Raw genomic sequence first — 55,603 nt, forward strand, 5'->3', positions numbered from 1 at the left:
TTTCCAGCGTGCATTTCGATCATGTCATCCTGACCAATCGCGGCGTCCGGGAGGCGATCTATATCGATCAGTCCAGGCCCGCCGCGCCGGTCGGGCAGGGGACAGGTGAATGAGCATTTTCGCAAGATTCGCTCTGGCCCTCACGCTGATCCTGTCATTCGCCGGGCCTGCGGGCGCGCAGCAATATCTTAACCTGCGCGATGCTGATATTCGCGCCTTTATCGAGGATGCCAGCCGCGTCACCGGTCGCACGATGGTGATCGATCCCGCTGTCGAAGGCACGGTGTCGATCGTCAGCGAGCGCCCGCTCAGCCGTGCCCAGTATTTCGAGGTCTTCCTCGAAACGCTGCGCGCCAATGGCCTGGTGGCGGTACCCATTTCAGGCGGCGGTCTTCGAATCGCACCCGCTGCGGATGCGGCAAGAGAGCCGACGCGGGGCGGCGGCGGCCGGTTTGTCACGCGGGTGATCCCGCTCAGCCAGATTGGCGCCGCCGCCGCGAGGGAGGCTGTGACGCCTCTCATCAGTACCAATGGCCAGGTAAGCGCCAGTGTTAGCGGTAACGCGCTGGTCGTCGCGGACTATGAAGATAATCTGGCGCGCATTCGCGGCGTCCTGTCGGAAATTGACCGCGACCGCTCGGCCATGCGTCTGATCGGCCTCGACAACGCCGGCGCGCGGGAGATCGCCGCCGCCATTTCGGATATTGGCCGTTCGGAAACGGGCGGCAGTCCGATTGCTGTCGTGCCCGTGGACAGTTCCAACTCCGTGATCCTGCGCGGTGATCCTGCACGGGTGGCGCAAATGGCATCGATTGTCGCGCAGCTCGATTCGCGCGCCGCGCTGGGTGCGGACGTGCGGGTGCATTACCTCGAACATGCCGATGCGGCGGCGCTGCTACCTGTGCTCCAGCAGATTGCGGGACAGCGGACCAGCGTGTCGACCGTTGCGCCCGTACCGACGAATACGGCAAGCGATACCAATACCGCACCGGCGCAGCCAATGGCCACGGGCAATCCGGGCCGCGCTGTCATCGCGCGCTACGAGGGCACGAATGCGCTCATCATTTCCGCGCCGCCTGATGTGCAGCGTACGCTGGGCGAGGTGATCCGCCAACTCGATACGCGGCGCGAGCAGGTGCTGGTCGAGGCACTGATCCTTGAGGTATCCGACAATGCCGCGCGGGAACTCGGCGTGCAGTTCCTGCTGGCGGGCACTGACGGCACAATCCCTTTCGCGAGCACCAATTATTCCAACCAGGTGGTCAATCCTCTGGTCCTGGGCGGTGCGATCGCGACGGAGCGGCTGAAGAATGATACGACTGTATCCGTGGACGGCGACGTCGTCGCGCGCAGCGGCGGCACCGCGCTTCGCGAGCCATTGCAGCAGGCGGCGGCGCAGCAGCTGCTGAATGTGCAGGGCGGTCTGTTCGGCGTCGGCGGACAGGTGGGGCAGGTCATCTTCGGCGCGATCCTGAATGCGGTGAAGACGGACACGGCCTCCAACGTCCTGTCCACACCGTCTCTCATGATGCTGGACAATCAGCCGGGCCGCATTCTTGTCGGTCAGGAAATTCCCATCACGACGGGCGAAGCGCTGAGCGATAATTTCGACAACGCGTTTCGGACCGTCGAGCGGCAGAATGTCGGCATTCAGCTGGAGGTGACGCCGCAGATCAATGCCGGCGGCGCGATCAAGCTGTTTATCCGGCAGGAAGTCTCTTCGATCGCCGGTCCTGTCACCCGCGGCAGTGCCGATCTGATCCTCAACACACGTGAAATCGAAACGGTGATCACCGTCGACGACGGCGACATCGTCGCGATGGGGGGGCTGCTCGATGAAAACGAGCGCCGGACCATTGAGAAGATTCCGCTGCTTGGTGACATTCCGGTCATCGGCGAGCTCTTCACCAGCCGCTCCCGCTCGAAACAGCAGACCAACCTGATCGTTTTTATCCGCCCCCGGATTTTGAAGGATCGCAAGGACGCGCAGGCCGTCGCGGCCCAGCGCTATGATTATATGCGCGCGACGCATCTCGCTCACGACCCCGATAGCGAGCCTGCCATGGACCGCGTGCTCCGGACATATCTCGGCACTGTGCCGCCCTCCGTAATTCCTGCGGAACTGGTGCCGACGGCGGCGCCGAATGCTGCGCCGCCCGCGGTTCAACAGGGGGAGGGCAATAATTGACCATGGATGACCGGGACATTTCACCCGCTGGTGCATCAGGGCAGGCGCTGGCGCCAGCCGATCCGCTTCCCTATGCCTTCGCAAAAAGGCACGGCATTCTCATCGTCGATCCGGCGGGCGCGGAAGTCAGCGTCGGTATGCGGGATGATGCAGACCCGTCGATCCTGACGGAAGTCCGCCGCCATGTGGGCCGTGCCATCACCGTTCGCTTTGTGAGCGCGAAGGAATTCGAAGACCTGCTGAGCGATGCGTACGGCGCCAATGGCCTCGATGCCGGTGCGATGAGCGGCGAGCTGGAGGGCATGGCCGACCTCGGTGCTCTCAGTGAGGATTTCCCAGACGCTGCCGACCTGCTCGATTCCAGCGACGATGCCCCCGTCATCCGTCTGATCAATGGCGTGCTTGCGGAATCCATCCGCGAGGGCGCGTCTGACATTCATGTCGAACCGTTTGAAAGCGCGCTCGTCGTTCGCCTGCGTGTCGACGGTATGTTGCGTGAAGTGCTGCGCCTGCCCGCCAAGGTCGCGCCGCTCGTCACCAGCCGAATCAAGGTCATGGCGCGCCTCGATATTGCCGAGCGGCGCGTGCCGCAGGATGGGCGCATTGGGCTCACGCTGGGCGGGCGCCAGCTCGACGTTCGCGTTTCCACATTGCCCGCGCGGGGCGGGGAGCGCGTGGTCATGCGTATCCTCGACAAGGAACAGGCAGAGCTTGGCCTGGCCGATCTGGGCATGCCGTCCGACCTGTTGGCGCACTTCACCGACGCCATCGGCGAACCCAATGGCATCATATTGGTGACGGGCCCAACCGGCTCGGGCAAAACGACGACGCTCTATTCCGGCCTTCGCATGCTCAATGACGGGCAGCGCAATATCCTGACGGTGGAGGATCCCGTCGAATATGCCGTCGAGGGCATCGGTCAGACCCAGGTCAATGCCAAGGTCGGCATGAGCTTTGCGACCGGCCTGCGGGCGATCCTGCGGCAGGACCCGGATATCGTCATGGTGGGCGAGATTCGCGATCATGAGACGGCGGAGATTGCCGTGCAGGCATCGCTTACGGGTCACCTCGTGCTTTCGACGGTGCACACGAATGACGCCGTCGGCGCGATCAGCCGCCTGCGCGATCTTGGGGTCGAGCCATTCCTGCTGGCATCATCCCTAAGGCTTGTGATGGCGCAGCGACTGGTGCGCGCGCTTTGCAATGATTGCGCCGAGGCGCATCCGGCAACGGCGTCAGAGGCGGCCCCGCTCGGCCTTGATACGGGAACGACCATCCGTACGCCGCGCGGCTGCCCTGCCTGCGGAAACACGGGCTATCGCGGGCGCGTGGGCATTTACGAGATGATACGGATCGACCAGTCGATGCGCGATTTGATGCTATCCGGGGCGGATGAAGGCATTCTTGCCCGTCAGGCGTTCGGGACCATGCCAAATCTGGCATCGTCTGCCCGCCGCCTGGTTATGGAGGGCCGGACGACGGTCGCTGAAGCCGTCCGGATCCTGCGCAAGGATTCTCCGACCGATCCCGAACCGGTGATGGCCGATGCCCAGCTATGATTACCTCGCCATCGACGCGGGCGGGAGGGAGCGCAGTGGCGCCCTGACGGCGGCAGGCGAAATGGCGGTGCGCGATCTGCTGTCCGCGCGCGGCCTTATTCCCGTTCGCATAAACGCAGCGACGCGCGCGGCACCGTCGGCCGCCGGTCCGGCACTGTTCGAAAAGAAGCTGTCGGCAAAACAGCTGACCCTCTTCACGCGGCAGCTGTCGACGCTGATCACCGTAACCCCCCTGGAGGAGGCGCTTCGCAGTATCTCCGGTCAGGCGGACAAACCGCATATTCGGCGGATCATCGGCAATGTTCACGCGGGCGTGGTGGAGGGCAAACGCCTCGGCGCGGCGCTTGGCGATGAGCCCGGCAGCTTTCCGCCGCTATACCGCGCGATGGTCGCGGCGGGCGAAGGCTCCGGCGCGATGACGGAAATCCTCGACCGTCTCGCGGCGCTGATGGAACGGCAGGCCGAGGTACGGTCGAAGATCGTGACCGCGCTGGTCTACCCGGTCATGCTGGCGCTGGTCGCCCTGCTGATTGTTACTGGCCTGATGGTCTTCGTCATTCCGCGCGTCGTCGAACAGTTCGACAATATGGGCCAGCAATTGCCGATGCTGACGCGTATCACCATCGGCACTTCAGACGCCATGACGACCTACGGTCCCTATGCGCTGATCGCATTTTTCCTTGCGGGCGCGGCGCTCATCTATCGTTTGCGCGATGAGCGTTTCCGCCTGCGCTTCGACCGGTGGCTGCTGACCTGGCCGCTGATCGGCCGGCTGATCCGGGAGGTGAACGCGGCGCGGCTTGCCCGCACATTGTCCACGGTTGTCGCCAATGGCATGCCGCTGCTCGACGGCCTGACGGTCACCGCGCGCACCGTGCCCAACCGCGCTGTCCGCGCTGCCTGCCTGTCGATGGTCGAGGCGGTGAACGAAGGTGGCAGTCTAAGCGGTGCCATGCGCCGCACGGCGCTGTTTCCGCCGCTTCTGGTCCATATGGCGACATCGGGGGAACAGTCGGGCCAGCTGGACGAGATGCTGGCGCGCGCCGCCGACTATATGGAGCGCGAATTTGACGCCTTCACCACTGGCGCGTTGTCGCTTCTGGAACCAGCCATCATCGTGGTTATGGGCGGCATGGTCGCGGTTATCGTTCTTTCCATCCTGCTGCCGATCATGCAGCTCAACACCCTTGCAATCAGCTGAGAAACGTCATGCATAAACCTGAAGATAGATCTCAAGACGAAGATGGGTTCACCCTCGTCGAACTGATGGTGGTGATTGCCATCCTTGGCCTTTTGACGACCTTTGTCGTCCTGAATGTCCTTCCTGCCCAGGGTGTGGCGGAGCGCGAAAAGGCGCGCGCCGACATCGCCGTCATCGAGCAGGCGCTGCAGATGTACCGCATCGACAATCGCAGCTTCCCGTCCACCGCGGACGGCCTCGCGGCGCTGCAACAGGCCCCGGCCGGACTGGCACGTCCGGAGCGCTACCGCGCCGGCGGCTATGTGCAGCGGCTGCCCACCGATCCGTGGGGAAATGCCTATCTTTACCAGTTCCCGGGCCAGCGCGGGCAGGTGGACATCTTCTCCTACGGTGCGGACGGCGTTCCCGGCGGGGAGGATGAAAATGCCGATATTGGCAATTGGCAGGGATAAAAGCATGCCGCTTTCCGCTCGCCAGACCGGCTTTACGCTTGTCGAACTGATGGTGGTGTTGGCCATTGTCGGCGTGGCGAGCGCTGCCGTTGTCATGACCATTCCCGGTGACGAGGTCCGTGCCCGCGAAGAGGCGGAGCGTCTCGGCTCGCGCCTGATCGCCGCGCGGGACCGGGCGCTGTTTTCCGGCCGGGACACTGCCGCCGTGATGTCCGCCGAGGGCTACCGGTTCGAGGAACGGGTCAATGGCGCCTGGCGGCAAATCCAGGAAAAACCGCTGGCACCCGCTTCCTGGGAAAGCGGCGTGGGCGTGGGACTGGCACAAGGCGAAGTCGAGCGCGTCCGCTTCGATGCGGTCGGTCTGTCCGAGGGGACGGCACTCGCACTCACAGGCGGCGCCGAACGCTATATTGTCAACATATCCACCGCCGGGGACGTCACCATCGATGCGCGCCGCTGAGACTGGATTCAGCCTGGTCGAGGTCATGGTGGCGCTCGGCATCTTATCGCTCGCGATGATGGCGCTGCTGCGCCTGAACGGTGCAAGTGCGAGTACCGCGGTCGCCGCCGAGCGCGCCGCGCTTGCCGATATCGCCGCCGAAAATGCGATGGTGGAGGCGATGCTCCTGCCGCGTGCGCCCGCCTTTGGAACGAGCACGGCGACGATTTTCAATGCCGGGCAGAACTGGACCGTTACGACCGAAGCGGAACGGCTTGGCGACGGTCTGATCCGTCTCCGGGTCGATGTCGCTGATGGAAACGGCGTCGCCGCATCTCTACAGGGCATGCGGAGCGCCGGATGATGCGCCGCAACGAGGTCAGCAGGGAACAGGGTTTCACTTTGGTCGAGACGCTGGTCGCGCTATTCGTATTCGCACTTGTCGTCGGCGCCAGCACATTTGTTTTCGGGCAGACCGTGAGAGCCAGTCAGGGCATCGAGGCGGCGTCGAAAGAGGTGCAGGCGCTGCAACGCACCCGCGCCGCGCTGCGCGCCGACCTGCTTCAGATGGTTGCCCGTCCATCGCGCGACGAAAATGGCGATGCGCGCGCCATTCTTGCGGGCGGTGACAATGCCGAGGTGCTGCTCGCCTTCGTGCGCCGCGGGCCGGACGACCAGGAACGCGCCGGACGCCCGTCGATGCAATATGTCGAATGGCAGCTGACAGGGCGGGGTCTTGAACGGCGGACAGCACCTTTTGTCGACGGCGTCGCCGCGGAAACGCCTGCGCTGCTTTTTCCCGGTGCCAGACGTGCCAAAGTGGAATTCAACGTCAAAGGCGCTTGGAGCGACCGTGTCCCGCGTACCTTGCCGAGCGGCACATATGTGCAGGCAATTCGCCTGACGCTCGATCATCCGCGCTTTGGTCCCACGCAGCAGCTGTTCATGACCGGCCTTCCCTCGTGATGCGGGTGACGACTTCGGAATGCGGCATGGCGCTGATCAGTGTCCTGCTGCTGGTGGCCGTGATGGGGACGCTGACGGCGGCGACGCTGGAAGTCATGAACCGCTCCGTCGCCATGGCCAGCAATGGGCGCAGTGCCATGCAGGCGCGGCATCACATGCGTGCGATGGAGCATCTGGCCTCGGCACGGCTTGTCGACCTGACGGCGCAATATCCGGATCGTCTGACGCTCGCCGGTGGCTGGGCGGACACGCCGATTGTCGTTCCGACGGACGATGGCAGCGTCGCGGTCACGCTATCCGATGGCTCGCACTGCTTCAACGTCAATGCAGTCGTTGGCGCGGCGCAGGGGGGAGTCAGGAATACCGACCCTCACGGCCTTGAGCACTTCATCGGCCTTGCGCGCGCCACCGGGATTCGCGAACGCACCGCCCGCAATCTCGCTTTCGCCCTTGCCGATTTCATCGACAGCGATACGGTTCCGCAAAGCGGCGGCGGAGAGGACGAGGAATATCGCGGCGGTGATGTCTCCTATCGAACGGGAAACGTGCTCATTTCGGATATTGGCGAGCTGGCGGCGATCAAGGGCATGACGCCCGATATTTTGGCACGCCTTTCGCCTTATCTGTGCGCGATGCCGCATAGCGATATGGTGAGGGTCAACGTCAATACCCTCGCCGAATCGGACGCACCGCTTATCGCCATGCTCGCTCCGGGACAGCTCACGCCGCGGCGGGCACGGCAGGCGATCGCGGCTCGCCCTGCCGCGGGCTGGGCGGATATTGCGGCGTTCTGGGCAGTGCCTTCAATGTCGGGAATTTCCGCGGCTTCGAGCGCACAGCGGAGCCTGGATGTGAAAAGCGATCTTTTCCTTATGGGTATGGTCGTGGACGATGCCGGCTCGATCCATGAATCCCGCAGCCTGCTGCGCATAAAGGCGGGCCGCGCGACGGTGATCGAGCGACATTGGGGTGACGCTTTATGAGCGGGCGCATCCTGATTTTCCTGCCGCTCAGCGAAGACGGGCCCGCGGAATGGATTCGCGTGGCTGCGGACGACGATATTCTTGACAGCGATAGCCTTTATATCGGCGAGCAGCTGGTCAATTCGGGCGATGATCCTGTCATCGCCGTCATTCCTGGCGAAGCCGCCACGGCAAGCTGGACCGAACTGGAGGGCGCGACGTCGGCGCAGCAACATGCCGCCGCGCGATACCGCATTGCCGATGCGCTGGCGCTGCCGCAGCACCAGGCGCATATCGCCGTGGCCGATGGTGCGGATGAAGACGGACGCCATCTCGCGGTCGCGGTTGATAGCCGGGCGATGTCGGCATGGCTTGCGCGGCTTGCGGCGCACGGTGTCGACCCCGATGCCGTGATCCCGGATCACGTCCTGCTGCCTGCCGCCGAGCAGCTTCGCATGTATGAAATTGCGTCAAATCGTCTTGCCGTACGCGCCCATGCGAAGGCGTTCACCGCCGAACCCGGTCTTGTGCAGCTGATTCTCGGCGAGACGCACGTTCCGGAAGCGGCTGATCCGGCCACGACGCGCGGGGCCATGGCCGCCGGAAGCGCGGCCCCGATCATCAATCTGCGAAGCGGCCTCTTTGCAAAGGCTGGCCAGCGGCGGCTCGAAGCGAGGGGCAGGCGGATGATCCTGTGGGCGCTTGCGATCCCGCTCCTGCTTCTGTCTGTCGCGATCGTCCATCTGATACGTACGGACGCGAAGGCGGATGCGATCGCACAGGAAAACGAACAGCTGGCATTGAATGCCGTGCCACCGGGAACCGACCGGGCCGATGCCATCCATATCCTTCTGGCAGGCGAGACAGGACAAAGTCATCCGCGCAGCCTGACGGCGACCAGTGACGCGCTCTTTCAGGCCGTGCGGCTTGTGCCGGGCGCGCGCATAGACACATTGCAATGGGACAATGGACGCCTGAGCGCGCAGCTTTTTCTGCTCCGGGGCAGTTCGGCAGAGGCCATGCGGCCAACGCTTGAAAGCGGTGGCTATGTGCTGGTGTCAGGCGCGGTGCAGCCTGTGCCCGGCGGTTTGCAGACGGGTGTGGAAGTGGCGTTTCAATGAGGAAACAATGGCACCGCAGATGGATGGGATATAGCGTTCGTGAACGGGCGCTGATCTGCCTTCTGGCGCTGACCCTGCTGCTTGCGCTGATCTGGTATGGCATTGTGCAGCCTCTTTCGCGCGCACAGGCTGCCGCCGATGCGCGCCTTTCCGCGGCCATTGATACGCGCCTGGCCGTTCTTGCGGCGCAAAGTGCGGGCACGCCGGCGGATCATATCGGTCTTGGACCGTCCGAACTGCTGGCCCTGGCGGAGGCGGACGGCATGGCTGCGACCATAACCGGCGGAGGCGAGGGCGCGACTGAGATGCGGATTGACGCCGTGCGTCCTGATATCGCCTTTGGCTGGGCCGCTCGACTGGAGCAGGAGCAGGGCGTGAAGATCACGAACGCCGCTGTTACGCGCAACGAGCGCGGAACTGTCAGTCTCGCCGTGACGGTTGCGCGCTAATGTCCGTGTCACTGGCGTCATTGATGGCCAATCCGGGCGTGCAGCGCGCGGGGGTGTTCTTGCTTCTACTGGCCTTGTCCCTGACCATTTTCGCGCCGGCCGGTCTGCTCATCAGCCGCGCAAGTGAGCAGCAGCCGGTCTGGGTCCGAAGTGTCGACGGTACGATCTGGAGCGGCACCGCCCATGATCTGCATGTGGGCAACATCGCCATGGGCAATACGCAGTTTCACAGTGGAATTGCCGGAATGCTGACAGGCAGCCCGAAGGTGGTGCTGAACTCGATGCCGGGCGCGCCGCTTTCCTTCCGTGCAGATATTGCTGACGGGGGCAATGTGCTCGATTTTGACGTGAAGGGAGACGTTCAGGCGCTCGGTCTACCGGTGCCTTTCGCGGGAACCATCAGCGTCACCGAAGGGCGGGTCGTCATGGCAGGGAATATCTGCGCGTCCGCTTCAGGAGATGTCACCGCAAGCATCGACTTTCCGGATGTCGGGACGCAGCCGTTGACGGGGGCCGCCGAATGTCGATCAGGCGATCTGGTGATGCGTCTGAGCCCGGCTCCGGGATCAGACGCATCCGATTTCATCGTCAATTTGACGAATCGCACGTTCCAGTAGGTCAGCGCTGCGCGTACTGCATCGCCGGAAGGCGGACATTCGCAATCTGATGCGCGGAAACAACGCGACCGTCGGACAGGACGAGATCAATGTCGTCTGCCTGCAGAACCTGCTGATACAGCAGGGCTGCTGCGTCGGCACGTCCGGTCACCGCATATACCTGCGCCCTATTGAGAAGATGCGCGGGGTCATCGGACAGTTCGCCGGCACTCTCATGAAGCTGCTGCTCCGCCATTCGCCAATCGCCTGCCATCATCGCCGAGAAGGCCAATTGATCCTTTTCGTATCCGATTTCTTCACCAGCCGTCGCACCACCTGCGCCGACGGCCAGAATTGCTGCTGCCAAGATGATTTTCATCATAGTTCTCCCAGTCTGTTGACTAGCACATTACACTTTTATGACATCCATTGCAACATAAATGTAACATTTAAGGGAATGCGACAGGCTTATGGCGCGCTGTCATACGTTTCGCATCAGTAACGTTATGAAACTTTAAGAGTCCGGTCGCGGCGGTGTCATGACGCCAGCCCATACACGTTCGTGCATTCAGCAAAACGAAGGGATCAGATCATGACCGAAGCATCAATTTCCATTGGACGGCGCGGACTATTGAAGGGCGCCGGCGGCGTTGCGGCGACCGCAATGCTGGCAGCACCGCTCAGCATGTTGTTCGCGCAAAATGCGCGTGCCGCTGAAACGATCGGCACCAGCCCGTACGGCCCGCTTTTCCCGACTCGCGATCTTGAGACCGGTTTGAACCTGCTGCAACTGCCGCGCGGTTTCAGCTACCGCTCGATGAGCTGGCGCGGTGACATGATGACCAACGGTCAGCCTGTGCATCCAGGCCATGACGGCATGGGCTGCGTCGCCATTGGCAGCGGTCGTAGCCAGCGGCTGGTGCTCATCCGCAATCACGAGTTGCGTGCTGTGGAAGGCTATGGCCTCCTCGACGCACCGGGTGCTTATGACACCAATGTGCGCGGCGGCTCTTCGGTGCCGAACTCGGGAGGGAACTCCAACATCGTACTGTCGCGCGGGCGTTATCTTGAAACGCAGCCTTCGCTTGGCGGCACGGTTCGTAACTGCGCAGGCGGCACGACGCCGTGGGGCACATGGCTCAGCTGCGAAGAAACGCTCGACGTCAATTCGAATGGCGGCATCAAGCATGGCTACGTCTTTGAAGTGGGTACCGACCCCAACCAGACGACGGGCAACCCGATCATCGAAATGGGCCGCTTCCCGCATGAGGCAGTCGCTGTCGATCCGGTCACCGGTTTTGTTTACGAAACGGAAGACGTCCGCAATCGTTCGGGGCTTTACCGCTTCGAACCGACCGACGCATCCGGCCGTCAGGGCAGCCTGGAGCAGGGCGGCAAGCTCTACATGGCCAAAGTTGTCGGTGTGGACGGCAAGCTGCTGCTGACGCCGAGCCTTGGCGACGCCTATACTCTGGAATGGGTCGAGGTCGAAGAGCCCGATGCCGATGGCGCGGAAGTCACGATCAGCGAAGGCGAAATCAGCTATACGGACTTCGCCTCCGGACCGTTTGTTCAGGGTTACCTGAAGGGCGGCCTGGTCATGAGCCGCGGTGAGGGTGCATGGACCGGCCCCGACGGCATCATCTATTTCGTCGATACGAGCGCTGGTTTCTCGGGCGATCGTCCAGGCCGCGGCGAGGGTGCCGTCTGGGCATATGACCCGCGTTCCGAGCGCATTGAGTGCATCTACGCGTCGGAATCGAAACTTGCCGGCAACAACCCCGACAACATCACGGTCAGCCCACGCGGCGGTATCCTGCTGTGCGAAGATGGCGGCGGTGTCGAGGATGAGTTCGGCTTTGGCGAGCGTCTTCTCGGTCTCCTCCCGAACGGACAGGCTTATCCCTTCGCGAAGAACAACATCCAGCTGACCACGGCCGACATTGCCGGTGCGGGTAAGTCAACGATGCTGATCGGCGAAGGCGATTATCGCCGTCAGGAATGGGCCGGTGCCTGCTTCGATCCGACAGGCCGCATTCTGTTCGTGAATAACCAGACGCCCGGCATCACGTTCGCCATCTCCGGGCCATGGCAGCGCGGCACGCTCTAGGGGCCGTACCTTCGATCATTTGTGCGGCCTGGGTGCCCTCTCTCAATGGGCACCGGGCCGCACATACAGTTCACAGTCAAATTTCTCGCGAGAAGGACTTAATCATGAAACCAGCTACACTAACCGCCGCCGCCATCATCTTTGGCGCTGTCGCGGCAGCCACTCCGGCTCATGCCGTCATCGTCGCAGCGACGACGAACGGCAACAGCGTCGACACATCGAACAGCGGCCCGGGCCTCCTGGCTGCCGACGTGGATTTCTCCGCATTCGCAAACGGCCTGTCGACGGTTTCGCTCGACGTCACACTTGAAACCGCGGATCTTGGCGACAGCCTGTCGTTCGACGGCATCATGGGCAATCTCTCAGGTCTCTTTAACCTGACCGGGTTCAGCCTGGTGCTCGACGGCACGACATTCAACGCACTCGGTTCGGTAGTGCCGACCTTTTCTGTCGGCGAAACGGTAACCGGCGGCGCCGGTGATACGCGTATCGATATCGCCTTTGGCGAGGGCGGCGAGCCCTTCGGTGTCGAGCTTGGTGATGTTGGCTTCGGCGGCCAGGACTTCGGCATCGACATCGCAAATCTTGGCGCGGGCGACATGTTCTCCCTCACCCTGCTTGCGGAAGTCGACGCGCCGTCGCCGTTCCTCCTGCTTGGTCTCGGCCTTTTCGGTGTCGCCGCCATGCGCATCTGGAACACCGGTTCGGGTGCGGTCTGACCAGTCACCGAAGGCGCGCACGATCGCGGCGCGCCTTTGACGCGAAACGCAAAGTCCAGTGCCCCCTGTCTCCCTGCATCCTGTCTTTGGCAGGCGCTGCAAAGGCAGGGGGTTACTTTTATGAGCTGTCAGCCGACCCGGAATATGACGCAAACTGGTTCAGCGCCGTTCTGGCCAGGGGAACAACCCCGCATGCCTGCCGTCCAGGTCAAATGGCCATCGGTATCGCCGCGATCGTCATCTTCTGCCTCAATCAAAAAGTCATGAGGGTAGTCATCCGGTCGGTTGTTAAGGTATCCCGAGGATCAAGAAGGTTAAAAAAACGAACGCGGTTAAGACCAGGCAGGCGGATAGCCAGCGCCAGTGGCCCATACCCGTCCACATTCCCGCAAAGCTCCGGCCCAGCTCAATGCGATCGCCGCGCTCGCGTGCAATACGAAGCGAATAAATCGCCGCGCCGGAAAGGGACAAACCCGTCATTGCCAGGCCGAACAGGAACCATGGCACTTTTGTCCAATAGTCGCCGAAATACCCGAAATGCAAAGGATCGGCCATTTCACTGATCCGCTGGTGGAGGCTGAGGGCGCGTCCATCGGTGGTCAGCATCACTTCGCCGCTGCGCGCGTCGACCCAGACCGCATTGGCACGCGGGCGTACCAGAACCGCTTTTGCATCTCCGTGAAGCTGGAGCATGGGATTGTCGATACTGGGCAGGATCGCCCGCTTGGCACGAAGCTCTCGATTGGCGGCGAGCGCGGCGGCAAAGGCTTTGGTGAGATCGGCAGGCGGCGCGCCAGCGGCGGTCAAACCTTCCGGCTCGACATGCGGATGTGATTGCGCCTCGCCTCCGAGGCTTTCGACGAAATACCACATGCTCGTCAGGGCAATGAGCGCCACGAACCAAAGCGACCATATACCGGCCAGTCGATGGAAATCTCCCCACCAGGTACGCGCATCGCGCCGACGCAGCGGCTTCGCGAAACCGCGCCACCATTTCTTGTAAACGACGAAGGAGGTCGTGAGCGTGATAAATAGCAGGAAGGCGAGAGACGTGACGATTGGAACGCCGATCCAGACCGGAAGATTGAGATGTCTATGCATGTTGCGCAGAACACGCTGCGCACCCATCCAGGGCCCGGTCCCTTGAATTTTTCCGGTAGTGGGATGCGCATGGAGGAAGAAGATATCGCCCGCCGGGTCCTTAACCGTGACCTTCGCGGCAAAGGCCGATGCGGTCGGCGCCTCAATGGCAGTGGCCCTGGCAACGCCGGGATATTCCGCCGCGTTCGCGGCAATTTCGGCCCAGGCGACAGGGCCCGCCACGCTTGATGGCAGAACGCGCAGGCTGGGCTGCAACACCCAGTCGATTTCCGCACTCACAACTGCCAACGTCCCCGTGAACAGGATAAAGGTCATGAACAGGCTGAGCTTGAGTCCGGCCCATTGGTGAACCCTCCACCATAAGCGTGCGGCCTTTGGCGCGGGCTTCACACGGACCTGCCCGCCGCTGCCGGTGGCCCGCGCCATTTCCATCAGAACCTGTATGCCACCTCAAGAAAGGCCGAACGCGGTTCCCCCGGGAAGTGGCCGGTCCGGGCGATAAACCCGGACGAGGCGTAGGTTTTGTCGAACAGGTTATCGACCCGCAGCAATGCGCGAAACGGCCCGGTTTCGTAAATCAGCGAAGCATCGAATACCATGTACGGCCTGACTGGCTGCCCGCTGATACTGACCCGTTCGGACACATAATCGCCGCCCATCGCAACCGCCAATCCGATGTCCGGGAACTGATAGCGGGTCCAGAAGCCGAACTGGTGCGCGGGCGCGTTGGCGAACCGGTCGCCGACAGCATTGGAGAAGCCGCCGCCCGCATTGTCTTCGGTGATGCGCGTATCATTATATCCATAGGCGGCGGTTATGACCCAGTCGGGTGTGATATCCGCCGCAATATCGAACTCGATGCCCTTGCTCGTGATTTCTCCGATCGCCACGCGATCATCGATCCCGTCGCCGCCCACATCGCCGCGGGGATTGGCCTGGAGAATGTTCGACCGCCTTAGCCGGTACGCCGAAAGCGAAGACTGGACGCGCCCATCGAAGAGTGCGGACTTGATCCCCGCCTCGTAGATATCGCCGCTCGTCGGCGCGAAGGGGCCGCCTGCCAGCGGATTCTGCGAAGCCGGGCGCTGCGGTTCGAAACTGGTGGCATATTGCCCGAAGGCGGAGATATCGTCGGTGACGCGATAGACCACCCCGCCGCGATACGTCGTCTCGCTCCCTTCGAAGACCGCGCCATTGGCATTGTCGTGGAAATCGTCGCGCCTGATGCCGCCTACGAGGATGAGCCGCCCGATGGTAATCTCGTCGAGAAGATAGACGCCGGTACGCTCGCTTTTGGTGACCGAGAGGCGGAACGGGATCTGATTGTAGGTCGCCGGGTCGGACCGGCCATATTGGGGATCGAACAGACCGAGCGGATTCGGCAGGCCGGGGGTGGCCACGGTGGTTCCGCGTAGCGAGCGCCCTTTGAAAAGGCTGTCGCCGACAAAGTGATCGGCACCGATCAGGAGGCGGTTGCCGATCCCGTCGGAGAGGGTGCCCGACCAGATGAGATTGCCACCGAATGACCAGGTCTCCTGAGTCCGCAGCTGATCGCGGAATTCGCGGATGCTGCTGTCGATCGTGCCATCGCCATCCGCATCGAACAGGCCGCGCGGTTCGTGGTAGTTCTGCACTTCGCGGGCATCGTTGTAGCGCGCGGTGGCATCAATGCTGATCCCGTCGAACGGCGCCGCTTCCAAGCGAAACTGGAAGACGTCGGACGTGAGGTTGAGGAAATCGGAAGGCTCGTTGTGGTTCCACCGCCGCGAAGTGAGGAAATTGCCTTCGTCATCGACCGGCACGCCGCGCATGCGGTTCGCGTCCAGCTCCTGATCGTAGCGCGTGGCCTGGATATCAATGCGAACCGGACCGGAATCCATCGCAAGGCCAGTATCCGCAATCAATGTGCGCGAGGCGGAATTGAAACGGAACGTTCCCCTGTCCTCGTAGAAGATGCCGCCCCTGGCGCCAAAGCCACGGCCGAATGGTGCATTGATCTCCGCCGATCCGCCGAAACGATCTTCGGTCCCGGCGATACCCTTAATTTCTGCCGAGAACGCATCGGCATTGGATTTCTTGGTCACATAATTGAACAGTCCGCCCGGCGCGCCTGCACCGTATAGCATTCCGCTCGGCCCCTTTAGGAACTCGACCCGCTCGACATTGAACAATTGCGGGACCGAAAAGCCGGCATAGGGATCGCCACGTAGCCCATCGTAGAAATTCTCTTCTTGCCGAAAACCGCGTGCGGTAACGCCAGCATAGCTGAAGACGCTAACGCCGGATATGTTGCGATAGAGATCCTGCGCGTCACGCGCGCCTTGATCTTCGATCAATTGTTTCGTGATGGTGGTGACCACCAGGCTCGATTCCAGAGGCGGCGTGTCGAGCTTTCCGACGGAAACCTCCTCTGCCCGGTATAGCTTTTGAGCACGTCCGGTAACCACGATAGTTCCGTCGTCGATAGGCTGCGCCTCAGTCGTTTCGCTTTGCCGCGCGCGCCGATCATCGTCCTGCGCGGCCGAGGGCGAGTCCAGCAGGGCCGCGGCGGCTATGATGACAATATACGAGACCCTCATGACGTCCTTTCTGCGAATCATTCGCAGTTCGGCTAGGGGATCAGTTCCGCCTCGTCAATGATAATGATAATGATTCGTATTAACAAAAAATCAGCAATCCCGTCGCCATCGCTGCTGAGGCATTCGCCTCCCGCCGCCGCGCCCGCTTTCGGTGCGCGCTTATCGGATAACGGACTGTCAGCTTTTCAACCTTTTTTGAAAGCGTTGAGGGCGCGGCAAGACATGAAAAGCGGTCTTACACCGGCGTGGCGAACTACAAGGTTGCCAATCGGAAGAGCGGGGAAGGTGTGGCGCGCCCGACAGGATTCGAACCTGTGGCCCCCAGATTAGGAATCTGGTGCTCTATCCGACTGAGCTACGGGCGCACGCCTTACGCTACTCACCGTGCGTTTGGCGCGGCGTCAAGCGTCGGATTGCTGCTTGACGGGGAAAAGCAGCGGTATTGCCGGAACGCCTTCTTCGCGAAGCGCCTTTGCATCTTCGGGGCGGGTTTCGCCGTAGATCGGGCGGGCGTCCTGCTCGCCATAGTGCATGGCGCGGGCTTCGTCCGCGAACTTGTCGCCAACATAGTCACTTTGCGCCACGGCGTCTGCCTGCGCTTTCGCCATTTTCTGTAGCATCACCTTCGCCGTCTCGATATCGGTGGGTTGACCAGCCGCGGGGGAAGGAGGGGGCGGGGATAGAGATGCGCTTCCGCCGCCCATCGCGGCTGTGACATCCGCCATATGACCGTCCGTGCGGTCGCCTTCCCGTGCGCCAGCTTCGCGCGCATCCGCCGACTTCCCGCCGATCGCCATCAGGCTCGGTAGGCGCTCGACGGTGCCGACATTGCAAATGGGGCAGCATACCAGCCCGCGTTGCTGCTGCGCCTCGAAATCATCCGCGCTTCCGAACCACGCTTCGAAGACATGGTTGCCACCGCATTTCAGGTCATAAACGATCATAGGCGGGCAATATGGGTGCGATGGTCGCGTGAGGGAAGACGGCGGCGAACATCGCCGATGCGGGTCAGGTCGATGTCGCAGAGGGCGCTTCCTGCGGCTGTACCCATGTCGAGCAGGATTTCGCCCCAGGGGTCGATGACCAGGCTGTGGCCATAAGTGGCGCGGCCATCCTCATGCGCACCGGTCTGCGCGGCAGCGACAACGAACGCGGTCGATTCCACGGCGCGGGCGCGGGCGAGCAGGTGCCAATGCGCTGTTCCTGTTGGACGCGTGAAGGCAGCGGGAATAGTGATTAATTCCGCGCCCGCTTCGCTAAGGACATCATATAGCCGCGGGAAGCGGATATCGTAACATATGGAAAGCCCGAGCCGCCCGGCGGGCGTATCGGCAACCACGGCGCGGTCACCTGCCCTGTAGGCCTTCGATTCCATCCAGCGCTCGCCCTCGCCAAGATCGACATCGAACAAATGGATCTTGTCATAGCGCGCGGCGATATTGCCCTCCGCGTCGATCAGGAAGCTGCGATTGGCAAGGCGGCCATCATCGTCTTTCCCGGCATCTGACGGCGCAACGGCAAGCGAGCCTATCGCGACCCAGACGCCATGCGCGCGTGCCGCGCGGCGCACGGCGGCGAGCACGGCATCATCCTCTTCGCTTCTTATCCGCGCCATCATGCGTGCCCGATCGCGATCGAGCAGGCCCGACATCTCGGGTGTGAACACGATCTCCGCACCCTGAAGGGCGAGTTTGGCAATCGCACGGACCATTGTGTCGGCGTTGTCCGACGGGTCGATCCCGCTGGTCATCTGGACGATACCGAGGCGAGTCATCCCGCGAGAAGCGCGTCCAGCTTTCCGCTATTTTCAAGCGCGGCGAGGTCGTCGGATCCGCCAACATAGGTATCGCCAATGAAAATCTGCGGTACGGTCGTGCTCCCATTGGCCCGTTCAAGCATTTCCTGCCGCTTCGGCCCGCCCATGGAGATATCGATCTCGTTGAATGCCGCGCCCTTTTTCTCCAGCAATGTTTTCGCGCGCGTACAATAGGGGCATAGGAATTTCGTATAGATGTCGATTTGGGGCAAAACATGTTTCCTGTCGTATTTCATCATGCTGATTCAGGCATCCGCCAGCGCCGCACGCGCATAGACTAGCACATCGATCCGGGCCGCGCCCGCTTTTCTAAGTGCCCTGCAGGCTGCTTCCGCCGTGGCACCGGTCGTCATCACATCGTCGATCAGGATGACGCGGCTGCCATCCCTTAAGCGCTTGGGCGCGGCAAAGGCTCCCTGCGCGGCACGGAATCGCGCTGCGCGGCTAAGACCGGCGGTCGAACGTGTCGGTTTTGTTCGGATCAGCGTGTCGATGCCAAGCGGAACACCGCTGCGCCGGGAGAGCGCGCGGGCAATGAGACCAGCTTGGTTATACCCCCGCTTGGCCAGCCGCGCCCGGTCGAGCGGGACCGGCACGATCAGGTCGGTATCGGGTCTGACATGGCGCTGCAAAGCCTCCGCAATCAAACGGGAAAGATGCGTTCTTCCGCCATGTTTCAGGCCAAGAAGGACTGGTACCGCGGCGCCTTCGTAGCGCATGGCCGCGCGCGCATGGTCATAAGGGCGCGTTGCGCCCGCGCACTCACCGCAAATCACGCCATCTGAAAATTCACCGGCAAAAGGCAATCCGCATGTCGCGCACATGGGGTCGGTGATGAAGCCCAGCGTTTCCCAGCACTCCGCACAGAAACGGTCGGCGCTATCGACGATCTCACGGCAACCGGGACAACGCGGCGGCAGGATCAGATCAAGGACCGTCGCCGCGGCGCGCTTCATATGTGATCCGAGCTGCTGCATGCCGCCATCTTATCGCGCCTGCGGATAAATCCTATATGCGCGCATCATGATAACACCTGATCCCGCTGCACAGGCGTCCATCGCCGAACCGTTCGACCGCGCTGCCCGCAGGGCGGCGCGAAACCGCTGCGCTGGCGACTTCGCCGATTTTGCGTTTCTGAAACACCATATGGCCGGGGATCTCGCCGCGCGTGCCGCGGGGTTTGAGCGCCGATGGTCACGCGTGCTCGACCTTGGCGCGCATGATGGCAGTGCATCGGCGATGGTACCGTCGGAAGAAACGATCCGCTGCGACTGCGCCGCAGGATTTTCGCCGCAGGTCATTTGCGACGAGGATCGGCTGCCCTTCGCTGCGGCGCAGTTTGATCTGGTCCTTTCCGCCGGCAGCCTCAACGGTGTCAACGATCTGCCGGGCGCGCTTGTCCAGATACGCCAGTGCCTGCGCCCTGACGGTATCTTCCTTGCCAGTTTCGTCGGCGGTGCTTCGCTCGCGGACCAGCGGCAGGCGCTTATTGCGGCCGACCTTGCCGCCAGCGACGGCGCATCTCCGCGCCTGCATCCGATGATCGACGGGCGAGAGGCGCCATCCTTGCTGCAGCGCGCCGGCTTTGCCGACCCCGTCGTCGATATTGCGGAGACCGTGGTGCATTACCGTGATCCGCTGGCCATGCGGCGCGATCTGCGCGGTATGGGCGAAGGAAATTATTTGCGCGCCCGCGCACGCCGCCCGATCGGCCGAACCCGATTGAAGGCCATGACGGAGCACCTCGAAACGCTGCGCGATGATACCGGACGGATCGCCGCCCATCTTGAGATTGTGACGATGACGGGGCGCGTGCCTGCGAAGGGTTAAGCCTAAATAAGCGCGTCGAGAACGCCGATCAGCGGACGGTCGGCCGGCGGCATATCCAGGCTGAAAAGCTGCGGGGTGTGTACCCACTTTAACGCCTGCCCCTCGCGTCCTTTCGCGCTTCCCGTCCATTTGCGACACGCGAACAGCAGCAGGATCAGGTGGAAGGCCGCATAGCTGTGGCTGGCAAAACCGGTCGGGGCAAGGCAGGATTCATGGGTATCGATCCCCAGTTCCTCGGCAAGCTCGCGGATCAGCGCCGCCTCCGGCGTCTCACCTGCCTCCACTTTTCCGCCTGGGAACTCCCACGTTCCGGCAAGGTGCTTGCCGGGAAGGCGTTTCGTTACCAGCACGCGGCCATCACGATCGATCAGGGCGGCGGCGCTTACGAAGACCGTAGGTAGGGGGCTATCGGGATCTGACATTGCTCATACTTAACGCGCCGCGCACTGCGGGCGCAAAATCTTTGTTAATGTTTTTTATCTATCTGAGGACATTGGACGAGCCGGAGTCTCCGCAAATATGATCTGCAAGATAATTCATAGGATTCGTCGTAATGACGACGGAGCCACGGCGATCGAGTACGGTCTGCTGGCGGCACTCATCGCGGTCGCTGCGCTTGGCGGGTTTCAGGCTTTCGGCACCAGCCTGACCAACATGTGGGGAAAAGTCAGCTCAACATCCCAGGATGTGATGTCATAGTGAATTAACGTGTGCTGACCGATAGTTCTTCCGAGTATTATAAGATTATGAACATGAAATTCACCATTTGGTTTAATTAATTTTCAAGACGTGATGAATATAAGATTGGTCACTGACCCATAAAAAGGACGGGGCCAGAGTTTTAAGGTACGTACCGATAATAGGAGATTAGTTATGTCGTTCATTCGGAAATTTCGTCGTGATGAGGACGGCGCGACGGCCATCGAATATGGCCTGATCGCTGCTCTGATCGCAGTTGCTGCCATTTCTGCGATGCAAGGCCTCGGCGACTCGGTTGGTAACACGATGACCAAAGCATCGACTTCGATGGATGACGCTCTCTAGGAGAGCGTTCCGCAAAGCAGCCTGCCTTCGGGCAGCGAAAAGGGGCGTCCGGGAAACCGGGCGCCCTCTTTTCTTTCTGGTGAACAGCCGACGATGGCATCATCCATCGCGAACCGTTCGCCAAATTATCCGTTGACGACGATTTTCACCTGCTGACCGGCACGTAGCGTCTGGCCATCGTCAAGGTCGTTCAAAACCCGGAAGCGCTCGACCTTATAATCGTCAAACGCCATGCGACGGGCGAGGCCAGAGACAGTGTCGCCGCGTTTCACGGTGACGACATCTATTATTTTCGGCCTCAGCCGAGCGGCCTCAGCAGTCGATAGCTTGCGAAAGCTCTGCGACGTGCTCCTGACGATATTCGCATCGTCCACATTGGCCGGACTGATGAACACGAAATGATAGGCGCTGTCGGCGTCGAACTTATACCCCACGACCGTCAGATCGACCTGACCGCCCTGTGCGGACACCCGCGCCTGGCGTGTGGCCGCCGACATGCCGTTGATCGTTGATGTCCGCGTATCGGAGAATTGCGCATTCGCCCGTGCATTTCCCAAAATGCCATTTATGACCTGATCGACATGGTTTGATATGCTCCCGCCGCTTTGAAGCCGACCACCCGAGAACTGTATCTGCGTTTTCGAATTGCCGCTGGTCGCGGTCACCGCGCGGGCGCTGTTGTTGAGATAATATCCGTCTGGCACACGGAAGCCGAGGCGCAGCTGCGGATGGGCAAAACTATGCTTGTCGACATAACCCTGCGAGGGGGAATCGCCGTACAGCATGCCGTCAATGGAGGACATGAAACGTTCGGTGTGCTGGCTTTGCGCGCCCCGCTGAAGACCGGTCTCCGACGCCTTTCGGTCCGCCCGTTTGACGCGATCGGATGACAGGGGATGCGAGCGGGCCCACGCCGGAACCTGCGCAGCCTCGTCACGGCCCCGGATACGCGCGTCGAGCGCGGACTGGTCGCCAAGCGCGTCGAGCACGTCGGCGGATTCATAGGGGTCATAGCCGGCCGCGGCCATGTAGCGAATGCCCAGATCGTCGGATTCATATTCCTGATCGCGTGAATATTTCAGCGTTGTCACCTGCGCGATCTGTGTCGCGGCCTGCGCAACCTGGCCGGACCCCGTCAGGATCCCCAGGCCGATGGCGGCAAGATTGCTGAAAAGCGCGCGGTTCTGTCGCCGCTTCGAGTGCTCCGCCGCGACATGCCCGATCTCATGGCCAAGCACCGAGGCGAGTTGCGCCTCGTTCTCCATGATCGAAAGGAGACCGCGTGTCACATATGTATAGCAGCCTGGAATGGCGAAAGCATTGACGACCTGACTGTCGAGCAGGGTAACGGTGCATTCCTGACCCGTCGCCGTCAGGCCCGAGGCGATCGCAACCTCTTTACCAACCCGTTCGACCATCGCTGAACCCGGCCCGTTATAGGCGCCGCCAAATTCCGCCAGAATCTGCTCATGTGCCTGGGCGCCCTGCTGCCGCTCGGACGCAGAGACCTGCCGCGGATTTGCCGGATCGAACGATCCCACGCAGCCGGCAATGGCGAGCGAAGATGCGGCAACCAGAGCGACGATTTTGAGGTGACGGATAGCCATTTGCTGTTCTCCCAAAGACATTCTTCCTCAGGTCAACAGGTTCGCGCCGTTCCGGGTTCCTTCAACTGGATTTTTCACCCGCCCAGTCGGCTATATCGGCGGCAAGCCGGTTTGCCGCGCGGCCAAGGGCGCTGGCGATTGCCGGGCCGGTCTCGCTGCTGACGGGTTCCGTCGCCTCGAACCGGCGCGTGCCGAGCAGGCCGTCATTCGCGCTGGTCAGCACCGCGTCGTAGCGCACACGAACGACGCGCTCCGCCGAAACATCGAGGCCGAACTCCATCAGCTTGCCGGACAGGCGCGCCGCCGGAACGACATCAATGTTTCGCTCATCCATCGCCGGGCGGCCGGACCGCGCCTCGAACGTGTCGGCGAGCACGCGCTGAAAGAGAATATTGGGCTGTTCGACCCAGCTGGCGAGGTCGAGGTACTGAAGCTCGTTCTGGGCCGTCTGCACGGGAATGCGTGTCGTGCGCAGCGCCCCCGGCACATCGGGCCGAACGATCAGAAGCGGAGCACCGGAGGTGCCTTCGGGCGCCGTCGCCGTTGCCGCCAGCGTCAGCAGGCTGGCCGCTGGCGGCGCGTTGCCCCCGACCTGCACCAGCGGGCCGCACGCAGCGAGCATCAGGATCGCTGCGGACATATTGACGAGGTTCAGGCGCATTATCGACTCTCCTCAGGAATATAGGTCGGCAGCGTCCGGCCGCCGATCAGTGCGCCCGCCGGATCCTCATCGAGTTTTGCCGCAATGGCACCGATCGAAGACGAGGCCACGCGAAGATCGCGCACCAGAAGATTTACTTCCGGCAGGGTGTGCGTATTGACCTGATCCATCGTCAGGTTCGCCGTGGCGGCAGCGCTTTCGATCCCGGTCAATGCGGTATCGGCGCGGGCCAGCGTTTCGTTCAGCTTCGCGAGCATGGGCCGCCCCTCATCGTCCAGCAGGCGATTGGTGGTGCCCGCGAGCAGTGCGATCTGATCGGCGGCGCGCGACATACCTGCAACCGCGCGGCGGGCCTCGGTCACGGTCTCGGCAATATCGCCTTCGCGAGAAGCGACCGCACCGGTAACTGTTTCCGCGTTCGCCAGAATGCCGCTGATGGATTCGAGATTCTCATCGCTGAGGACGAGGGCGAGCCTTTCGGTGAGTGAGGACACCCGTTCGAGCAGCTGCGGCGCTGCATTCAGGAGACTGTCGAGCGTGCCAGGCGCTGTGGGAATGACCGGTGCCCCGAACGGCCCTTCCTCGCTGATCGGCGGCGCGCCCTTGATCGCCCCTTCCAAGGACACGATGGCGACGCCGGTAAATCCGACAGAAGACAGGGTGGCCGTCGTCCCCTCAAGCACGGGAGTCTCGCTGCTAACGGAAATGCGTACACGCACGAACTCCGGCGAATTCGGCATGATCGCGATCTGCTTTACGCTGCCGACGGGAACGCCGGAATAGTTCACGGCGCTGCCCTGCGCCAGGCCGCTGACAGACTGGAAGAAGACGTCATATTCCTGCTCGCCGCCGGTATCGACGCGCGCGATCCACAAAATGAAGCCGAACAGGGCGATGAACAGCATGAGCGCCACGGCACCCACGAGAACATGACTGGATTTGGTTTCCATTATGTGCCTGCCAGCTTTCTGTTTTCCCGGTCGCCCGCCATGGCACTACGTCCGCGCGGCCCCCGGAAATAGTCCTGTATCCATGGATGGTCGATTTCAAGCAGTTCCTTGATGGGCGCCGCAGCCAGCACCCTACGGTCCGCGAGGACGGCGACACGGTCGCAGATCGTGTAGAGCGTGTCGAGATCGTGCGTGATGAGAAAGACCGTCAGCCCGAGCGCATCGCGCAGTTCGAGGATCAGATGGTCGAACGCCGCCGCGCCGATGGGATCAAGACCCGCTGTCGGCTCGTCGAGGAACAGCAATCGCGGGTCGAGCGAAAGCGCCCGGGCAAGAGCGGCGCGTTTCCGCATGCCGCCCGAGAGTTCGCTGGGATATTTTGGCCCTGCCTCCGGCCCCAGGCCCGCCAGTCCAAGCTTGTAACCGGCGATCTCGTCCATCAACTCGGTCGTCATGCTATGGAACTCGCGTAGCGGAACCTGCACATTCTCCGCGACCGTCAATGTCGAGAACAACGCGCCGTTCTGGAAGAGCACGCCGAACCGGCGGCGAACCTCCAGCTCCTCCTTTTCCGCAAGACCGGTGATCGGTTTTCCAAAGATACTGATTTTCCCGGCGGCGAATTCCTGCAGGCCCAGGATCGAGCGCATCAGGACGGTCTTGCCGGTACCGGAACCGCCGACGACGCCGATAATCTCGCCCCGGTTCACCGACAGGTCAAGATCCTCGTGAACGATCTGGCTGCCAAACTGATTTCGCAGACCCTCGACCTGAATGATCGGGCCGCGCTGGTCGTCCTTGATCACGCTCATGCCCAGCCCAGCGCCGTGAAGAATATGGCGAAAAAGGCGTCGAGAACGATGACGAGGAAGATCGACTGCACCACCGCGGCTGTCGTTTTCTCCCCAACGGCCTCGGCGCTGCCCTCCACCTGCATGCCGTGGAAACAGCCTGTGACGGCGATGATGATGCCGAATACCGGGGCCTTGATCAGGCCGACCAGCACGTCGGTAAGGGGCACGACCTCCTGCAGGCGCAGGATGAATATGGCGGGCGGAATGCCGAGCTGCAACCAGCTGATAAGGGTGCCGCCGACAATGGCCATGATGGCCCCGTAAAAGGCCAGCAGCGGCATCGCGATGGTCGTGGCGATCAGGCGCGGAATCACGAGCACTTCAATGGGCGGCATGCCAATGGTGCGCATGGCATCGACTTCCTCCGCCAGCTTCATCGAGCCGATCTGCGCGGCAAACGCGCTGCCCGAACGGCCCGCTACCATGATGGCGGTCATCAGCACGCCGAGTTCACGGAAGGTGATGCGGCCGACGAGGTTGATGACAAAAACCTCCGCGCCGAACTGGCGCAGCTGCACGGCGCCCTGCTGCGCGATAACGATGCCGACAAGGAAGCTCATCAGGCCGACAATGCCGAGCGCGGACACGCCGACGACCTCGGCCTGCCGCAGGATCGCCAGCCAGCGCAGGCGTCTGGGGTGCATGAGCGCGCGGACAAGCGCGAGCATGGTGAGCCCGAGAAAAGCGAGGAACGTGCCGAACTGGTAAATACCGCCCTCTACCCACGCGCCGATCCGTGCGAGCAGATGGAAATGCCGTTTCCTGATCGGATGACGGATGGTCGTCATCTGGTTCGCCTTGCCGACCTGCGCCATCAAGGCTTCGATGCGCGGCGTCAGACCGGTCAGCTCGGTAATGAAGCCCTGCTCGGTGCGATGTTCGACCAGGCGGTAGAGCACCCACGCACCGGTGGTATCGACGCGTTTCATACCGCCGAGATCAAGCGTCAGCGGGACGGGATCGTCCTCCATTTCCCGCAGCCGCGGCGAAATATCCTCGATCACGCGCACCGTCAGCCGTCCGTGAAGGGTCAGGCGTCGGCCCTCCTCGGTCCTTTCGTCGTGGATCGTGGCCGTTTCCATGACTCAGGCGTTTAGCGGGACGCCGGTCGTTACACTAGGGGCTGCGCGCGCACCATCTGTCGGCGCGCCGTGCGGCATGAAGTTGCCGAAGGTGCCGCAGTCCATGATATCGTGACATTGGCATCGGATCTGGGTCTGATGGGGCTGAGAAGGAGCGGGCAGGCTGGGGCCGCCGCCATTCTAGCGGCGGCCCGGATGTGTAGGAAAGCGGGGGCGGCAAGGGGCTGATTTGACGCTGGTTTTTTCAGCTATTATAAAGTTGCCACACGCCCCCGATTCGCGCACCGGGCGGGCCGGACAAAGGCGGCGCCTGCGTCCGGAAATGGTGCCGGTCAGCCGCATTGTTCATGGCGCTCCCCCGACCGCGACGTGCCTGCCCTTACCGGTAATAAGCAAGTTTCAGACCCGGCCCTGGCCAGCGGCATTTGGCGAGTTTGCCGGTTGTCGACAATGTGATCCAGGCGTCTTGCATGTCGGGGCCGCCGAAACAGATGTTGGTTGTCAGCAGGTCGGGGAAGTCGAATTGTTCCCGTTCGCCGGTTTCCGGGTGGATGCTGGCGATACCGGGCGCCTCGAGCAGGGTGGCCACGCAGATATTGCCTGCCGCATCGACGGCAAGGGAATCGAGGAGGGTGCGGCCCGGAAAGCTGTGGAGGACGTTGCCGGGAAAGGCGGGCACCGGGCTGGGTTCGACCTCGCCCGGCCCGGTAATGTTGAAGGACAGCAGCAGGCGTTCATTGGTGAGGGCGGTGTAGACCGTCCTGCCATCGGGAGAGAGGCCGACACCGTTCATGTTGGGACCATGCGCGCACTGTTTGATTTCCGAGCCATCCGCACGCGCCCAGTAGAGCCCGCCATGGTCGTGCGCAGTGCCGCGCACCTTGCCAAGGTCGGTGAACCAGAAGCCGCCCCCTGAATAATCGAACACGATATCATTCGGCCCGGACAGGCTCTGGCCGTTCCAATTGTCGTAAAGCGTGGTGACGGCGCCGGTTTCGAGGTCGATTCGTTCGATGCGGCCGCCAGAATAATCCTCCGCCAGCATTCCGGGGATCAGCAGGCCGTCCATGTCGTCATATTGAAAACCGCCATTATTGCAGCAATAGAGCGCGCCGTCGGGGCCAATGGCGAGGCCATTGGGCCCGCCGCCAGGTTCCGCCACCGTCGTCCGGGTGCCGTCCGGCGCGATGCGGGAGATGCGCCCGGCCGCGATCTCCACCAGGATGATGCCGCCGTCCTTCATCCAGACCGGCCCTTCGGGGAAGCGAAGGTCATCGGCGATGATTGTATGATCGATGTTCATCTGCTGGTGCTTTCTGTGCGTATCGCGCTCGATTTTGAGGGGACCGTCATACCGGCGGAGGCCGGTATCCACTTCCTGCGATGGCGTCCTGTTTTGAACTCAAGAAATGGGCCCCGGCCTGCGCCGGGGTGACGCGAAGCGGAAAGCGCGGGATGTGTTTGTCACAAGCCGCTCATGCCTTTTCGGCTGCCGCGGCGACATATTTGTCCTTCAGCAGGCGTTTATAGAGTTTTCCGGTATCGTGCCGGGGCAGTGCCTTTTCGAAATCGATGGAGCGCGGGCATTTGACGTGGCTCATCCGCTCACGCGCAAACGCCATCAGTTCCGCGGCGAGGTCTTCGCCCGCATCGGCCCAGTCGCGCGGCTGTACAACGGCCTTCACCTCTTCGCCGAATTCCTCATTGGGGACGCCGATAACGGCAACGTCCTCGACCTTGGGATGCATGATGAGGACATCCTCGGTCTCCTGCGGATAGACGTTCACGCCGCCGGTGATGATCATGTAGGCGGCGCGGTCGGTGAGGAACAGATAGCCGTCCTCGTCAACATAGCCGATATCGCCAAATGTGGCGCCATGTTCAGCGTGCCGGACGCTGGCGGTCTTTTCCGGGTCGCCATGATATTCGAATTCGCCGCCACCGGCAAAGAAAATGCGGCCTTCGCGGCCCTGCGGCAGCAGATTGCCATCATCGTCAAGGATACGGATCTCGCCGAGCAGCGCCTTTCCCACCGAACCAGGCTTTTTCAGCCACTCCTCCGACGTGATGGCGCAAAAGCCGGTTCCCTCTGTACTGGCGTAATATTCGAAAATGACCGGACCCCACCATTTGATCATCCGGTGTTTCACCTCCACCGGGCACGGCGCGGCGGCGTGAACGCAGACTTCAAGGCTGGACACGTCATACCGGCCGCGAACGTCGTCCGGCAGTTTCAGCATGCGCACAAACATGGTCGGCACGACCTGAGAATGCGTCGCGCCATAACGCTCGACATTGACAAGATATTGTTCGGGATCGAATTTCCGCATGACAACGACCGTGCCACCAAAGCGATGCACACTCATGCAATAGCGGAGCGGAGCGGCATGGTAGAGCGGTGCCGGACTGAGATAGGTCATGCTGTCGCGAAAATCGTACAGCGTCTTCACCAGCATCAACAAGGCGTTGGGTTCGTTCAAGGGCCCCTCTGGCAGCGGTCCGGTCACGCCCTTTGGCCGGCCCGTCGTGCCGGACGAATAGAGCATGTCGCGGCCCTGGCTCTCATCCGCGATCGGCTGCGGCGGCATCTTCGAAAGCTCGTCGGCGAGCGGATCGAATCCGGCGATATCGCCGTGGATAGCGAAATTACCGCCGGGCGCCGACAATTTGCCCGCGGTCGGCGCGAGAGACGCGCTGGCGATAAAGATCTTCGCCCCGGAATTTTCCAGAATATAATCCGCCTCGTCGACGGACAATTTTGTCGAGATGGCGACGAACAGCAGGCCGGACCTCTGCGCCCCCCAGCAGAGCGGAAGATATTCCAGGCAGTTTTCCAGCATGAACGCGACGGCATCGCCGCGCGTCAGCCCCTTGGCGCGGAAGAACTGGGCGGCGCGGTTCGACATCGCCTCCATCTCCGCATAGCTGAGCGTTTCGCCGGTCCCGGCCATGATGATCGCGGGTTTTTCGGGCGTCGCCGCCGCGTGGATATAGGGGTGCAAGCCGATGTCCTCCGATGTGCGTGTGCCGTTCCGTGGGCGGACAATAGCGGCCGCGGCGCGCGGGATCACCGCTGACAAGCGTCAGGATGGGCTGATCATTCCTTCGCGGCGGGAAACCAGTCCGTCTCGATCCGGTGATAGCGTTCGGTGAAGTGCGCGACCTCCCTCAGGCGGTCCTCGTCAAGGATCGTCACGGTCGAGCCGGTCCGTTCGATGAGGCCCTGGTCGGCAAGTTCCCTCAGCATGCGGTTGACGTGGACATGGGTCAGACCGACGGCGTCGCCGATATCCGCCTGTGTCATGTGGAGTTCGACCTCATTGCCGAAATCCTTGTTGGTGACGCGCAGTCTGGACGTGATCTCAAGCAGAAGCGAGCCGATGCGCGAGAGGCCGTCCGTGCGGCCGATGGAGCGCAGCCTGTCGGTAAGCGACACGTTTTCCAGCATGCCCACGGAATAGAACAGCGCAGCGAGGCGGGGGTGCACCTCGAAAAGGGTGGTCAGCGAGCTGCGCGGGAAGCGGCAAAGGCGTGCCTCCCGCACGACGGTGACCGTGGAAATCGCGGTCGTGAAGGGAATGTTGGACGTGCCGACGATGTCGCCCGCGAAATGCAGTTTCAGGAGGGCACGGCCACCATCGGCCAGGACCGTCGACGCGTGAAGGCGGCCGGACTGGACGATGTAAAGGGCATCCGCCTCATCCTTGTCCTCGGCGTAAAGGACAGTGCCCGCCTCGTAAACCTGCGGGCTTTCCTCAAGGACCAGCAAATCAAGTTTTTCGCGTTCCGTCAGCTGCAGATAATGGTCGAGCTTGTTGATGAAGCAACTGTCCGAAACGCCTGACATATGATCTAACCCCCTGTTTGCCTGACGCCCTAGCACGTTTCCGTTCTGAAAGTGAAAGAGGTCGTCGCGCACATCAATAACGCGGGCCGTCCCAATTCGGTTGCCCGGTTTGAAATATTCCCTGCAAATCCGCTGCCGCCTGTGCCAAGGAAACGCGACGTGGAAGGGGGACATCATGTCGACAGGAAACCTTATCTTTGTGGGCGCAGCGTGCCTGGCGCTGGCAGCGTGCGATTCCGGCAATGACGCGCGCGAGGCGTCGCGCGGCGAGGGCCGCGAAACGGCATCCGGCGCATTTGGCGAGACTGGCAGCGGCGGCTCCTATTCCGTGCGCGAGGATGGCGAGGAAACGACGCTGACAGTGGCGACGGACGGAGAAAACGGCGACGTCCAGATTCGCAGCGGCGGCAGTGCCGGTGCGTATCTACCGGATTTCGCGCCGCTTTATCCCGGAGCCGAGATCGACCCTGACGCCGCCGGCGCGGCCGCCGGCATGATGAGCGCTCCGGGCGGCGCGTTCAGCCAGAATATGGGCGTGGAGGGCGACGGTTTCGAGGGCGGCATGGTCAGTTTCAGCAGCGACGACGAAGCCGCCGATATCGTCGCATTCTACCGGGCGCGCGCCAGGGACGCGGGGCTGGAAGTGGAAAATATTATGGACACCGGGTCCATGCACGTTTTCGCCGCCAGCCATGCGGGCACCGGTCGCACGTTGCAGGTCATGGTCTTTCCCGGACATTCGGGGAGCGGCAGCCAGGCGATGCTCATCGCCGGGCGGCAGGCGCCCTGATTTTCATCGTTAACGCGAATTAGCCGAATTTCTGAGGGCGATGTTAACGCTGTCAGGCCTATCCTGTCACCTGATCAGGGGCATTTTGATCAAGGTAAAAGGCAATGACGATCTGGGCCAATCCACAATTCTACACGCGCGCGTTTCCCGTGCTGGTGCTGCTGTGCGCAACGATGGGCGTCCTCACCTACGCCTATGGCGTTCCGTCCGCAGCGCTTAACTGTTTCCTTGCCGTTGGCTTTGGCGTGCGACTGAATAATTATCTGGAGCTGAGCCGCGTGCGCGAAGCCGAAGAGCAGGCGGTGCAGGGCTGGGAACGGCTGCGCGGGCCGGTACAGGCGTCGATCTAGGCGGCCGCCGGAATTTCCGGCGAATCCTTAACAGTGGCCAGCCAGCTGCTCGCGCGCTGGTTCAGGCGGACTGCGACCGCTTCACATCATAGCTCAGCTTCATAGCAGCGCTGGCGCATCAGGTGCATGGAGCGACCGGGGTCGCGCAGGCGCCTGATCCGCGCCGCCATGCCGCCGCGCTCAATATCCGGCGCGGCGCACCGATCCTGTGTGAGGGCGGCTTCTTTCGTGCACTTCGCGGCGCGCGATGATAGGTCTGCCATGACAACCATGGAGACGTGCCGATGAAATTGCCGATTCTCGCGTTTGCCGCCGCCCTTCTGATTGCGCCCGCCCAGGCCGCCGAGCCGGACAGCGCACAGGGCAAAGCGGCGCTTGAGCTTTACCGGGACATTATTTCGATGCGCACCGCGGCGGGCCAGGGTCAGGTGCCGAGACTGGCCGCGCGGGTTGCCAGCGACCTGAAAGCGGCCGGCTTTGCCGATGAGGATATCCGCATCGAACCGATGGACGAGACGGTGTATCTGATCGCGAAATACGCGGGTACCGGCCACCGCGCGCCGCTGGTGTTCATGGCGCATATGGATGTCGTCGATGCGCTGCCGAAGGACTGGGTGCATGACCCGTTCACGCTGCGCGAGGAGAAGGGAAATTTCCTGGGGCGCGGGACTGTCGACAATAAGATGGGCGTGGCGCATCTGACGCGGGCCTTTGCCGATCTGAAGGCGAGCGGCTTCACGCCCGACCGCGACCTGTATCTGGCGTTTTCGGGTGACGAAGAGACGGGGATGAAGACGACGGAGGCCCTGGCCGCCGCGCTGGCGCGGGTGAAGCCGGAATTCGCGCTGAATTCGGATGCGGGCGGCGGCATGATCGACGCCGAGGGAAAGGTGCAGGGATACGGCCTGCAGGTGGCCGAAAAGACCTATGCGACTTTCGACGTCACCATCACCAATGCGGGCGGACATTCGAGCCGACCGCGCGCGGACAATGCGATCTACGATCTGGCGCTGTTGCTGCGGCGGGTCGAGGGACTTCAGTTTCCCGTGCGCGCGAATGACGTAACGCGCGGGTTCATTCGCGCGATGGCGGAGGCCGCATCGCCGGGGGCGGCGGCCATCATGCGGCGCTTTGCGGACGATCCGGCGGATTCGGCGGCGGCGTCGGCGCTTTATAATGACTGGGCGACGCGCCCGAACGTCGCCACAACCTGTATCGCCACCATGCTGGATGCGGGGCATGCCGAAAACGCACTGCCGCAATCGGCGAGCGCCGCGATCAACTGCCGCATTTTTCCGGGCGTCGAGGTGGCCGAGGTGCAGGCACGGCTGGAAACGGCCGGCGAAGGCATCGACAATGTCAGCTGGGCCGTGCGCGACGAGCCGACGGCCAGCCCGATATCGCTGCCGCGCGCCGATGTCACCGCCGCCGTCGAAGCCGCGCTTCAGCGGAAATATCCCGGTGTGACCGCAACCCCCTATCAGGAGGCGGGCGGGACCGACGGCATCTGGTTCCGCCGCGCGGGCATTCCGACCTATGCGGTCTCGCCCATCTTCATGCGCCCCGAAAATGGCGGCCTGCATGGACTGGACGAGAACGCTCCGGTCGATAGTTTCTATTTCGGACTGGATTACTGGCCCGCGCTCATCCAGAGCCTTGCCAGCAGATAAAAGGAGTTAGGATGAAACTCGCAAGCCTGAAACAGGGGCGTGACGGCCGCCTGGTCGTCGTGTCGAAAGATCTCGCCTGGTATGCCGATGCAACGCATATCGCCCCGACCCTGCAGGCCGCGCTCGACGCGTGGCCGGAAACGCGGCCCCAGCTGGAAAAGCTGGCCGAAGACCTGGACCATGAGGCGATCCCGCGGGAACGGTTTCACGAACGCGACGCGGATTCGCCGCTGCCGCGCGCCTATCAGTGGGCCGACGGCAGCGCCTATGTGAACCATGTCGAGCTGGTGCGGCGTGCGCGCGGTGCGGAGCTGCCGGAAAGCTTCTGGACCGACCCGCTGATGTACCAGGGCGGCAGTGACGGCTTCCTTGCCGCGCGGGACCCGATCCCGCTGGCCGATGAAAGCTGGGGCTGCGACATGGAGGCGGAGATTGTCGTGGTGACGACGGACGTGGCGCAAGGGGTGACCCCGGAGCGCGCGCTCGACCATATCGCGCTGATTGGCCTCACCAATGATGTGTCGCTGCGCAACCTGATCCCTGCCGAACTGGGCAAGGGGTTCGGGTTCGTCCAGTCCAAGCCCGCCAGCGCGATGTCACCCGTTTTCGTCACGCCCGACGAGCTGGGCGACGCCTGGACGGGCGGCAAGCTGCATCATGCGCTCAAGGTGGATTATAATGGAAAGCCGTTCGGCCGCGCCGAAGCGGGTGAGGAAATGACCTTCGACATGGGTGTCCTTGTCGCGCACCTGGCCAAGACGCGCAGCCTGGGCGCGGGAACGATCATCGGGTCCGGCACCGTGTCCAACCGCGATCCCGACAATTCGCCGGGACGGCCTGTCGCCGATGGCGGCAAGGGCTATAGCTGTATCGCCGAGCAGCGCATGGTCGAAACCATTGCGCATGGCGAGCCGAAAACGGAGTTCATGAAGGTCGGCGACAGCGTGCGCATCTGGATGGACGGCGATGATGGCAAGCCCATCTTCGGTACCATCGAGCAGGACGTGGTGCCGCTGGAAACCAGTGCGATGGGCGGCGCATGAGCGACCGCATCCTCTATGACTATTGGCGATCGACCGCGGCCTATCGCGTGCGGATCGTGTTGCACCTGAAGGGGCTGGAACACGATCACAAATCCGTCGATCTGGTGAAGGGCGCGCAGTCCGGTGTCGGTTTCAAGATGCTGAACCCGCATGGCCGGGTGCCCTATCTGATCGATGGCGAGGTGGGCCTGAACCAGAGCCTGGCCATCTGCGAATATCTGGACGAGGTCTATCCCGAGCCCACGATCCTGCCCGGCGATGCCGCCACACGCGCGCGCATTCGCGGGGCCGCGCAGATCATCGCCTGCGATGTGCATCCGCTCAACAATCTGAGCGTGCTCAACTATCTGAAGGGCGAGCTTGGTCAGGACGAGGACGCGGTTCGTGACTGGTACCATCACTGGATCGACACGGGTTTCCGCGCGCTGGAAGAGCAGGCGGAAGCGGCAGCCGGCCCCTATCTGTTCGGCGACCGGGTCACGCTGGCGGACATCTGCCTTGCCCCGCAAATGTACAATGCGCGGCGTTTCCGCATGAATCTGGAACCCTATCCCGGGCTGGTCGAGATCGACAAGAAACTGCTGGAACATGACGCATTCAGGGCCGCCCGGCCGGAAGCGCAGGAGGATGCGAACTGATGGCGAAATGGCTGGTGAAGTCGGAACCCTTCAAATGGAGCTGGGCGCAGCAGAAGAAGAAGGGTGTGGAACCGTGGGACGGCGTGCGCTCCTATCAGGCGCTGGGCAATATGCGGGAGATGAAGCTGGGCGAGGAGGTGATGTTCTATCACTCCAACAAGGGCCTGGAGATCGTCGGCATCTGTTCGGTCGCCAGGGAATATTATGACGACCCGAATGACGAGAAATCCGGGCTGGTGGACCTGAAGGCGGAACGCGATATGCCGTCACCGGTCACGCTGAAACAGATCAAGGCGGACGGGCGTTTCGATGAGGTGGCGCTGGTCAGGCAGTCGCGGCTGTCGGTGATGCCGATCCCGGATGACAAGTGGGACGAGCTGATGGAGATCAGCGAGGCGGGGGCCGCGTAAGGCGCCGTCCGCGTGGACCCAGTCAAATGGTTTTCGGTCCTGCGACCGCCATTCCGGCGAAAGCCGGGATGACGTTTGTTAAGGGATGGTGCGTCCTTCGACGGCGCTCAGGATGTCCGGGTTCCGGGGGGCACCGCGAAGAGGCCCGGCCTTAGCCGGGCACATCCGCTTTTTCGAACCCATTCCAGCAGCCATCATAGTCGGACTGTAGCAGGTCCGTCTCCATGGCCCATCCCGCCGGGCGAAACGCGTACCGGCTTTCGAACATGAATGCCATGGTGTCCTCGATCTTCACGGGCTGCAGATCGGCTTCCACGGCCTTTTTGTAACTGGCGGCATCGGGGCCGTGTGACGACATGCAATTGTGCAGACTTGCGCCGCCGGGCGCGAAACCGCCGGATTTCGCATCATAGTCACCCGTGATAAGCCCCATGAATTCCGACATGATATTGCGGTGGAACCAGGGCGGCCGGAATGTATTTTCTGCCACCATCCAGCGCGGCGGGAAGATGACGAAGTCGCAATTGGCGGTTCCAGGCGTGCCCGACGGGCTGGTCAGCACGGTAAAAATACTGGGGTCGGGATGGTCGAAACTAACTGTGCCGATCGTGTTGAATCGCGTCAGGTCATAACGGTAGGGCGCCAGATTGCCGTGCCAGGCGACCACGTCGAAGGGCGAGTGCCGAACCTCCGTTGCCCACAACGCGCCGCAATATTTCTGTATGAGTTCATAGGGCTCGTCGGTATCTTCATACGCCGCCTCCGGCGCCTCGAAATCGCGGGGATTGGCAAGGCCGTTCGCGCCGATTGGACCAAGGTCGGGCAGGCGGAAAGTGGCGCCGTAATTCTCGCACACATAACCGCGCGCCCTGCCGTCCGGAAGGTCGACGGAAAACCGCACGCCGCGGGGGATGACGACGATATGCAGCGGCGCGGCGTCGATGATCCCGAATTCGGTGCGGATGCGAAGCGCGCCGTCCTGCGGCACGATCAGCATTTCGCCGTCGGCATTCATGAAAGCGCGGCGGTCCATGTTCCTGTCGGCGCTGAACATATGAACGGCGATGCCGTGCTGCGCGTCGGGACTGCCGGAGCCTGCATAGGTTGTCAGGCTGTCGAGGAAGTCCCCGGCAAACTGCCGCGGCGCGTCCCAGCGCAGGCGGTTCGGGTTGGGCGGGGTCTCGGTGAATGGTCCCGAGCGCAGCGCCTGTGCGCCGGCATAGGGCACATATTGGGCGTGCGCCGCGGTGGGTCGCAGGCGATATAGCCAGCTGCGGAGATTTTCGTGGCGGGGGGCCGTGAACGCGGTGCCGGACAGCTGCTCCGCATAAAGGCCGAAAGACACGTTCTGCGGCGAGTTCTGCCCGATAGGAAGCGCGCCGGAAACGGCCTCTGTCGACTGATGATTCTGGAAGCCTGTCAGCATGTGATCTCGCTTTCGCCTTATGATTATCGGCGGCGCGCGGGCGCAAAAGCTGTTGCGGCCCGCGGGGCCTGCGCCCCCGCCCCTCCCCAAGGGGAGAAGCGGGGGTTTGCCGGATTTATACCGTTTCCCTGGCGTCCGCCTTCAGAACGCCGCGTTCCATCTGGTCGCGTTCGATGCTTTCGAACAGCGCCTTGAAATTGCCTTCGCCGAAGCCGTCATCCTTCTTGCGCTGAATGATCTCGAAGAAGACGGGCCCCATCAGATTGCCCGTGAAGATCTGTAGCAGCAGACGCGGATCGTCATTTTCCGTCGAGCCGTCGAGCAGCAGGCCGCGTGCCTTCATCTCTTCGACAGGCTCGCCGTGATTGGGCAGGCGCTCTTCCAGCATGGAATAATAGGTTGCCGGCGGCGGCGTCATGAAGGGCAGGCCGTTGGCGCGCAGCGTATCGATGGTCTGGTAGATGTCGGGCGTCGACATGGCGATATGCTGGATGCCCTCACCGTTGAAATCCATCAGGAACTCCTCGATCTGGCCGCCACCTTCCTTGGCTTCCTCGTTGAGCGGGATCTTGATCTTGCCGTCAGGGGCGGTGAGCGCCTGCGACGTCAGGCCGGTATATTCGCCCTTGATGTCGAAGAAGCGGATTTCCCGGAAATTGAAGAGCTTCTCGTAAAAATTGGCCCAGAATTTCATACGGCCGCGATAGACATTATGCGTCAGATGATCGATGACCTCCAGTCCCGCGCCGACAGGGTCGCGGTCCACGCCCTCGAAATATTTGAAGTCGATATCGTAGATATTCGCTTCATTGCCATAGCGGTCGATGAAGTAGATGAGGCTGTTGCCGATACCGCGGATGGCGGGAAGTTTCAGTTCCATCCAGCCCGTATCGATCCTTGCGGGCTCGGCGCCATTGGCAAGGACGTGCTGATAGGCGGCGTTGGCGTCAGCCACGCGGAAGCCCATCGCACATGCGCCCTCATTATGTTCCTCCGCAAACCAGGCGGCCGGTGAGTTCGGTTCGCTGTTCAAAAGGAAGTTGATGCCGTTCTGGCGATACAGCGTGACGTCTTTCGACCGGTGCTGCGCGATGGGCGTGAACCCCATCTGACGAAACATCTTGTCGAGCTTGTCCTTGTCACCGGCGAATTCGAGAAATTCAAAACCGTCGAGACCGGCGGGGTTGGCGTGGATATCCGTCATGACAAGCTCCTAAATGAATAAGTTTCAAATGTAACCAATTTTCCTGTTCAAGTCAATGCAGCACCCATGTAACGATCATGACATGAGCAAAGCTCCCCAGATCCTGAAACTCGACGATTTTCTGCCATATCGGCTATCGGTCGTGTCGAACCTCGTCAGCCGCGTGATCGAGGAGACCTACATGGAGGACGGCCTGAAACAGGCGGAGTGGCGCGTGCTTGCCGTCGTGGCGGAAGCGCCGGGCCGGACCCAGCGCGATGTCGCGGCACGCACGCGGATGGACAAGGTGACGGTGAGCCGCGCTGTACAGGCGCTGTCGGAAAAGGCGCTCGTCACACGTGCCGCAAACCCGGCCGATGGCCGCTCTCAACTGCTGACCCTGACGAAGACGGGCGATGCGATGTATCAGCGGATCATGCCGGCGGCGCAGGCAAAGGCGCTGACCATCTGGGACAGGCTGCCCGCGGGTGAAGGCGACGCGCTGTTCGAAACGCTGGCGACCGTCGAGGCCGCCGCCCTCGCCGCTGCCAAGGAATGAGCTTCAAGCCCGTTTGGATCGCCATCGGCCTGACGCTGTTCGCGCTGCTGAAGATAATTCCGGCGCCGGACGGCATGTCGCCGGAAGCATGGACCGTTGCCGCGCTGGGGCTGCTGATGCTCAGCTGGTGGGTCAGCGAGGCCGTGCCGATCCCGGTCACGTCGCTCTTGCCGCTCGTCATCCTGCCGCTGTTCGATGTGCTGAGTTTCAAAGAGGCCGCACCGCCCTATGCGAGCCCCATCGTCCTGCTGCTGATGGGCGGTTTCATTATCGCGAAAAGTGTCGAGACCTGGGGCCTGCACACGCGCTTTGCGCTGGGCATTGTGGCAAGATCGGGTGCCAGTCCGGCGGCGATGGTGGGCGGCTTCATGGCCGCGTCCGCCCTTCTTAGCATGTGGATATCGAATACGGCGACGGCGATCATGCTGACACCGATCGCGCTGAGCGTGGCGCAGCGTTTGCGCGGAGATGGATGGCAAGGCGCGCCGGTGACCATCGCGCTGCTGCTGGGCGTGGCCTATGGCTGCTCCATCGGCGGCATCGGCACACCCATCGGGACGCCGACGAACCTGATCGTGCTCGGCTATCTGGAGAATGAGTTCGGGCGCAGCATCGGTTTCGCCGACTGGATGGCCTATGGCATCCCGATGGTGCTGGTGCTGCTGCCGCTGGCGTGGCTCGCGCTAACGAAATTGTCCCTGCGTGTCGCCGACGACGCCAATAGTCCCGCACAGGACGTCATCGCCGATGAGCGCGCGAAGCTGGGCAGGATGACGACGCCCGAACGGCGCGTTGCCACCGCCTTTGCCGCGATCGCGCTGGCGTGGATGTTCCGGCGGCCCCTGACCGAGATGACGATCGGCGGCGCGCAGCCGTTTGCCGGGGTGACCGATCACTGGATCGCCATTGCCGGCGCCATCCTGTTTTTCCTCGTCCCTGCGGGCGGCGGCGAAAGGCGGGCCCTCCTGAGCTGGCCGGAAGCGGAGCGCATTCCCTGGGGTGTGCTGCTGCTGTTCGGCGGCGGCCTGAGTCTGGCGGCGGCGATTACCGCGACGGGCCTTGGCGAGTGGATGGGCGCGCGCCTGACGATCCTCAATATGCTGCCCCTGATCCTGCTGATCGCGGCGCTGACCACCTTCGTGATTTTCTGGACGGAGATTACGAGCAATGTCGCAACGGCAAGTGCGCTGATGCCCGTTATCGGCGCGGTTGCGGCGGCTGGCGGGGGCGACCCGCTGTACCTGGCCATGCCGGTTGCGGTGGCGGCGAGCTGCGCCTTCATGCTGCCCATGGCGACGGGGCCGAACGCCATAGCCTACGCATCGGGAGCGATCAGCATGCCGCAGATGGCGCGCGCGGGGCTGATCCTGAACCTGCTGGCGATTGCGGCGATCAGCTGCGGTTCAGCGCTGCTGCTGCCCATCCTGCTTGGATAGGCCCGGATCGAAAGGGGGCCGCCCGAATGGACGACCCCCATTTCATTTTGCAATGTCAGCGACGGACTAGAACTTCGTCCGCACCGTCAGGCCGTACATGCGCGGGTCCTGCGGGAAGGCGGAGCGCGATCCCGAGCGCAGGACGGTATTGAACGTCACACCGCGCGTGATCTCGTTGGTCAGATTGGTGACCCACGCCTCCACAGCGAACAGGTCGTCCTGACTGCCGATACCGGCGCGCAGATTGATCTTCACATTGCCGTCCTGCACGTCGAACGGCACCAGCGCCGTCGTGCCCACCTGGTCCGGCGTTGCCGCCAGCGCGCGCGCCTGTGTCGAGGTACGGCGGTCGCTTTCCATACGCAGCTGCCCGTTCAGGAAGAAGTCCAGATTGTCGCCAATGTCGCGGGCATAGGTGGCGCCTGCGATGCCGACGAATTCAGGCGCGTTGGTCAGCGAGTTGCCGCATAGCGTGATGACATTGGGCGTCACCTGATCGCCCGCGCAGTCATCAGGATATCTGGCGTCCACATAGGTCAGGCCGGCGTTGAACGTCAGCTCGTCGGTTGGACGGATATTCGCCTCGATCTCGATGCCCTTGGTGTTCGCCTTCGGAACGTTGAACGTCTGGAACTGCGCACCGGTGAATTCCAGAACCTGGAAATTCTTGAATTCCTCAAGGAACAGCGCGACGTTGAGCGTGACCGCATCGTCGATCAGACGCGCCTTCATGCCGACTTCATACGCATCCACCTCTTCGGAATCGAAGCGCGGATCGGCACCGCCGGCCGCGGCGGTCGAATCGAGGTTGAAGCCGCCCGACTTATAGCCATGCGTGAAGCTGGCATAGACGCTGACCGGCTCGTCAAACTCATAGGACACCTTGCCGGTGTAGATCAGTTCCGTATCGCTGAACGTGTCGTCGAACGGACGCGGCAGCGGGAACGGGTTGGCATCGCTGCCGATGGCCGGCGCGGTGAATGCGAAACAGCCAAGGCCGAAGACATTGCTCACCAGCGGCGCAGGCACATTGCCCGCGCCGATCGCTCCCAGGATTGCCGGGCAGAGCGGATTGTTGATTTCGGGCTGGAAAAAGGAGCCGTCCTTCGACTCATCGGAATAGCGCAGTCCGACGGTCAGTTTCAGCCCGTCGACGACCTCCAGCGAATTATGCGTGAAGAGCGACCAGCTTTTGCTCGACTGCGAATAGGCGTTCGATGCGGAAACGACCGAAGGGTCGATGCCGCCCGACAGCACCGTCAGCGGGTTCGCGCCAAAGGCACCGCCCGTCGGCGCGAAGAAAAGCGCGCCAACCAGCTCGCCAAAATCCTCGCCAAGGTTGAACTTGGCGACCTGATCGATGCTTTCATCGGAATAATAACCGCCGACCAGCCATTCGAGCGCGCCGTCGAGAAATTCACCCTGCACACGCAATTCATGCGTCATCGTGTCGATCTGCGTGTCGCCGCCCGACACGACATTGAACACATCGAGACCGGAGAAGTCAGAATCATACCCGTTATCGGCCCGGTATTCACGATATGAACCGATGTAGATAAGGTCCGCGAAATCCCCAAGCGGGACGCTGATCTCGCCAGTCACACCCCATTGGTCGATGTCGGCGACGGGCAGCGTGTTTGACGTCGAAATCAAATCGTCGAGGGCGCGCTGGGCGCCGCGCGTGTCGAACGCGGACACAGCCCGGTTTGGGGCGGCCATGCCGCCGCGCGCGCCAAGACCGACAGCCGCGAACAAATTGTTCGTTTCAACCGGCGATGCCAGCACCTCAATGGCCGCGCCAAATGACGCCGTGCTCTTGGAATAATCGGCGATCAGGCGTCCTTCGATACCGCCGGATGTCTCAAATCCGAGCTGACCGCGGACGAGATACTGGTCGACTTCGTTCGAATCGCCGAGGTCGTTGCCGTCACGGTCGATGACGTCGATATAGCCATCGCGCGTGCGATAGGCGCCGGTCAGGCGCAGCGCCAGCGTGTCCTGCACGATTGGCACGTTGACCGCGCCCTGAATGCTGATGTGATCGTAATTGCCGTAAGTCGCATTGGCGAAGCCGCCAAACTCGTTGAGGTCGGGACGGACATTCGTGATGTTCAGTGCACCAGCGGACGTGTTGCGACCGAACAGCGTGCCTTGCGGGCCGCGCAGAACCTCGACACGCTCAACATCGACAAACTCGCCAAGGGCGATACCCGGGCGCGACTGATACGCGCCGTCGATGAAGACGCCGACTGCGCTTTCAAACCCGATATTGTTCGACGTTGTACCGACGCCGCGAATGCGCAGAACAACGGTGCCGGAAGCGGTCTGCGCATTGGAGCTTGAGAAGCTCGGCGACACTTGCGTGATCTGCGTGACATTATCGACGCCCTGTCGCTCCAGCTGGACCGGCCCCACGGCGGTGACGGCGATCGGCACATCCTGGATGTCCTGCGCGCGGCGGGTCGCTGTCACAATAATGACGTCATCGTCGGCGTCTTCTTCAGCAGCAGCGGCGGCGGTGCCGGTATCGGCGTCCTGCGCCATGACCATGGAGGACGACATCAGGGCAATGGAGGCCGCCGATGCAAGAGCGGCGGTACGCACAAATGCAGATCTCATATTCAAAACTCCCAAGGATGTGAAATGGGCGTTCTGACGCCGCCTCTAGCGAACGAGCCTATGCGGCTTTGGATAACAAAAAAAGAATTGGTGCCGTTATGTTCACGCGATTGAGCGCATCAGGTGACATTTTTGCATCACCTGTCAGGACCGCCAGTATTGTAAGAACAAACGCTCAATCGTCCAGAATGCGCCAGCGATTCCAATGCAGTATGTCATCAGGAGCGTAGCGCCGCGGTGGAGCCGGTTACCGATATGGGCAACAAGGACAAGGATGAGCAGCAATCCTGCCACGAACAGCAATTGGCCGATTTCGATGCCGATATTGAAGAAGATGAGGGCACTGGCCTCCTCACCCGCGGGCAGGCCGATTTCGGCGAGTGCGCCCGCGAAGCCCAGGCCGTGGACGAGCCCGATGCCGAAAATAATGGGCCAGGGATGGCGGGAGATCAGGCTGGGCCTGCCGCGCCGCGCACGCATGATCTCGGCCGCGATCATCAGAATGCTGGCGGCGATCATGATTTCGACCGGCCGGCCGGGCAGGCTGATCTGGCCGAGCGCCGACAGCGCAAGCGTGATGCTGTGCGCGGCGGTGAATGCGGTGGCGGCGATCGCTATTCGCCGCCATCCGGCGAGCAGCAGGACGAGGCCCGCGACGAACAGCAGATGATCGGGGCCGAGCAGGATATGTTCGATCCCGAGGGCGAGATAGCTGAACGCAGGCGACGCACGCGTCTGCGTCATGTCGAGATGCGCGGCGGCAGGTTTCAGGAGGGCGCTGCGCACCTCTCCACCGGGCGCGGTGACGCGCAGAAATACATCCGTGAGCGTGCGGTCGAGCCCGGCCACGCCGACGCTGGAGAGCGGCCGGGCGCAGTGGATCCGCCAGCGTTCGACGACGGCGCCAACCGCGCCCGCCTGACGCTTTGGAGAGACCGCTTCGCACGCCGGGCCGAATTCCGGTGTCAGGGACAGGCGGCGGCCATCGAGGACGGGCTGTTTCCACAGGACATCATAAACGCCGTCCTGCGTCGCCGTGACCTCAAGATAGGCCGGGCGCACTTCATGCGCATGCGCGGCGGCAACGGCGGCCACCGCGAGGAGCGCCATGGCCAGCCACCAGCGGACGATCATTCGGGCGCGCCGATCTCGACATCATAGCGCCCGACAATATCGGCGATCGCCGCCGCGTTGGCCTTTCGCTGCGCCTCTTCCTTCCAGGCCGAAATGACCCTGGTTTTTACCTCGTCGAGAGCCGGAACGCGGCCGGGGCTGCGGGCTTCGATGCGTATCAGATGAAGACCGAATGCCGAGCCGACGGGGGCGCTCCAGCCGTCACCTTCCACCGCGAACAGCGCCTGTGCGAACGGCTGACCGAACAGCTGTGCGAGCTGCGCCTGACCGATATTGGCATAGCTTCTTTGCAGCATGAACGGGTCGCCAAGCGTGCGCCATGGCGTGCCGTCCGCGAGCATATTGCGGGCGGCGTTCGCTTCTGCCTCGGCAGTGTCGCCGCGGCTGTCCGGGCTGAAATACACATGGCTGAAGCTGCGCGTCGGCCGCTCGGCAAAGCGGTCCGTGCGCGCCTCGTACCAGCGCCGAAGCTCGTCCTCCTCCGGCACTTCGATGTCCGCCAACCCCTCAACTGTCGCACGCATTTTCTGCGCCAGCCGTCTGCGGATGATGATGTCGTCCCGGTCGAGGCCGAGCGCCAGCGCCTCGCGCACCAGCGCCCGTTCCTCAACCTCTGCGGAAATAATGCCGCGCATGTCCGCTGGCGCGGGCAGGCGGCCCGCCTCTGCCGCCCAGATACCGGCGAGGCGTTCCTGTTCGGCCGCACTGATGCGGATGGTCCGGTCGTCGCCCTGCGGCTGCCAGACGAGGAACAGCGCGAGCCCAAGCAGGAGGAAATGAACCAGCGGCTCGCGCAGGAGCGCCCGCACCCGAGGCATCAGCGCGCCATCATCCGCGCGGGACGTACCAGATCGGGCTGGTCCATGCGCGTTCCTGAAGGGTCGGTGGCAGCGCGGGATTGGGCGGCGAGCCGTTGCGGATCGCATCCCATGTCGACCAGCGGCACGTGGGTACCTGAAGCACGCGGACATAATAGACGGCGTTCTGGTTCACATCGAAATCGGGATCGCGCCACAGCACTTTCAGTTCCGCATCGCCGCCCTCGGCACTGACTGAACAATCGGCAAGGTCGAGCGTCGATGCGGTGGCGGGACAGCGGTTTGTCGCGCTGTCCACGGCGGCGCCATCGGCGCAGGCCGCGTCATAGACCCTTTCGTGCTTGCCTGGGCCGTCCGACCAGATTTTGACGATCTGCAGTCGCTCCAGCGGCGCTTCGCCGGGATCGCGGACGGCCCAGGCAAGGAAGGCAGGGCTGGACCGGCCATCGCCGATCAGGTCGCCGCCCATCGGGACGCCGCGCGCATAGGCCTGTGATGTCAGGTCCGGCGCATCGACAATGTCGTCGGTCAGATCGAAGCCGCCGAACATGCGCACCTTTATGCGCGGCCCGGATGTCGCGAACGTCTCTTTCCGCCGCATGGCCGCGAAGATGGATTCCCGGCTATTCTCCTCTGCCCAGACACCCGCAAGACCCGAAGCGGCCCAGCGCGAAAACCAGTTGTCGGCATTGGGATCGAGGGTCACGCCCTCCCAAGTCTTCCTGCCATCGGGCGGCACCGACCCGCGCTGCACGGGCGACGCATCGAGAATGCCGACCTTGGACCACATCCGGCTCTCATCGAAGCTGCCGCCCGCGACATGGGTGTCGGACGAGGCAATGAGGCCGAAGCGATAGGGATTGCCCTTGCCCTGTTCGCCGAGCAGCAGGCCATTGCCATAAGCCTCGCGAACGAAGCCGCCCCTGGTTTTCGACACGGTGTCCGAACCGAGCAGCTTGTCATAGATTTCGAAATTCGCCCATTCGTCATTCGGGGACAGCGATGGATGGGTTTCCGATGTGCCCTTCACCTGCGTGATTTCGACGAGCGGCTCGTTGCGCATGCGCTGCTCCGCATATGCCGCGGTGAGCGGCGCACGGTCATAGGTGTCGAGCGCGAACATGCGGCCGTCGGACACGTTGCTGTTGTGCGGGATGGCAAGGCTTTCGTGGCCCTTGGCGCGCTCCGCGTCCATCCAGTCCCACAGGTCCTCGGGATTGGTGGAGTCAAGCGTTGCGAACGCCCGGTCGGGAGCCGTGCCCCTGAAGAATACATTTCGGTGCAGATTGCCGCCGCCAAAGCCGCTGTCGCCGTCGGAGGTCGTCACGGCGGTATATTCGAAACCGGCGAAGGTCGTCAGCCTGCCCGGCACGTAGTTTCTGTCGGCGGCCTCCACCGTGCGTGCCCAGGTCGACCGCATGACGGTTTCGTCGGCGGCACCCTTGATCGCAATGCCGCTCCTGACCGAGGCACCGACAGTCTGGAATGCCGCGCCGATCGCCGTGAGATCGGTGGAGAAGAGGCTTTGCGCGAGCGGAAGTTTCGACAGTTCGGTCGTGTCATCGTCCATCGCTGGAAGTATTCCGAGATAGGCCGCGTGATCCGTTACCGCGACAAAATCGAGCGGCGGACCGGAGAGGGACAGGTCATAGCCCGCCGGGTGCCGGATGGTCTCCCCGCGCGCGAACCGGTACACGTCGTCCGGCGTCGAGCGCACGTTGAAAATATAGGCGTCGAACGAATTCTTCGTATGAATATGGAGGTCGCCGAAATAGGCGTTGCGGTCGGCATTATACCCCGCCGTCCTGATTTCGGCCGACGCGTTCGCCGGCGCGACATCCTCATTTCCATCAGTCGCGCCGCAGGCCGCCAGAAGCACCGCGGACGCCAGCAGGATTGCGCGTATCATGTCCCGTCTCCCCCCCGGTTTTTTCACGATCGCAGCATAAATAGATCTGGTCTGAAAGAAACCTGTGAGAGAAGAGTGGTTAAAAGGCGGTGCGGAATGCGGCGATGAAGCGGGGAAGATCGCCCTCCGGCAGGTGATTGATGCCCGCCGCACCGGCGCGCCCGCCGCCCGTTTCGAATTGCAGACAAAGCCGGTCCGCGCCGTCCCGGCGCGCCACGGGTGCGCGGACGCTGACGAGATAGCCGCCCTCTGGCCGGTCCGTCAGGATGGCATGCGCGCGCTCTGGATGGTCCTGTGCGATGGCGTTGCCATAGACACCCGACACGCGCCGCGAAGCCGCCGTGTCCGGCAGGTGCAGGATGAGGCCTTCGGGCGCCGCGTCGATGATATCGGCATGTTCCGCGGCGGCCATGTCCGCCTTGTAGCCCTCTTCGAGGACGGCGAAGATATCGGCGCTTTCGCTCAGGAAACCGAGCGGCGACGCATGCCTGACGAGGTTGAGATAGAGCGCGTCGGGCGCAAAATGCAGGTCGCTTGTCGCGGTGCCGTAGCCATTATAGTTGATCAGCGTCCCCAGCCGTTCGAGCCGCCTGGTATCCGCCGCGCCGAGCCCTGCGGATGCCGCCAGGTCGAGGGCGACCGCGGACAGGCTGTCTCCAAACGCAGCGGTGATCGCCCATAAATGGCTGCTCCCCCCAAGCAGCCTGTCGACGATAAGCGACGTGCAGATGCGCGCGTCCGTATCGATGTGCGCCGTGAGGGCGGGGTGCTCGGGGATATCGCCCGCATTGTGATGGTCGGCGTAGAACACGTCGGCCCCGGCGGCGAGGGCCGCGGCGAGCGCGGCCGCATTGTTGCGCATGGACACATCAAGGACGGTGATGCGGTCGCCTGCCCTTGCCTTCACGCGCTGAAGCAGGGAAATGTCGCGCTTTACGCCGGTAATCAGCGTGGTTTCGCGCGGCATGGCAAGGCGAAGCTGCACCAGGGCGCAGATGCCGTCGGCATCGCCGTTGAAAACGTCGTAGTCAGCCATGCCGCGCCGCCCTATTCGCCGCTGAGGAAACCGGCGCGTTCCAGATAGGCGACGATCGTCTCAGCCGCGTCCTCGGCGGACATCCGCGCCGTGTTGACGCGGATTTCAGGGTCGAGCGGGTCTTCATAAGCACTGTCGATGCCGGTGAAATTCTTGATCTTGCCAGCGCGTGCCTTTGCGTAGAGACCCTTCACATCGCGGGCCTCGGCAACCGCAAGCGGCGTGTCGACATGGATTTCGATGAACTCACCCTCGGCCATCATGCCGCGCGCGATCTGGCGTTCCGTCCGGAACGGCGAGATGAAACTGACGAGGGTGATGAGGCCGGCGTCGGCCATCAGCTTCGCCGTCTCCGACACGCGGCGGATATTCTCGACACGGTCGGCATCGGTGAAGCCCAGATCCTTGTTCAGACCATGGCGGACATTGTCGCCGTCCAGGATATAGGTGTGACGGCCCATATCATAGAGCCGTCGTTCGACGAGGTTCGCGATGGTCGATTTGCCCGATCCGCTGAGGCCCGTAAACCACAGGACCGCAGATCGCTGGTGCTTTTGCCGGGCGCGCTCGGCGCGGCCGACGTTCAGATCCTGCCAGACCACATTCGCAGCGCGGCGCAGCGAGAAATCGAGCATGCCCGCGCCGACAGTCTCGTTCGTCTGGCGGTCGATCAGGATGAAACTGCCGGTGCGGCGGTTCTTCGCATAAGGGTCGAAGGCGATGGGCTGGGCGAGTGAAAGATTGCACACGCCGACTTCGTTCAGTTCCAGGGTCTTTCCGGCGCGTTTGCTAAAATCGTTCACGTCCACCTTGTGCTTTAGCGCGCTGACCGACGCGCCGACGGTTTTGTTGCCGGTTCGGAGACGATATTGGCGGCCGGGCAGCAGTTCCTTCTCCGCCATCCAGAGCAGTTTCGCCCGGAACTGGTCCGATTGTTCCGCCGGGTGGTCCTTGTCGCAGATGATGTCGCCGCGGCTCGAATCGATTTCATCCTCAAGCACGATGGTGACAGCCTGTTCCCGTACGGCGCGCGGCAGGTCGCCGTCGAATGTCGAGATCGACTTCACCTTGCTGCGCTTGCCCGACGGGATGGTGATGATTTCATCGCCCGGCGCGATGCTGCCCGAAGCGACGGTGCCGGCAAATCCGCGAAAGTCGAGATTGGGCCTGTTCACCCATTGCACCGGCAGACGGAAGGGCGCGTCGTCCTCGGTCTGAAGAATGTCCACGGTTTCAAGATATTCCAGCAATGCTGGGCCGGTGTACCAGGGCATGGCGGCGCTTTTTTCGGTGACATTGTCGCCCGTGAGCGCGCTCATCGGAATGGCGGTGATGTCGCCAAAGCCCAGCCCGTCGCCGAACCTGCGAAACTCTGCCTCGATCTCGTGGAGACGGGCTTCCGACCAGTCCACCAGGTCCATCTTGTTCACCGCGACGGCGACGTGCCGGATGCCCAGCAGCGATGCGATGAACGCGTGGCGGCGGGTCTGCACCTGAACACCGTGACGCGCGTCGATCAGGATGATGGCGACGTCGGCGGTTGATGCCCCGGTCGCCATATTGCGGGTATATTGTTCATGCCCCGGCGTATCGGCGACGATGAACTTGCGCTTTTCGGTCGAGAAGAAGCGGTAGGCGACATCGATGGTGATGCCCTGTTCACGCTCCGCGGCGAGACCGTCGACAAGAAGCGCCAGATCAGGCGCTTCGCCGGTCGTGCCGACGCGCCTTGAATCCTGCTCGACCGCCGCAAGCTGATCCTCGTAGATCATCTTGGTATCGTAGAGCAGACGGCCGATCAGCGTGGATTTGCCATCGTCGACGCTGCCGCAGGTGAGGAAACGGAGCAGGTCCTTATTCTCATGCGTCTCGAGATAGGCGAGGATGTCGGCGGCGATCGCCGCATCGGGGGCGTAGGAAGAGGAACCCTGGTCAGTCATCAGAAATATCCCTCCGCCTTCTTGGCTTCCATGGAGGCGCCCGCATCGGCGTCGATGACCCGGCCCTGACGCTCCGAAGTGGTGGTCAGGAGCATTTCCTGGATGACATCGGTCAGGCTGGTCGCCTCGCTTTCGACCGCCCCCGTCAGCGGGTAGCAGCCGAGCGTGCGGAAGCGGACCATTTTCTCCTCGGGAACTTCACCCTCGTTCATGGGAATGCGGTCGTCGTCGACCATGATGAGCACGCCGTCGCGTTCCACGACCGGGCGTTTCGCGGCCAGGTACAGGGACGGGAGCGGGATCCCTTCCTTGTGAATATATTGCCAGATATCGAGCTCGGTCCAGTTCGAGATCGGGAACACGCGCATGCTCTCACCCTTGGCGACCTGCGTGTTGTAGATGTTCCAGAGTTCGGGCCGCTGGTTCTTCGGGTCCCAGCGGTGCTGCGCGGAGCGGAAGGAAAAGACGCGTTCTTTCGCGCGGCTCTTTTCCTCATCGCGGCGCGCACCGCCAAATGCCGCGTCAAAGCCGTAATGATCAAGAGCCTGTTTCAGCGCCTGTGTTTTCATGATGTCGGTATGCACGGCGCTGCCATGCGTGAACGGGCCGATACCCTCGCGCAGGCCGTCCTGATTTTGCCACACCAGCAGTTCCATGTTGACGCGCCTCGCCTCCGCGTCGCGAAAGGCGATCATTTCGCGGAATTTCCAGCCGGTATCGACATGCATGAGCGGGAAGGGCGGCGTGGAGGGATAAAAGGCCTTCATGGCGAGATGCAGCATCACGGCGCTGTCCTTGCCCACCGAATAGAGCATGACAGGCTTTTCGCATGTCGCGGCAACCTCGCGCATGATGTGAATGCTCTCCGCCTCAAGGCGGTCGAGGTGCGTCAGGCGTGCGATATGATCATCTTTGCTGGGCATGAAGGCGTCTTACGAGGAGACTCTTACTGAAACCAACATGAAAACCTATGGCGCGGAAAACCGTGCGTATCAGATGGCGACGGTGAACTTCCGGGCGCAGAATTCGCAATCCACGTTCACCATGCCGTCTTCATCCCTGAGCTCGGCGCGATGCTCCTCCGGCAGGGTGCCAAGCCGGCCGGCAATATGCTGCGCGGAACAGCGGCATCCGCGTGACAGCGGCGTTGCGGGCAGGGTGCGCACTTCATCCTGATTGAAAAGCCGCCAGGTGAGTTCCTCAAGCTTCAGGTCCGGGTCCGTCAGTTCGTCCGCCGTCACGGTCGCGGCGAGGGCATTGAGGTGAGCCCAGTCCTCATCGGCGGCCGCCATGGTATCCTCGACATGCAAGCGGGTCTGGCCATCCTCGCCGCGCGGCAGATGCTGTACCATCAGGCCGCCGGCATGCCAGGCGCCGTTTTCGTCCCGGCGTACCGCCGCGCGCAGGACCGTCGGGATCTGCTCGGAGGATTCAAAATATTGGGTAAAGGCCGCACACAGATTTTCGCCCTCCAGCGGGACGATGCCCTGAAACCGCTCCTCGGCGTTTTCCGGTTCCAGCGTGACGGCGAGATATCCTTCGCCGAACAGCGCGGGGAGGTCAGCACCCTGAGGCAGCGCCGCGACCCTGTCCGCGTCAAAGCCGCAATAACCGCGCAGTTCGCCCGCGCGGTAGTCGCAGACGATGAGCCCGATGGCACCGTTCTCCGCCTTTGCCTGTACGGTCGTCTGACCGCCATCGCCCTTCAGCGCGCTGCCGATCAGGGCGGTCAGAACGAGCGTTTCGCCAAGCGCCTTTGCAACGGGCGCGGGATAATCATGCGCACTGAGGATCACCCCAAGCGTATCGCCAAGGCGCATGACGCGCCCGCGTCCCGCGCGCAGCGGAATGGTGAACCCCATGACCCGATTGTCCTCTGGCGAAGGGGCATGGATGGCGGCGGCGCTTTGCGGCGTCCGTTGTGTCGTGCTGGTCATGCCGCGCTATGTAGGGACGCCGACACCGCCCTACAATTCAGCCATTCAGCCATTCAGCCATTCAGCCTGCCCAGACAGTACAGCATCACAGCCTTCTGCGCGTGGACACGGTTTTCCGCCTCTTCGAAGACCAGCGATTGCGGCCCGTCGATAACGGCCTCCACCACCTCTTCGCCGCGATGGGCGGGCAGGCAGTGGAGGAAAATCGCATCGCTGGCCGCCTTCGCCATCAAAGCCTCGGTCACCTGATAGGCGGACAGCGCCACCATGCGCTTGTTCTTGTCCTTGTCACCCATGGAAACCCACGTGTCGGTGACAATGACGTCCGCGCCGCTGACGGCTTCCTCCGGATTGCGGATCACTTCGATCCTGCCGCCGCGCGCCTCCGCAGCCGCGACGTAGCGCGGATCGGGATCGTAGGCGGCGGGGGTGGACAGGCGCAGCGTGAAACCGAGCAGGCCCGCCGCTTCGATGATGGAGTGGCAGACATTATTGCCATCGCCCAGCCAGGTCCAGATCGTCCCGTCGACATTGGCGCCGCGCGCCTCCTCGACCGTTATGATATCCGCGATGACCTGGCAGGGATGGGTTTCGTCGGTCAGGGCATTGATGACGGGGACGCCGCCTGTTTCGGCCATGCGGATGAGCTTGTCATGATCGTCCGTGCGCAGGGAGATAATGTCGGCGAAGCGACCGAGGACCTTCGCCGTGTCCTCGATGGTTTCGCCGCGCCCAAGCTGCATGTCGCCCGCGGACAGTGTCTGGACGGTACCGCCGAGCTGCCTCATCGCCAGTGCCATTGACAGGCGTGTGCGGGTCGAGCTTTTTTCGAAGATCGACGCCAGCTCGTGGCCCGCCAAGGGAGCATCGGCATCCACCATGCCGCGCGGCCGGCCCGCGCGCGCGGCCTTGCGCCGCTTCGCTTCATCGAGAATCGCGCGGACGGCCTGCGGGCCAAGGGGCTCGAGGTCCAGAAAATGGGGCATGATGCTGCTCCTGATTGGCGGCCGAACTAGCCGGCCGTGCCGGTTGCCTTGGCTTCGCGATAGGCGTTCGCCGCCTCGGTCAGCGCCCGCGTACATTCGGCGATATGACTGTCATCGATGTTGAGAGGCGGCAGGATCCGGACGATGTTATCGCCCGCGGCGACCGTCAATATGCCGTACTGGCGCGCGAAATTCACGAAGGGACGCGTGGCCTCGGTCATGCGGATGCCGAGCATCAGCCCCATGCCGCGCACGCTTTCGAACAAATCGTCATGGTTCGGAATCCACTGTTCCAGCGCGTGGCGCAGGCGTTCGCCGGTTTCCTGGACCTGGGTCAGAAACGCGGGCTCGGCAACCACGTCGAGGACGGCAAGACCCGCGGCCATGCCAAGCGGATTGCCGCCATAGGTGGAGCCATGCGTGCCGACCGTCATGCCGTACGCCGCCTTTTCCGTGGCAAGGCAGGCACCGAGCGGGAAGCCGCCGCCAATTCCCTTGGCAATCGCCATGATGTCGGGCTCGATACCGTACTGCTCATACGCGAACAGCGTACCGGTGCGGCCGACGCCGCACTGTACCTCGTCCAGGATCAGCATCAGGTCATGTTCGTCGCAAAGATCGCGCAGACCCTTCAGGAATTCCGGCGTCGCGGGCAAGATGCCGCCTTCGCCCTGGACGGGCTCGACCATGATCCCGGCGGTGCTGTCGCTAATGAGCGCCCTGACGGCGTCCAGATCATTGAACGGGGCGTGGTCCGACCAGTCGGGCAGGGGTTCGAACGGCGTCCGCAGTTTTTCAGAACTGGTCGCGGAAATCGCAGCAATGGAACGCCCGTGGAAGCAATTGTGGAACGTGATGATGCGGTTGCGCTCCGGGTGTTCGTTCACATGCTGATAGGCAAGGGCGGTCTTCGCAGCGCATTCGAATGCCTCCACGCCGGAATTCGTGAAGAATACGGTATCGGCGAAGGTCAGCTCAACGAGCTTCTCCGCCAGCTTCCACTGCCCCGGAACATTGTAGAGGTTCGACGTGTGCATCAAGGTCGCGGCCTGGTCCTGGATCGCCTTGGTGAGATGCGGGTGGCCATGGCCGAGGCAGTTGACGGCGATACCGCTGGCAAAATCGAGATATTTCTTGCCATCGGCGCCGTACAGATACGCGCCCTCCCCGCGTACGGGTTCCACCTCACAGCGGGCATAGGTTGGCATCAGGGCGGGAATGGTCATCTCGGCATATCCTTCGGTCGGAAATTCGAATGCAAAGAGGCGGCACCGCCGTGCCGCCTCGATATGGCATGTGAATTAGGGCTGCGATGGGGGGCAGTCAAACGATGCGGTAAAGCGGGGGCGGGGCAGCGGCGCAGGCGAGGCGGGAGCCACACCCGGCTTCGTGCGTTCTCCCGCCATGACGATCCCGCTCCGCCGCGCCGCCCTCCTGTCATCCCTCATCGGATTTGGCCTGTCGGCCTGCGCCGCGCCCGCGCCTGAAATGGGCGTGGATGCGGCCCTGATGGTGCCCGGCGCGGATAGCTGGGAGGCGGCCATTCTTCCTGAAGATGCCGTTCGGCTTGGCAATCGCGCGAATATCTGGCGCGATGCGCTCGCCCTGACCGCCGCGGCCAATCCCGGCCTGATTGCGAGGGAAGGTGCCATTCTGCAGCAGGGCGGGGCGAGCGATGCGGTGCCTGCCAGCGGCGATTACCGCTGCCGCACGATCAAGCTGGGCGTCGAGGCCCTTGGCGGCATCGCCTATGACTGGTTCCGCTGCCGCGTCGACGACGTGGATGGCCAGACATGGCTGGTCAAGGAGACCGGTTCCCAGCGGCAATCGGGGCGCGTTTTCGGCGGCGGCGTGTTTCTGGGCGGCTTCGCGCTTGGCGACGAAAGCGGCGCCGTTGCCTACCGCGCGCTGGCGGACCGCAATGTCGTCGGGATGTTGGAGATGTTGAGCGCCGGGCATTACCGGCTGGTGCAGCCGCAGCCCGCCCATGAATCGATGCTGGATATTCTGGAGATGAAGGCGCGTTAGCGGCGGCCCTGCCCGCAAACGCAGATCGTGGGATGGCCGTATCCGCCCTTGCGGCGGCGTTTCCCGCTAATTCTTGATCCGCCAGCCGGTGGAAAGAACCCGGTAGCAGGCCGCGAGCAAGGCGAGGTTGATGCCCGTGAGGACAATCATCCCCTGGCCGATCGGCCCGTCGGCCACGCCAAGAAAGCCATAGCGAAACCCGTCGATGACGTAGAAGAACGGGTTCCCAAGGCTGATCGTGCGCGCAAGTTCCGGCAGGCGCTCGATGACGTAGAATGTTCCCGACAATAGCGACAGTGGCTGCACCAGGAAATTCGTCACCGCTGCCGCATGGTCGAACTTGTCCGCCCACAGGCCCACAAGAATGCCAAGCAGGGCCAGCATGATCATGCCGGACAGGCCGAAGAAAACGATGGCCCATGGTTCGCGAATCACCGGGCTGACGCCGGGCCATAGCCACATGGCGAGGTAAACCGCGGCGCCGACGAGCAGGCCGCGCGTGACGGCGCCCGCGACGAAGCTGACGAGCAATTCCCATGTCGATAGCGGCGGCATCAATATGTCGACGATCGTGCCCTGGATCTTCCCGATCAGCAGGCTGGACTGGCTGTTCTGGAACGCGTTTTGGATCATGGCCATGATGATGAGGCCGGGGGCAAGGAAGTCGTTGAAATCAAAGCCCAGCACCTGCCGGTCCCCGCGGCCGAGCGCGACGGTGAAGATCGCCAGAAACAGCAATGTCGTAATCGCCGGCGCCCAGACAGTCTGCAACTGCACCTTGAAGAAACGCTTCACCTCCTTCATGTAGAGCGTCTGCAATCCCCGCCAGTTGATGAACGGGATCAGCGGCACGCCCGGCTCCGGGTGCTTCGCGGTCGCGATGGGTTTGGGCTTGGTGCTCATGCCGGTCGTCGATAGTGGTGCGCCCTTCGCCTCGCAAGTCGCGCGAGACATATGAATTTGGAGTAAGCCCCGCCCATGTCATGGACCGATGAACGTATCGCCATTCTCAGCCGCCTTTGGGAAGAGGGCCACCCCGCGTCGAAAATTGCCGAGGAGCTGGGCGGGGTCACCCGCAATGCCGTGATCGGCAAGGCGCACCGCCTTGGCCTTGAAAAGCGCCCGAGCCCGGTGAAGTCGGACGCCGGCAAGAAGAAGGCCGCGGCAAAGCCCGCGCCCGCGAAACCGAAAAAGGCGCCTGCGCCCAAGGTGAAGCCGCCAGAGCCCGTCAAGCCTGTCGTGGCAGCACCGGAAATCCCGGCCGCCGCGGAACCTGTGGTAGAGGTGGAGGATGACGAAGAGGAGGTCGTGGTCGCCATCGATCCGAAGGTGCCGCTGTCCGCGCGCTCCGACGTCGATCAGTCGACGACGGCCGCGCCGCGTATCCAGATTCACGACCCGCGGCCCGCGCCGCGTCCCGCCCCGAAAAAGCCGCTGCGTCCTGCGCGCAGCAGCGAGGCGGTCAAGGACAAGACCTCGCTGCTCGACCTGAACGAGCGCACCTGCAAATGGCCGATCGGTCATCCCGGCGAGGCGGAATTCCATTTCTGCGGCGGCA

Annotated in this window: 57 protein-coding genes and 1 tRNA gene (2 of these 58 running past the window's edge); 27 read left to right on the plus strand and 31 right to left on the minus strand. The window is 62.7% G+C overall.

Going from position 1 to position 55,603, the window contains the following annotated elements:
* The 12 genes in view from KCG44_RS13560 to gspN are tightly spaced (at most 26 nt apart) and all read left to right on the plus strand, a layout consistent with a single transcriptional unit that may run on beyond the window.
* A protein-coding gene (locus tag KCG44_RS13560; RefSeq protein ID WP_218446656.1) for a type II secretion system protein N crosses the window boundary here: on the plus strand, positions 1-113 show its 3' end. The gene continues 361 nt to the left of window position 1, outside the view; 113 of the gene's 474 nt are visible here — the last part of the coding sequence; its start codon lies beyond the left edge, outside the window; it ends in the stop codon at positions 111-113.
* A complete protein-coding gene (gspD, locus tag KCG44_RS13565; RefSeq protein WP_218446657.1) occupies positions 110-2,188 on the plus strand; it encodes a type II secretion system secretin GspD in 2,079 nt (692 codons plus the stop codon). The genes KCG44_RS13560 and gspD overlap by 4 nt, the downstream gene beginning before the upstream one ends.
* A gap of 2 nt (positions 2,189-2,190) precedes the next feature.
* Positions 2,191-3,747, plus strand: coding sequence for a type II secretion system ATPase GspE (gene gspE, locus KCG44_RS13570; RefSeq protein ID WP_218446733.1), 1,557 nt, complete (start codon positions 2,191-2,193; stop codon positions 3,745-3,747).
* On the plus strand, positions 3,734-4,948 hold the full coding sequence (gene gspF, locus KCG44_RS13575; protein WP_218446658.1) for a type II secretion system inner membrane protein GspF: 1,215 nt from the start codon (positions 3,734-3,736) through the stop codon (positions 4,946-4,948). The genes gspE and gspF overlap by 14 nt, the downstream gene beginning before the upstream one ends.
* An 8-nt stretch (positions 4,949-4,956) precedes the next feature.
* Entirely contained in the window at positions 4,957-5,400 is a 444-nt protein-coding gene (gene gspG / locus KCG44_RS13580) for a type II secretion system major pseudopilin GspG (RefSeq protein WP_218446659.1), read from the plus strand.
* A 4-nt stretch (positions 5,401-5,404) separates the two neighbouring features.
* On the plus strand, positions 5,405-5,860 hold the full coding sequence (locus KCG44_RS13585; protein WP_218446660.1) for a GspH/FimT family pseudopilin: 456 nt from the start codon (positions 5,405-5,407) through the stop codon (positions 5,858-5,860).
* Complete coding sequence (gene gspI, locus KCG44_RS13590; protein ID WP_218446661.1) at positions 5,847-6,203, plus strand: type II secretion system minor pseudopilin GspI; 357 nt, start codon at positions 5,847-5,849, stop codon at positions 6,201-6,203. Before KCG44_RS13585 ends, gspI begins: the two co-directional genes overlap by 14 nt.
* Positions 6,200-6,805: a type II secretion system minor pseudopilin GspJ gene (gene gspJ / locus KCG44_RS13595; protein ID WP_218446662.1), complete on the plus strand. Its 606-nt coding sequence runs from the start codon at positions 6,200-6,202 to the stop codon at positions 6,803-6,805. Before gspI ends, gspJ begins: the two co-directional genes overlap by 4 nt.
* Before the next feature lie 26 nt (positions 6,806-6,831).
* On the plus strand, positions 6,832-7,788 hold the full coding sequence (gspK, locus tag KCG44_RS13600; RefSeq protein WP_218446663.1) for a type II secretion system minor pseudopilin GspK: 957 nt from the start codon (positions 6,832-6,834) through the stop codon (positions 7,786-7,788).
* A complete protein-coding gene (gene gspL / locus KCG44_RS13605; RefSeq protein ID WP_218446664.1) occupies positions 7,785-8,888 on the plus strand; it encodes a type II secretion system protein GspL in 1,104 nt (367 codons plus the stop codon). The genes gspK and gspL overlap by 4 nt, the downstream gene beginning before the upstream one ends.
* Positions 8,885-9,337, plus strand: coding sequence for a type II secretion system protein M (locus KCG44_RS13610; RefSeq protein ID WP_255536586.1), 453 nt, complete (start codon positions 8,885-8,887; stop codon positions 9,335-9,337). The genes gspL and KCG44_RS13610 overlap by 4 nt, the downstream gene beginning before the upstream one ends.
* The gene (gspN, locus tag KCG44_RS13615) at positions 9,337-9,954 is read left to right on the plus strand and encodes a type II secretion system protein N (protein WP_218446666.1); all 618 of its coding nucleotides are present in this window, start codon (positions 9,337-9,339) and stop codon (positions 9,952-9,954) included. Before KCG44_RS13610 ends, gspN begins: the two co-directional genes overlap by 1 nt.
* Position 9,955: 1 nt before the next feature.
* Here gspN and KCG44_RS13620 read toward each other — a convergent pair whose 3' ends face one another.
* A complete protein-coding gene (locus KCG44_RS13620; RefSeq protein WP_218446667.1) occupies positions 9,956-10,300 on the minus strand; it encodes a hypothetical protein in 345 nt (114 codons plus the stop codon).
* A 225-nt stretch (positions 10,301-10,525) separates the two neighbouring features.
* Here KCG44_RS13620 and KCG44_RS13625 point away from each other — a divergent pair, with 225 nt between their 5' ends.
* Positions 10,526-12,043 (plus strand): PhoX family protein, encoded by a 1,518-nt coding sequence (locus KCG44_RS13625; RefSeq protein WP_218446668.1) that lies wholly within the window; start codon positions 10,526-10,528, stop codon positions 12,041-12,043.
* Positions 12,044-12,147: 104 nt separating this feature from the next.
* Complete coding sequence (locus tag KCG44_RS13630) at positions 12,148-12,762, plus strand: hypothetical protein (protein WP_218446669.1); 615 nt, start codon at positions 12,148-12,150, stop codon at positions 12,760-12,762.
* Positions 12,763-13,050: 288 nt separating this feature from the next.
* Here KCG44_RS13630 and KCG44_RS13635 read toward each other — a convergent pair whose 3' ends face one another.
* The 7 genes from KCG44_RS13635 to KCG44_RS13665 all read right to left on the minus strand — a co-directional run bounded on the left by KCG44_RS13635 (position 13,051) and on the right by KCG44_RS13665 (position 19,235).
* Complete coding sequence (locus tag KCG44_RS13635; RefSeq protein WP_218446670.1) at positions 13,051-14,295, minus strand: PepSY-associated TM helix domain-containing protein; 1,245 nt, start codon at positions 14,293-14,295, stop codon at positions 13,051-13,053.
* Positions 14,295-16,442, minus strand: a complete 2,148-nt coding sequence (locus KCG44_RS13640; RefSeq protein ID WP_218446671.1) for a TonB-dependent siderophore receptor — start codon at positions 16,440-16,442, stop codon at positions 14,295-14,297. The genes KCG44_RS13635 and KCG44_RS13640 overlap by 1 nt, the downstream gene beginning before the upstream one ends.
* A 288-nt stretch (positions 16,443-16,730) precedes the next feature.
* Positions 16,731-16,807 (minus strand) — tRNA-Arg (locus tag KCG44_RS13645).
* A 36-nt stretch (positions 16,808-16,843) separates the two neighbouring features.
* A complete protein-coding gene (locus KCG44_RS13650; protein ID WP_218446672.1) occupies positions 16,844-17,386 on the minus strand; it encodes a DUF1178 family protein in 543 nt (180 codons plus the stop codon).
* On the minus strand, positions 17,383-18,216 hold the full coding sequence (locus tag KCG44_RS13655) for a carbon-nitrogen hydrolase family protein (RefSeq protein ID WP_218446673.1): 834 nt from the start codon (positions 18,214-18,216) through the stop codon (positions 17,383-17,385). Before KCG44_RS13655 ends, KCG44_RS13650 begins: the two co-directional genes overlap by 4 nt.
* The gene (gene grxC, locus KCG44_RS13660; RefSeq protein ID WP_255536587.1) at positions 18,213-18,470 is read right to left on the minus strand and encodes a glutaredoxin 3; all 258 of its coding nucleotides are present in this window, start codon (positions 18,468-18,470) and stop codon (positions 18,213-18,215) included. The genes KCG44_RS13655 and grxC overlap by 4 nt, the downstream gene beginning before the upstream one ends.
* A gap of 33 nt (positions 18,471-18,503) precedes the next feature.
* Positions 18,504-19,235 (minus strand): ComF family protein, encoded by a 732-nt coding sequence (locus KCG44_RS13665; protein ID WP_218446674.1) that lies wholly within the window; start codon positions 19,233-19,235, stop codon positions 18,504-18,506.
* Between the two features lie 46 nt (positions 19,236-19,281).
* Here KCG44_RS13665 and KCG44_RS13670 point away from each other — a divergent pair, with 46 nt between their 5' ends.
* Entirely contained in the window at positions 19,282-20,088 is an 807-nt protein-coding gene (locus KCG44_RS13670; protein ID WP_218446675.1) for a methyltransferase domain-containing protein, read from the plus strand.
* A gap of 2 nt (positions 20,089-20,090) precedes the next feature.
* Here KCG44_RS13670 and KCG44_RS13675 read toward each other — a convergent pair whose 3' ends face one another.
* On the minus strand, positions 20,091-20,510 hold the full coding sequence (locus KCG44_RS13675; RefSeq protein ID WP_218446676.1) for a (deoxy)nucleoside triphosphate pyrophosphohydrolase: 420 nt from the start codon (positions 20,508-20,510) through the stop codon (positions 20,091-20,093).
* A 97-nt stretch (positions 20,511-20,607) separates the two neighbouring features.
* On the opposite strand from KCG44_RS13675, the gene KCG44_RS13680 reads away from it, so the two are divergent.
* Together KCG44_RS13680 and KCG44_RS13685 are read left to right on the plus strand one after the other, a co-directional pair.
* The gene (locus KCG44_RS13680) at positions 20,608-20,787 is read left to right on the plus strand and encodes a Flp family type IVb pilin (RefSeq protein ID WP_218446677.1); all 180 of its coding nucleotides are present in this window, start codon (positions 20,608-20,610) and stop codon (positions 20,785-20,787) included.
* A gap of 174 nt (positions 20,788-20,961) precedes the next feature.
* The gene (locus tag KCG44_RS13685; protein WP_218446678.1) at positions 20,962-21,132 is read left to right on the plus strand and encodes a Flp family type IVb pilin; all 171 of its coding nucleotides are present in this window, start codon (positions 20,962-20,964) and stop codon (positions 21,130-21,132) included.
* A gap of 125 nt (positions 21,133-21,257) precedes the next feature.
* Here the strand turns inward: KCG44_RS13685 and KCG44_RS13690 are convergent, their stop codons facing one another.
* The 8 genes from KCG44_RS13690 to KCG44_RS13725 form a co-directional block, all read right to left on the minus strand.
* Positions 21,258-22,739: a M48 family metalloprotease gene (locus tag KCG44_RS13690; RefSeq protein ID WP_218446679.1), complete on the minus strand. Its 1,482-nt coding sequence runs from the start codon at positions 22,737-22,739 to the stop codon at positions 21,258-21,260.
* Positions 22,740-22,800: 61 nt separating this feature from the next.
* The gene (locus KCG44_RS13695) at positions 22,801-23,400 is read right to left on the minus strand and encodes an ABC-type transport auxiliary lipoprotein family protein (protein WP_218446680.1); all 600 of its coding nucleotides are present in this window, start codon (positions 23,398-23,400) and stop codon (positions 22,801-22,803) included.
* Positions 23,400-24,350, minus strand: coding sequence for an MlaD family protein (locus KCG44_RS13700; RefSeq protein ID WP_218446681.1), 951 nt, complete (start codon positions 24,348-24,350; stop codon positions 23,400-23,402). The genes KCG44_RS13695 and KCG44_RS13700 overlap by 1 nt, the downstream gene beginning before the upstream one ends.
* Positions 24,350-25,162, minus strand: a complete 813-nt coding sequence (locus KCG44_RS13705) for an ABC transporter ATP-binding protein (protein ID WP_218446682.1) — start codon at positions 25,160-25,162, stop codon at positions 24,350-24,352. Before KCG44_RS13705 ends, KCG44_RS13700 begins: the two co-directional genes overlap by 1 nt.
* The gene (locus KCG44_RS13710; RefSeq protein WP_218446683.1) at positions 25,159-26,286 is read right to left on the minus strand and encodes an ABC transporter permease; all 1,128 of its coding nucleotides are present in this window, start codon (positions 26,284-26,286) and stop codon (positions 25,159-25,161) included. Before KCG44_RS13710 ends, KCG44_RS13705 begins: the two co-directional genes overlap by 4 nt.
* Positions 26,287-26,665: 379 nt before the next feature.
* Positions 26,666-27,589, minus strand: a complete 924-nt coding sequence (locus KCG44_RS13715; protein WP_218446684.1) for an SMP-30/gluconolactonase/LRE family protein — start codon at positions 27,587-27,589, stop codon at positions 26,666-26,668.
* Between the two features lie 172 nt (positions 27,590-27,761).
* Entirely contained in the window at positions 27,762-29,288 is a 1,527-nt protein-coding gene (locus tag KCG44_RS13720; RefSeq protein ID WP_218446685.1) for an AMP-binding protein, read from the minus strand.
* A gap of 95 nt (positions 29,289-29,383) precedes the next feature.
* A complete protein-coding gene (locus KCG44_RS13725; protein WP_218446686.1) occupies positions 29,384-30,133 on the minus strand; it encodes a Crp/Fnr family transcriptional regulator in 750 nt (249 codons plus the stop codon).
* Between the two features lie 175 nt (positions 30,134-30,308).
* Between KCG44_RS13725 and KCG44_RS13730 the strand changes: the two genes are divergently transcribed.
* Both KCG44_RS13730 and KCG44_RS13735 read left to right on the plus strand, forming a co-directional pair.
* Positions 30,309-30,923 (plus strand): hypothetical protein, encoded by a 615-nt coding sequence (locus tag KCG44_RS13730; protein ID WP_218446687.1) that lies wholly within the window; start codon positions 30,309-30,311, stop codon positions 30,921-30,923.
* Between the two features lie 104 nt (positions 30,924-31,027).
* Complete coding sequence (locus KCG44_RS13735; RefSeq protein WP_218446688.1) at positions 31,028-31,273, plus strand: hypothetical protein; 246 nt, start codon at positions 31,028-31,030, stop codon at positions 31,271-31,273.
* Between the two features lie 86 nt (positions 31,274-31,359).
* Here KCG44_RS13735 and KCG44_RS13740 read toward each other — a convergent pair whose 3' ends face one another.
* Entirely contained in the window at positions 31,360-31,536 is a 177-nt protein-coding gene (locus KCG44_RS13740; protein WP_218446689.1) for a hypothetical protein, read from the minus strand.
* Positions 31,537-31,557: 21 nt separating this feature from the next.
* Between KCG44_RS13740 and KCG44_RS13745 the strand changes: the two genes are divergently transcribed.
* From KCG44_RS13745 to KCG44_RS13760, 4 genes are read left to right on the plus strand one after another with little or no spacing between them, the layout of a single operon-like run.
* Positions 31,558-32,943 carry a M20/M25/M40 family metallo-hydrolase gene (locus tag KCG44_RS13745; RefSeq protein WP_218446690.1) on the plus strand — a complete coding sequence of 462 codons (1,386 nt, stop codon included), beginning with the start codon at positions 31,558-31,560 and terminating at the stop codon, positions 32,941-32,943.
* An 11-nt stretch (positions 32,944-32,954) separates the two neighbouring features.
* Positions 32,955-33,986: a fumarylacetoacetate hydrolase family protein gene (locus KCG44_RS13750; protein ID WP_218446691.1), complete on the plus strand. Its 1,032-nt coding sequence runs from the start codon at positions 32,955-32,957 to the stop codon at positions 33,984-33,986.
* On the plus strand, positions 33,983-34,624 hold the full coding sequence (gene maiA, locus KCG44_RS13755; RefSeq protein WP_218446692.1) for a maleylacetoacetate isomerase: 642 nt from the start codon (positions 33,983-33,985) through the stop codon (positions 34,622-34,624). Before KCG44_RS13750 ends, maiA begins: the two co-directional genes overlap by 4 nt.
* On the plus strand, positions 34,624-35,034 hold the full coding sequence (locus KCG44_RS13760) for an EVE domain-containing protein (RefSeq protein ID WP_218446693.1): 411 nt from the start codon (positions 34,624-34,626) through the stop codon (positions 35,032-35,034). The genes maiA and KCG44_RS13760 overlap by 1 nt, the downstream gene beginning before the upstream one ends.
* A 151-nt stretch (positions 35,035-35,185) precedes the next feature.
* Here KCG44_RS13760 and hmgA read toward each other — a convergent pair whose 3' ends face one another.
* Together hmgA and hppD are read right to left on the minus strand one after the other, a co-directional pair.
* Positions 35,186-36,460: a homogentisate 1,2-dioxygenase gene (gene hmgA / locus KCG44_RS13765; protein ID WP_218446694.1), complete on the minus strand. Its 1,275-nt coding sequence runs from the start codon at positions 36,458-36,460 to the stop codon at positions 35,186-35,188.
* Positions 36,461-36,575: 115 nt separating this feature from the next.
* Positions 36,576-37,664, minus strand: a complete 1,089-nt coding sequence (hppD, locus tag KCG44_RS13770; RefSeq protein WP_218446695.1) for a 4-hydroxyphenylpyruvate dioxygenase — start codon at positions 37,662-37,664, stop codon at positions 36,576-36,578.
* Positions 37,665-37,746: 82 nt separating this feature from the next.
* Here hppD and KCG44_RS13775 point away from each other — a divergent pair, with 82 nt between their 5' ends.
* Both KCG44_RS13775 and KCG44_RS13780 read left to right on the plus strand, forming a co-directional pair.
* Positions 37,747-38,202 (plus strand): MarR family winged helix-turn-helix transcriptional regulator, encoded by a 456-nt coding sequence (locus KCG44_RS13775; protein WP_218446696.1) that lies wholly within the window; start codon positions 37,747-37,749, stop codon positions 38,200-38,202.
* A complete protein-coding gene (locus tag KCG44_RS13780; protein ID WP_218446697.1) occupies positions 38,199-39,638 on the plus strand; it encodes an SLC13 family permease in 1,440 nt (479 codons plus the stop codon). The genes KCG44_RS13775 and KCG44_RS13780 overlap by 4 nt, the downstream gene beginning before the upstream one ends.
* A gap of 66 nt (positions 39,639-39,704) precedes the next feature.
* On the opposite strand, the gene KCG44_RS13785 is transcribed toward KCG44_RS13780, so the two are convergent.
* The 10 genes from KCG44_RS13785 to KCG44_RS13830 form a co-directional block, all read right to left on the minus strand.
* Positions 39,705-42,257 (minus strand): TonB-dependent receptor, encoded by a 2,553-nt coding sequence (locus KCG44_RS13785; protein ID WP_255536589.1) that lies wholly within the window; start codon positions 42,255-42,257, stop codon positions 39,705-39,707.
* A 144-nt stretch (positions 42,258-42,401) separates the two neighbouring features.
* Entirely contained in the window at positions 42,402-43,391 is a 990-nt protein-coding gene (locus KCG44_RS13790; protein ID WP_218446698.1) for a HupE/UreJ family protein, read from the minus strand.
* Positions 43,388-44,209, minus strand: a complete 822-nt coding sequence (locus KCG44_RS13795; RefSeq protein ID WP_218446699.1) for a peptidylprolyl isomerase — start codon at positions 44,207-44,209, stop codon at positions 43,388-43,390. Before KCG44_RS13795 ends, KCG44_RS13790 begins: the two co-directional genes overlap by 4 nt.
* Positions 44,210-44,219: 10 nt before the next feature.
* Positions 44,220-46,118, minus strand: coding sequence for a DUF3604 domain-containing protein (locus KCG44_RS13800; protein ID WP_218446700.1), 1,899 nt, complete (start codon positions 46,116-46,118; stop codon positions 44,220-44,222).
* A gap of 79 nt (positions 46,119-46,197) precedes the next feature.
* Positions 46,198-47,154: a DHH family phosphoesterase gene (locus KCG44_RS13805; RefSeq protein WP_218446701.1), complete on the minus strand. Its 957-nt coding sequence runs from the start codon at positions 47,152-47,154 to the stop codon at positions 46,198-46,200.
* A gap of 11 nt (positions 47,155-47,165) precedes the next feature.
* A complete protein-coding gene (gene cysN / locus KCG44_RS13810; RefSeq protein ID WP_218446702.1) occupies positions 47,166-49,094 on the minus strand; it encodes a sulfate adenylyltransferase subunit CysN in 1,929 nt (642 codons plus the stop codon).
* The gene (gene cysD / locus KCG44_RS13815; RefSeq protein WP_218446703.1) at positions 49,094-50,017 is read right to left on the minus strand and encodes a sulfate adenylyltransferase subunit CysD; all 924 of its coding nucleotides are present in this window, start codon (positions 50,015-50,017) and stop codon (positions 49,094-49,096) included. Before cysD ends, cysN begins: the two co-directional genes overlap by 1 nt.
* Before the next feature lie 69 nt (positions 50,018-50,086).
* The gene (gene hslO, locus KCG44_RS13820; protein WP_218446704.1) at positions 50,087-51,031 is read right to left on the minus strand and encodes an Hsp33 family molecular chaperone HslO; all 945 of its coding nucleotides are present in this window, start codon (positions 51,029-51,031) and stop codon (positions 50,087-50,089) included.
* Between the two features lie 53 nt (positions 51,032-51,084).
* Positions 51,085-52,020, minus strand: coding sequence for an ornithine carbamoyltransferase (gene argF, locus KCG44_RS13825; protein WP_439651452.1), 936 nt, complete (start codon positions 52,018-52,020; stop codon positions 51,085-51,087).
* 23 nt (positions 52,021-52,043) lie between these two features.
* Positions 52,044-53,243, minus strand: a complete 1,200-nt coding sequence (locus tag KCG44_RS13830; RefSeq protein WP_218446706.1) for an aspartate aminotransferase family protein — start codon at positions 53,241-53,243, stop codon at positions 52,044-52,046.
* 178 nt (positions 53,244-53,421) lie between these two features.
* Here KCG44_RS13830 and KCG44_RS13835 point away from each other — a divergent pair, with 178 nt between their 5' ends.
* Positions 53,422-54,045 (plus strand): DUF4893 domain-containing protein, encoded by a 624-nt coding sequence (locus tag KCG44_RS13835; RefSeq protein ID WP_218446707.1) that lies wholly within the window; start codon positions 53,422-53,424, stop codon positions 54,043-54,045.
* A 66-nt stretch (positions 54,046-54,111) separates the two neighbouring features.
* Here the strand turns inward: KCG44_RS13835 and KCG44_RS13840 are convergent, their stop codons facing one another.
* Positions 54,112-54,948, minus strand: a complete 837-nt coding sequence (locus tag KCG44_RS13840) for an ABC transporter permease (protein WP_218446708.1) — start codon at positions 54,946-54,948, stop codon at positions 54,112-54,114.
* A 75-nt stretch (positions 54,949-55,023) separates the two neighbouring features.
* Between KCG44_RS13840 and KCG44_RS13845 the strand changes: the two genes are divergently transcribed.
* Positions 55,024-55,603 carry the 5' portion of a GcrA family cell cycle regulator gene (locus tag KCG44_RS13845; protein WP_218446709.1) on the plus strand. Its footprint extends 119 nt past the window's final position, so 580 of the gene's 699 nt are visible here — the first part of the coding sequence; the start codon lies at positions 55,024-55,026; the stop codon falls past the right edge of the window.

The organism is Pacificimonas pallii, from assembly GCF_019204005.1.
In the GTDB taxonomy this organism is placed as follows: Bacteria; Pseudomonadota; Alphaproteobacteria; order Sphingomonadales; family Sphingomonadaceae; genus Pacificimonas; species Pacificimonas pallii.

Coding starts and splice junctions, on each gene's coding strand:
- KCG44_RS13675 (WP_218446676.1), bottom strand. CDS start 20,510: ATGTCAGATCCCGATAGCCCCCTACCTACGGTCTTCGTAAGCGCCGCC.
- KCG44_RS13680 (WP_218446677.1), top strand. CDS start 20,608: ATGATCTGCAAGATAATTCATAGGATTCGTCGTAATGACGACGGAGCC.
- gspE (WP_218446733.1), top strand. CDS start 2,191: ATGGATGACCGGGACATTTCACCCGCTGGTGCATCAGGGCAGGCGCTG.
- KCG44_RS13760 (WP_218446693.1), top strand. CDS start 34,624: ATGGCGAAATGGCTGGTGAAGTCGGAACCCTTCAAATGGAGCTGGGCG.
- KCG44_RS13635 (WP_218446670.1), bottom strand. CDS start 14,295: ATGGAAATGGCGCGGGCCACCGGCAGCGGCGGGCAGGTCCGTGTGAAG.
- KCG44_RS13740 (WP_218446689.1), bottom strand. CDS start 31,536: ATGGCAGACCTATCATCGCGCGCCGCGAAGTGCACGAAAGAAGCCGCC.
- KCG44_RS13785 (WP_255536589.1), bottom strand. CDS start 42,257: ATGAGATCTGCATTTGTGCGTACCGCCGCTCTTGCATCGGCGGCCTCC.
- KCG44_RS13775 (WP_218446696.1), top strand. CDS start 37,747: ATGAGCAAAGCTCCCCAGATCCTGAAACTCGACGATTTTCTGCCATAT.
- KCG44_RS13705 (WP_218446682.1), bottom strand. CDS start 25,162: ATGAGCGTGATCAAGGACGACCAGCGCGGCCCGATCATTCAGGTCGAG.
- KCG44_RS13665 (WP_218446674.1), bottom strand. CDS start 19,235: ATGCAGCAGCTCGGATCACATATGAAGCGCGCCGCGGCGACGGTCCTT.
- KCG44_RS13750 (WP_218446691.1), top strand. CDS start 32,955: ATGAAACTCGCAAGCCTGAAACAGGGGCGTGACGGCCGCCTGGTCGTC.
- KCG44_RS13700 (WP_218446681.1), bottom strand. CDS start 24,350: ATGGAAACCAAATCCAGTCATGTTCTCGTGGGTGCCGTGGCGCTCATG.
- gspL (WP_218446664.1), top strand. CDS start 7,785: ATGAGCGGGCGCATCCTGATTTTCCTGCCGCTCAGCGAAGACGGGCCC.
- KCG44_RS13690 (WP_218446679.1), bottom strand. CDS start 22,739: ATGGCTATCCGTCACCTCAAAATCGTCGCTCTGGTTGCCGCATCTTCG.
- KCG44_RS13840 (WP_218446708.1), bottom strand. CDS start 54,948: ATGAGCACCAAGCCCAAACCCATCGCGACCGCGAAGCACCCGGAGCCG.
- KCG44_RS13730 (WP_218446687.1), top strand. CDS start 30,309: ATGTCGACAGGAAACCTTATCTTTGTGGGCGCAGCGTGCCTGGCGCTG.
- KCG44_RS13670 (WP_218446675.1), top strand. CDS start 19,282: ATGATAACACCTGATCCCGCTGCACAGGCGTCCATCGCCGAACCGTTC.
- KCG44_RS13695 (WP_218446680.1), bottom strand. CDS start 23,400: ATGCGCCTGAACCTCGTCAATATGTCCGCAGCGATCCTGATGCTCGCT.
- KCG44_RS13715 (WP_218446684.1), bottom strand. CDS start 27,589: ATGAACATCGATCATACAATCATCGCCGATGACCTTCGCTTCCCCGAA.
- gspD (WP_218446657.1), top strand. CDS start 110: ATGAGCATTTTCGCAAGATTCGCTCTGGCCCTCACGCTGATCCTGTCA.
- hppD (WP_218446695.1), bottom strand. CDS start 37,664: ATGACGGATATCCACGCCAACCCCGCCGGTCTCGACGGTTTTGAATTT.
- gspJ (WP_218446662.1), top strand. CDS start 6,200: ATGATGCGCCGCAACGAGGTCAGCAGGGAACAGGGTTTCACTTTGGTC.
- KCG44_RS13710 (WP_218446683.1), bottom strand. CDS start 26,286: ATGGAAACGGCCACGATCCACGACGAAAGGACCGAGGAGGGCCGACGC.
- gspG (WP_218446659.1), top strand. CDS start 4,957: ATGCATAAACCTGAAGATAGATCTCAAGACGAAGATGGGTTCACCCTC.
- KCG44_RS13780 (WP_218446697.1), top strand. CDS start 38,199: ATGAGCTTCAAGCCCGTTTGGATCGCCATCGGCCTGACGCTGTTCGCG.
- gspI (WP_218446661.1), top strand. CDS start 5,847: ATGCGCGCCGCTGAGACTGGATTCAGCCTGGTCGAGGTCATGGTGGCG.
- hslO (WP_218446704.1), bottom strand. CDS start 51,031: ATGACCAGCACGACACAACGGACGCCGCAAAGCGCCGCCGCCATCCAT.
- KCG44_RS13835 (WP_218446707.1), top strand. CDS start 53,422: ATGACGATCCCGCTCCGCCGCGCCGCCCTCCTGTCATCCCTCATCGGA.
- KCG44_RS13655 (WP_218446673.1), bottom strand. CDS start 18,216: ATGACTCGCCTCGGTATCGTCCAGATGACCAGCGGGATCGACCCGTCG.
- KCG44_RS13830 (WP_218446706.1), bottom strand. CDS start 53,243: ATGACCATTCCCGCCCTGATGCCAACCTATGCCCGCTGTGAGGTGGAA.
- hmgA (WP_218446694.1), bottom strand. CDS start 36,460: ATGCTGACAGGCTTCCAGAATCATCAGTCGACAGAGGCCGTTTCCGGC.
- KCG44_RS13610 (WP_255536586.1), top strand. CDS start 8,885: ATGAGGAAACAATGGCACCGCAGATGGATGGGATATAGCGTTCGTGAA.
- gspF (WP_218446658.1), top strand. CDS start 3,734: ATGCCCAGCTATGATTACCTCGCCATCGACGCGGGCGGGAGGGAGCGC.
- KCG44_RS13685 (WP_218446678.1), top strand. CDS start 20,962: ATGTCGTTCATTCGGAAATTTCGTCGTGATGAGGACGGCGCGACGGCC.
- KCG44_RS13585 (WP_218446660.1), top strand. CDS start 5,405: ATGCCGCTTTCCGCTCGCCAGACCGGCTTTACGCTTGTCGAACTGATG.
- KCG44_RS13745 (WP_218446690.1), top strand. CDS start 31,558: ATGAAATTGCCGATTCTCGCGTTTGCCGCCGCCCTTCTGATTGCGCCC.
- KCG44_RS13640 (WP_218446671.1), bottom strand. CDS start 16,442: ATGAGGGTCTCGTATATTGTCATCATAGCCGCCGCGGCCCTGCTGGAC.
- KCG44_RS13630 (WP_218446669.1), top strand. CDS start 12,148: ATGAAACCAGCTACACTAACCGCCGCCGCCATCATCTTTGGCGCTGTC.
- KCG44_RS13725 (WP_218446686.1), bottom strand. CDS start 30,133: ATGTCAGGCGTTTCGGACAGTTGCTTCATCAACAAGCTCGACCATTAT.
- KCG44_RS13790 (WP_218446698.1), bottom strand. CDS start 43,391: ATGATCGTCCGCTGGTGGCTGGCCATGGCGCTCCTCGCGGTGGCCGCC.
- maiA (WP_218446692.1), top strand. CDS start 33,983: ATGAGCGACCGCATCCTCTATGACTATTGGCGATCGACCGCGGCCTAT.
- KCG44_RS13800 (WP_218446700.1), bottom strand. CDS start 46,118: ATGATACGCGCAATCCTGCTGGCGTCCGCGGTGCTTCTGGCGGCCTGC.
- cysD (WP_218446703.1), bottom strand. CDS start 50,017: ATGCCCAGCAAAGATGATCATATCGCACGCCTGACGCACCTCGACCGC.
- gspK (WP_218446663.1), top strand. CDS start 6,832: ATGGCGCTGATCAGTGTCCTGCTGCTGGTGGCCGTGATGGGGACGCTG.
- KCG44_RS13805 (WP_218446701.1), bottom strand. CDS start 47,154: ATGGCTGACTACGACGTTTTCAACGGCGATGCCGACGGCATCTGCGCC.
- KCG44_RS13650 (WP_218446672.1), bottom strand. CDS start 17,386: ATGATCGTTTATGACCTGAAATGCGGTGGCAACCATGTCTTCGAAGCG.
- cysN (WP_218446702.1), bottom strand. CDS start 49,094: ATGACTGACCAGGGTTCCTCTTCCTACGCCCCCGATGCGGCGATCGCC.
- KCG44_RS13625 (WP_218446668.1), top strand. CDS start 10,526: ATGACCGAAGCATCAATTTCCATTGGACGGCGCGGACTATTGAAGGGC.
- KCG44_RS13735 (WP_218446688.1), top strand. CDS start 31,028: ATGACGATCTGGGCCAATCCACAATTCTACACGCGCGCGTTTCCCGTG.
- KCG44_RS13795 (WP_218446699.1), bottom strand. CDS start 44,209: ATGCCTCGGGTGCGGGCGCTCCTGCGCGAGCCGCTGGTTCATTTCCTC.
- gspN (WP_218446666.1), top strand. CDS start 9,337: ATGTCCGTGTCACTGGCGTCATTGATGGCCAATCCGGGCGTGCAGCGC.